Genomic DNA, 42,994 nt, shown 5'->3' with positions numbered 1-42,994 from the left:
GCGCTCTCCGAGACCCGGCCCATCGCCTGGACCGCCTCGTCCGCCATCGATCGGCCGCCATCGACCGTGGAGATCGCCTGGTCCGCCCGCTCGACGGTGCGCGTCGAGGCCGACGCCGACGCCTTGATGCGCTCGTCGATCTGCGACAGCGCCGCCGACGTCTCCTCCAGGCTCGCCGCATTGCTTTCCGTGCGCCGTGCCAGATCCTCCGATGCCTGCGCGATCTCGCCCGCACCGGTGCGAAGGCTCGCCGAGCTCTCGATCACCGAGCCGATCAGCGCCCGGAGGCTGGCGACCGCCTCGTTGAAGTTCGACTTCACCTGCTCGTACACGCCGCTGAACTGCGCCTTGATCTCGCAGGTGAGGTCGCCCTTGGCGAGACTGCCGAGACCTTCGGCAAGCGTGTCCACGACGAGCTTCTGCTCGGCATCGGCACGCGCCTTCTCGGCCTGCGCCGTCGTCTGGGCGCGCGCCGCGTCGCGAAAGACGAGCACGGCGCGGGCCATGTCGCCGATCTCGTCAAGGCGGTCGGAATTCGGAACTTCCATGCCGTTGTCGCCCTTCGCCAGCCGGGCCATCAGTCCGGTCATCGCCCCGAGCGGTCCCGTGATCTGGCTTCGGACGAGCCAGACGACGAGGCCGGCGATGAGGGCGAGGCCGAGCCCCGAGACAAGGATCAGCGTCCACATCGCCGACACCGACTGCGCGTCGGCCTCCGCCGCGCCTGCCTCCAGGAGCTCGTCCTGGTGATGAACGATCGCCGACAGCGCCTCGTCCAGCGTCGCGAAGGCCTCGCGCGCCGGATGCTGGACGATGTCCTCCGCCTCCTCGCGACGCCCTGCGCGCCACAGCGCCGGGATGGCATCGGTTGCGCGAACATAATCGGCGAGCGCCCGTTCGACCTGGGCGAAACGGGCGACGTCCTCCCCATCCATGAACGGACGAAGCGCGTTGAGGCTGCTCTCGAGCTCGCGCCGCTCCGCCGCAATCTCTCCCAGCATGTTCTGGAAGTCCGGAGCGTCGTTCTCGATGACCGAGGCGTACCAGATCTGATGGATCCGCGTCTTGTTCTCGTTGGCCGTGGCGGCAAGCTTCATGCTCTCCGCCCTCGTGTCGACGAGGGCGCGGGACCGGTCCGCCATCGTATCCAGCTCAAAGGCGCCGAATCCGGCGACGAACACCGCCAGCAGGGCGAACAGGCCCAGCCCCGTCATGATCTTCTGCGCGACGCGCCAGTTCCTGAAGCCGTTCATCAGGGCTCTCCATCAAGGGTCGGGACCTTTGCCGACCTGTCTATCCCGCCCGATCGCGGACGGCGTTCTTCGCATTATAGGAGAGTTACGGTGTGCCCGGCGGACCACAGACGCATTGTCCCGGGACATCAGGTCGCCCGTCCCGTCCTATAATGGTTCCAAACAGTCATTTGTGGAGCCATCGACCATGTCCGACCCTCGGCCGCGCGGCCGCCTGCGCTGCGGCGCGCTTGCCGCCGCAGGCGCGCTCCTCTTCGCCGCCGCCCCCGTCGCCGCGGAGCCGGCCGGCGAGGAGCAGGGCTTCTCGATCGGCGGAACGTTCCGCGCCAATGCCGAGGGGATAGACGGGCAGTTCCGGCCCGGCCGCCCGGAAAGCGATTTCCTGCTCTCCTTCCGGACCACGATCCTCGCCCAATATGATGCCGGCCCGATCCGTCTGGTCGGCGAGCTCAGCGATGCCCGCGGCTACTTTCAGAAGCGTCGATCGTCGGCTGGGACCTCGGAGATCAATGCGCTGGAGCCGCTCCAGGCCTATGTCGCGGTCGACATGGACGACGCCATCGGCCAGGGCTTCGAAGGCGCGTTCAAGATCGGCCGCTTCACCATGGATATCGGCTCCGGCCGACTGGTCGAACGCGCCGATTCCTCGAACTCGCCTTCCGCCTTCACCGGCGCCCTGCTCGACCTGACGACACCCGACGAGGGGCATCTGATGGCGTTCTGGACCATGCCGAACCTGCGCCGGCCCAGCGATGCGGAAAGCCTCCGGGACAATGAGGTCGAGCTCGACCGCTCGACCGACGACCTGCAATTCTACGGCATCAGCTACGAGCGGCCGGCCCTGCTCGGCGAGATCCTCGGCCAGGCTTATGCCTTCCGGCTTACGGAGCGCGATGCACCCGGCTATCCGACGCGAAACCGCGATTTCCTGACGTTCGGCGCGCGCCTCTATCGCGTGCCCGCCACCAGCCGCATCGACTTCGACGTCGAATATGCGGGCCAGCGCGGCGAGATCCGCGCTTCGGCGTCGGACGGCGACCTTCGCGACCTCGACGTCGATGCCCATTATGTCCATGCCGAACTCGGCCGCAAGCTCGCGGCTGACTGGTCCCCCCGCATCTCCGCCCATTTCGACCTCGCCACCGGCGACGGGCCCGGCGGCGACTATGGCCGCTTCGATCCGCTGTTCGGCTCGCGCCGGAGCGCGTTCGGGCCGACGTCGCTTCATGGCCCGATCACCCGCTCGAACCTGATCTCCGCAGGCCTGCGGCTCGACGGCAAGCCGAGCGCGCGACTCGATCTGGCGATCATGTACCGGGCGCTCTGGCTCGAGGAGGCGGCGGACAGTTTCGCCGCCACCGGCGTGCGCGATCCCGCCGGCGGGTCGGGCCGCTGGGCCGGCAACCAGGTCGAGGCGCGGCTGCGCTACTGGCTCGTGCCGGGCCGCCTTCGGGCCGAGGCGGGCGCCGCCTGGCTCGACAAGGGCCGGTTCCTGCGCGAGGCGCCGAACGCGCCGGCGACCGGCGACACCCGCTACGCCTATTTCTCGCTGTCGACGAGCTTCTGAAGCCGGTTCCTGCGGCCGGCCGGCCGCGGTCTTGGTTCCGGAGCGTCAGTCGCCGGGGAACAGGCCGGCGGCGAAGGAGATGCGCAGCGCTTCGGAGAGGCTGCGAACCTCCAATTTGTCCATCACGTTGGAGCGGTAGATCTCGACCGTGCGCGGGCTGATCTCCAGCGCATGGGCGATGACCTTGTTCGCCCGCCCCTCGATCAGGCCCTTCAGCACCTCGCGTTCGCGGGCGGAAAGGCGATCTATCTTGGCCTGGGCGGCGGCGACCTTCGCCAGCGAGGCGCGATCCAGCTCGAGCGTCGCGAACGCCCGGTCGAGGATCTGCAGCAGAATGTCCGGATCATAGGGCTTTTCGAGGAAGTCGGCCGCGCCGGACCGGATCGCTTCGAGCGCGATCGAGACGCTGCCATGCCCGGTGAGGACGATCGCGACGAACCGGCTCGCGTCCAGCCGCTGGAGAACCTCCATGCCGCTGAGCCCGGGCATGCTCTGGTCGAGAAGAACCACGCCTGGATCCAGCTCCTCCACCCTTTCCAGGAAGGCCTCGCCGGAGGCGAAGCTGCGGACCAGCTGGTCGGGAAGGGCTGAAAGGAGGCTGTAGAGCGAGCTCCGAACCGCTTCATCATCGTCGACGATATAGATCGAACGTGTACTCACATCTCCTCCAGCTCATTGTCGCTCAGCCCCGGGACCGTGAAGCGGAACGAAGCGCCGCCTTCCGGCCGGTTGACCGCCCAGATCCGTCCGCCGTGCGCCTCGACGATCCGGCGGCAGATCGAAAGGCCGACGCCCATCCCGCCCTTGTCGCCGCTCGACGTGAACGGCTCGAACAAGCGGGCAAGAGCCGCCTCGGAGAGGCCCGGCCCGGTATCCGAGACGCCTATCTCGATCATTCCGTTCCCCGCCGCGCTCGTCGAGACGACGATCTCCTTGCGCGCGTCGGCAAAGCTTTGGATCGCCTGCAAGGCGTTGCGGAGCAGGTTGACGAGCACCTGCTGGAGCTGGATCCGGTCGACGAGCATCGTCGCCGCCGCCGCATCCAGTTCGTAGCGCAGCGAGATCTGGAGCGGCACCGGCCCGACGAAGACGAGATCGGCCGCCTCGCGCAGCGTTTCGTGGACCGGCTCGGCCTGGACGTCGACCTGCCCCTTGGCGGCGAAGTTGCGCATGCGGCGGATGATCTGACCCGCGCGGATCGTCTGGCTGCCGGCTATCTCGACCAATTCCCTCATCTTTTCCGGATCCGCCCGGCCGCTGCGAATGAGGACGCCGGCGGCGGCGAGATAGTTGGAGACGGCGGTGAGCGGCTGGTTGAGCTCGTGGGCGATCCCCGCGGCCATCTCGCCCATCGCGCTCAGCCTCGAGACGTGGGCGAGCTCCGCCGAAAGGGCGCTCAAGCGATCTTCGGCGGCGAGTCGCTCCGATATGTCGCGCAGGAGCAGGGTGAAGAGACGGGAAGCGCCCGAAGTGGCTTCACCGACCAGCACCTCGACAGGGATCTCGCTGCCGTCGGAACGCCGGGCATAAGAGCGGGTGACGCGGCCGATCAGGCGTGGCTTGCCGGTCTCGAGATAGAGGTCGAGGGCGGCGGCGTAGTTGCTGCGAAGCCGGTCCGGGGCGAGGACGAGATAGCTCTTCCCCTCCATCTCCGCGGCCGAGTAGCCGAGGGTGCGTGCGGCCCCGGCGCCGAAATGGCGGATTTTCCCCTGCGCATCGATGACGATCATGGCATCGGGGACCGTGTCCAGCATCGACTGCAGCTGCGCCGCCTGGGCCTCGAGCCGTGCGGCATGCGCTTCGCGTTCGGTCACGTCGGCGTTGATGCCGACCAGTCGCAGGAGCTCGCCGGCCGCGTCATAATAGAGACGCGCCGTCCCCTCTATGTCCCGATCCTCGCCCGTCGGCGAGAGATAATGGAAGCGAAAGTCGAAGCGGTCGAGCCGTGCTTCCGTCGCCGCCTCCAGATCGGAAAGCAGCCTCGCGAAATCCTCTTCGTCGACATGTTCGCGGAAGCTATCGAAATCGTGGATGAGTCCCGGCTCGAGGCCGATGCGCGCCTCCGACCCCGCCGCCCAGCTCAGCTTCCCGGTGATCGGGTCCCATTCGAACGTTCCCAGCCCGAACGCCTCGACCGCGTCCGCAAGCCGCTGTCGGTTCAGCTCGAGCGCCGCCTCCATCTCCGAACGCACCGAGATGTCCGTCATCGACAGGACGATGGTCGGCTCGTCTCCGCCGGTGTCGATCCGATGCGCATGTTCCAGCACGCGGATCTGCCGCCCCTCACGCGTGGTGTCGACCAGCTCGCGATCGAGCACCTGGCCTTGGCCGAGCGCGAGCAGCGCGGCTTCCGACTTATCCGGCCAGCTCGCCAGCAGGACGTGCCGGTGGGCGTCTCGCGCCTGCTCCGCCGTCCAGCCGTAGAGCCGTTCGCAGCCTTGCGACCAGTGGCGGATGGTTCCGTCGGGGCGCACCAGAGCGATCGGCGCCGAATCGAGTGCCTGAGTCAGCTTGTGGACGGCCGCCCGCTGAATGGCGAGCCGTCCCAAGGCCCAGACCAGGAGCCCCGTGAACAGCAGCACCGTGACCACCGCCGTTGCCGCCTCGATCAGGAAATGGGAGCCGACACCCTGCGCCTCCAGCTGCATCTCGAGCAAAGCCGTCATCGCCGGGATGAGCAGCACCAACGGGAGGACGCTCGCGAGGGTCCGGGTCCACGGCGTGGAGTGGGCCGATCCGGTCCAGCCGACCCCCTGGCACCGGAAGCAGATTCCCAGGGCGATGAGGATGGTCGCCAACGAGCTCGGCAAGGAGGAGGCGAGATAGTAGGCCGCGTCTCCGCGAAGATCTGCTCGCATCAGGAGAAGCCCGGCCGAGATGGTGGCGAGCGCCAGCGGGATGCTGCTCAGCAGGCAGGCCGCGTGACATCCCCTTTGGGAGCGGCCGGCGGAAAGCATCAGGGCGGCGGCAAGCAGAAGCATTGCCGCGATCAGGTGGGGGGGCGGACGGCCCGGCGGACGACCGGTGCGGCTTTCCCCCAACTCGGTCGGGAAGAAGACGCGGTCGAGGCCGAGGTCGATCCCGGAAAACGTCTGGAACCAGGCGAGAAGACCGATCGTGAAGAGGGCCAGCAGCAGAAGCCCTGCCACCGTCCGCCGTCCCTGGAGCAACAGCAGGAAGGCGCCGGCAAGACAAAGCAGGCCGATCGCGGTCCAGGGCCATATCCGAAGCCCGAAACCGAGGCTGGTCAACCAGTCTACACCGAGGAACCAGCCACTAAGGGAGAGGCCCACACAGAGAAGAGCCGCAAGGGCGCAGAGGGTCGCGAGGGCATCGTTCCTCGCTTTCGCCTTATTGAGCGCTTCCAGTTACTCCTCCCGCGCCGCCATTATCTTCGCGGCGAGCCGACCGGGCTCCACCACCAGGCAAGCCAGTGCTGTAGCGCAGAAATGCGTCCAGACAAGACCTTGTCGGAAAATCGAAATCCTTGCCGCCGAGGCGGCATGTGGTGAATGCGACGTAAGGTATTCTTCAGGCGAAGACGGCGCTGAGCACCGCGGCGACGTCGGACGGATCGACGGCATCGACGGCAATCTCCATGTCGGGATTGACGCTGTGCCCGATCATCGCGCCGTTGCGGTCGAAAGTGATCGCGACCAGCCGGTAATTGTCCTGTTCACGAAGCAGGGCCAGGCCGCCCGAGGCGGGGAAGACATCCGGATCGGCGACGACGACGGCGCTGCCGGGCAGGCCCAGGCCGAGGGACGGACGGCATATTCTGAGGCCGAAGGCGCGGGGCCCGGCCGCCCGGGGCGCTTCCACCAGATGGCCGGTCTCTTGCGGCGCGATCAGCCCGCCCGCTATCGGTACGCCGAGCACCGGCACCAGCCGCGATTCGGCGCCGGAACTGTCGGGGCGATCGAGCCGGGCCGGGCGTGCCACCGGTCGCTCGGAAGCCGTCTCGAAAGGCTGGGGTACGCCGGGCACTGCCGGGACCGGGGCGGCGACCGACGTCGCCAGGGCTTCCGCCAGGCGGGAGACCCGTTCGCGCGTCTTTCGCAGCCGTGCTTCCGGATCGGCGACCGCGCCGATCTGGTCGTCGAGCAGCCCATGGCGATATCGATCCTGGACCAGCTGGCGTAGCGCCCTCGCATTCTCGACGCCGAAGACCCGGCAAAGGCCGCGTACGGTGGCGTCGTTCCACCGGTCGAGCGTCTTGAACGCATTCTCGATCCGCGAAAGGATCACCGGCGGCAAGCCATAGACCTTGTCCAGGGCGGCGATGGTGAGCTCGGAGGACTGGGCTCGGCGGATGCGCATCGCCGCCGCCAGCATGATGGCGAAGCGCTCCTCCTCCTCGTCCGGTGCGCGGCTGTCCTGAAACGGCTCCGACCAGGACGCCATGTCGAATTCGGGCGAATCCACGTCGATGAGCAGATCGGTGGGCTCCACGCCGAGGAGCCCGGCGATGCGGACGATCTCGTCCGGTCTGGCAACGACTTCCCCCCGTTCGATCTTCGACAGGCGGATATAGGGGATGTCGGGCAGCATCGCCGCGAGCGCGAGCAGCTTCGGAAAGCCGTGCCGCCGGCGAAGCTCGCGCATGCGGTTGGGGAAGATGAATTGCCGGAATCGATCGGGGATGATCGGCACCGGGCCGGCAGGCGACGCCGCATTCCGAGCCGCTCCCCCCGGAGCCGCGCGCCGGCGCCGACTCGCCACCGGCCGTTGCGATCGCATCGACATTGCTTTTCCCACCGCAGAAGCGGCGGAATTCTAGGACTTCGTGTCCCTCGGGTCCAGCAAATGCAGAGGCGGCGGCCGGAAATGGGGGTTTCCGGCCGTCTGCGGGTGAAAGTCAGGCGGCGAGGGCGTTGCCGACGTTGAGCGATGGCGCGTCCGGCCGGGCACCCGTCTCGGGCGCGGGCTCCTCATAGGTGAAGCCGGCAGCGAGCAACGCCTCGTTGCCGCGCCAGCCGGGAGCCGCCGCGGACGGTGCGGTCGCGGACAGTGCGATGGCGATCACGCGCAGGGCCTGGTTCTGCTCGAGCTGGGGGTCCGGCAGCAACGGGACCTGAGGCGCGGCCGGTACCGGGACGGTCGGGGCCTTGCGCCGCAGGGGAGCGGGCTGGCCATATTCCGCCATCACCGCGAAGCGCGGGTGCGCAGCGGCGAGCTCCGCCATCGACTTGGTGGCCGTCTTGCTGATCTGCCGGATACGCTCCTTGGTGATGCCGGTGCCGTTGCCGATATCGTCGAGCGTGGCATCGTCGAAGACGCGGCGCTCGAGGATCTCCCGGTCGCGCGCCAGCTTCTGGTCGAGCTTCTCGACCTCGATCGGATCCAGTCGGTCGAGCGAAGAGCGCAGCCGTGGCACGCCCGGCAGGTCGTCGCGGGCTGCGGCCCGCTTCGGCCGCGGCCGCTTGCCGAGCTGGGTGAGGCCGACCTTGCGGTTATGGGCGACATATTCCTCGATCAGGGCTGCCGTCGCACGCCGGGCGAGATAGTCGGACGCCGCGGATTCGGTCAGCGCTTCGGCCGCTTCATCCTCGATGACCGATTCGAGCGAGGTCTCCTCGCCATCCGTGCCGGTGGCGAGGGCATTGAGCGAGACGGTGGTGGCCTCGACCTTCTTCGCCGAGGCGCGCTGATCGGTCATCAGCCGGAAGCGGAGGCTCTGCAGCTCGCCGCGGAGCTGCCAGTTCACGAAGGTCGTGAACTGCGCCTTGGTGGGATCGTAAGCTTCGATCGCGCGGTGGACGCCGATGGCGCAGCACTGCTCGGCATCGTCCCAATGGGCGACGAGTCCGTATTGGCGGATGAAATGACGAATGCGCGGTGCGATCAGCTTCAGGATCTGCGCGAAGGCGCGATCGACATTGGCACGCTGCCGCGCCGTCTGCCGTTCACCCTCGGCTGCGCGATTCTCGATGACGACGGCGACTGCCGCCTCCAGAGCTATCGTGGTCTTCGACATGGGAACCCCCTCATCCACCTTGGCGGCCCACCCGCCGGTTCGAGGATCCAAATGCCGTTTATCCTTTAATAGGATCGTCAACCAAGGCTCCGGAAAACTACGTATCCTATAATTGCGCCGTGAATCGGTCGGGCCTGATCCGGCGGTCGAGATAGGAGAGCAGCCACTGGCGATGGGCCTCGCTGGCATCGCCGGCCGCCGCCGCGACGCGGCGGCTGGCGCCCGACGGGCCGACCTGCGCCGCGAGCAGACGTGCGGCACGGCCGTCATCGAGTCCGCCACGGGCGAGGAAGCGCATGGCGTCCCCCGGGCCGAGATGATGGGCGAGATAAGCGCCGCGCGCGATCCGCTCGACATTGTCCCCGAAGTCGACGCCCCCCCGCCGCAGCCGCGCCAGATTGTGATCGGCATAATCGGCAATCGCCTCGATCGAGGCTTCGGGATCGTAGCGCATCGCCAGCAGCGACGACCGCGCCGACGGCTCGACCCGGCCGTCGGCGCCGAGCCAGCCTCGCCGCGACGCCTCGCCGTTGAGCCAGGTCCCTCCCCGCTCCGCTTCGCCGATCCAGGTGCTGCTGATGAACTGGCCGAGCCCGGCGGCGCTGGACCGCGGATTTCGGGAATGGCTATTCCAGACGCCACCGGCGCCGCGCGCGGCCTCGGCATCGATGATGGCGGCGAGCGCCGAAGGCGGCAGTCCGGTGCGTTCACCCGCGCGGGCGATGAGCGCGCCATAGCGGGCGTTCGGGCCGAGGCCGACATGGCCGACGGCGTATTCTCCGCGGCTGGATGCCGGCGGAGCGGGAGCAAGCGGGGCCGATTGCGGCGCCAGCGCCGCGATGGGCGCCGCGGCAGCCTCGCCATGATTGCAGCCGCAGGCCGCAGCAGGGATCGAGCCCGTCGGCACCGCGTCGGTGCCGCGGCCGATCAGCGTCAGCAGCTCGTCGAGGCCGAAGCCGGTAGCGATTCCGCCGCCTGTCCCGGCGCGCGCAGATGCGGCGTCGCGGTCGCCGTCGCCCACCGCCGCGCGCCAGAGCGACTGGGCCAGTTCGGACTGCGCCTGGCGATAGATGATTTCGGCGCGCTGGGCCGGCCGCAGATGCTCGAGCTGGGCCCGGTCGATCATGGCGCGACCCTTCCGGTCGCCGCCCGGACATAGCGGAGCTTGCGCAGGAAGTCGGCCGCCGACCGATCGTCGCTGGCCGATTGCTCGGCGGATTCGATCCGCCGGCGGGCCTCGCCGCGAAAGCGGGTCGCGGCGCCCTCGACGGCCGTCAGCGAGCCATAGGCCTCCCGCGCGGCGCTCTGCAGCCGGGTGACGCGGCCGTCGATCACCTGCCGGTCGGATTCGAGCTTGGTGCGCAACGCCCGCATATGCGCGAAATAGGCGGCGGACGGCAGCACCGCGGCCTCGGCCGCGGCCTCACGCTCCTGTCGGACCGATTCGGCCAGATGCGCCTGCTCCTGCTCGACGGCGACGAGGCGGCTGACCTCGACGCTGATCGAGATCCTGATCTCGTCCACTTCGCGGCGTTGCAGCCCGACGGCCGCGCAATAGGGCGTCTTCATTCGCTTACCTCGAGAAGCCCGGCGAGCGCGGCGAAGCCGGCGGCAGCGGGCCGATGGTCGTTCTTGTCCTGCTTGAGGATGTCCTCGATGCGAGGTGCCAGCGCGATCGCTTGGTCGACCTCCTCGTTCGAACCGGCCTTGTAGGCACCCAGCCGGACCAGCTCCTCCATGTCGCCGTAGAGCGACAAGGCGGCGCGGGCGGCGAGACGAAGGCGGTTCTCCTCCTCGGCATGGGCGTGCGGAAGCGTGCGCGACACCGATTTCAGGATATCGATGGCGGGATAACGGCCGCGCTCGGCGATCCTGCGGCTCATCACGACGTGGCCGTCGAGGATGCCTCGCACGGCATCGGCGACCGGCTCGTTATGATCGTCGCCATCGACGAGGACGGTGAACAGACCGGTGATGCTGCCCTGGCCGGCAAGGCCAGGGCCGGCGCGCTCGAGCAGACGCGGCAGCTCGGCGAAGACGGTCGGGGTATAGCCCTTCGTCGCCGGCGGCTCCCCGCTGGCGAGGCCGATCTCCCGCTGCGCCATCGCGAAGCGGGTCACCGAGTCCATCAGGCAGAGCACGTTCGCTCCGGCATCCCGGAAGTGCTCGGCCACGGCCATCGTCGTCCACGCGGCCTGGCGCCGCATCAGCGCCGGCTCGTCGGAGGTGGCGACGACCACCACCGACCGCGCCAGGCCCTCGGCGCCGAGATCGTCCTCGACGAATTCCTGGACCTCGCGTCCGCGCTCGCCGATCAGGCCGATGACGGCGACGTCGCAACTGGTCCACCTCGCCAGCATCGACAGCAGCACCGACTTGCCGACGCCCGATCCTGCGAACAGGCCCAGGCGCTGGCCGAGACAGAGCGGCGCGAAGATGTCGAGCGCGGCGACCCCGGTTTCGACCTTGGCCCCGACGCGGCCGCGCGAGGCCGCCGGCGGCGGCGCCGACTTCACCGGCCGCGCCACCGCCCCGAGGCCGAGCGGACCCTTGCCGTCGACCGGCCGGCCGAGGCCGTCGACCATGCGGCCGAGCCAGGCGCTCCCGGGACGCAGCGAGAACTGCCCCGAGACGAGGTCCGCTCGCGCGCCGGAGGCGATGCCCTGCGGATCGCGGAACGGGAGGCAATGGGCGATGTCGCGATCGAGGCCCGTCACTTCGGCCTCGACGACGCCGGTCTCGGTCGCCACCTCGACCCGCGACCCGATCCTCGCCGCGCCGGCAAGCCCGGCCACCTCGATCAAGGCGCCGCGCGCGGCGACGACCTGACCGTAGCGGCGGTCGGGCGCGAGCTCGCGCACGGCGCGGGCGACGGAAGAGAGGGTCGGCACGGCCGGGGAACCGGAACGTCGCTCAGGCGGCTTCCCCGATCCCGTCCAGCAGCTCGGTCTCGAGCTGGATCAGCTGGCGGCAATCGGTCAGCGCCTTGTAATAGTCCATCTTGGCGGCATGGCTCGCAAAGGACAGGCAGGCGGCCCGGGCCTCCGGCTCCGCCAGCATCGACGCCACCTGCTGGAGCGCCTTGATGATCCGATCCTGATGGCTCTCGCCATGGGTCGGATCGACATAGGCCATCATCGTGTGGAAGTAGAGGGCGCGGGCCGGCGTCGTCGCCGTCTCCGGCGCCATGATCTCGCGGCCGCGCAGGATCGCGGCCTGGTTCTCGACCCGCAGCTGGGTGCGGCCGACCGCGGTCAGCACGGCGCCGTTCACCACCACCTTCTCGCCGTCGCGAAGTGCAATTCGAAGCATGCCGGTCATCCTTTGGAGGGCTGTTGCCTCTCTTATAGGATGAAAGCGGAGGCGCCGGCGGCACCGACACGGCAACTAGGCAAATTTTGCCGCCGACTTTTTTGGTGCTGCCGTTTTTTCGCGCGGCCCGGCCCCATCCTATAATGCTCGGGAAGGCGCGGCACCCGCTCGCCTGCATCCGGGAGACTTTTGTTGAGCCTCTATTCCGCACTTTATGCCGGCGTCTCCGGCCTGGGCGCCCAGTCCAATGCGATGGCGACCGTCGCCGACAACATCACCAACATCAACACCGTCGGCTACAAGGGGGTGACCGCCGAGTTCCGCACGATGGTGACCGACGGCCGGGCCCGCTCCAGCTACTCCGCCGGAGGCGTCGTCTCCGCGCCCCAGGCGATGATCTCCAAGCAGGGCCTGCTCCAGGCGTCCAGCAGCCAGACCGACCTCGGCATCGACGGCGCCGGCTTCTTCGTGACGCGGAACGGCGTCGGCGCCAATGCCGACGTCGCCTTCACCCGCGCCGGTTCCTTTAAGCCCGATGTCGAGGGCTATCTGCGCAACACGAGCGGCTATTATCTCCAGGGCTGGCGTCTCGACCCGCAGGGCAACTACATCGACACCGGCAGCCTCGACGCGCTCGAACCCGTGCGCCTGAGCGAGCTGACCGGCTCGGCCGCGGCCACCGACCGCATCCAGATGCGCGCCAATCTGCGCTCCGACCAGCCGATCGCGGCGGCTGCGGCGACCTACACCGCCGGCCAGATGGCTTCCGGTGCGGTGACCCCCGACTTCACCCGGTCGATCGACGTCTACGATGCCCAGGGCGGCGCCCACCGCGTCACCCTGAGCTACCTCAAGACCGGCGCCAACGAATGGGCCAGCGAGATCTACGCCGACCCTGCCGACGTGACGGCGGCGGGCGGCCTGCTCGCCAGCGGCACCGTGCAGTTCAATCCCGACGGCAGCCTCGACCGGGCCGGCTCCACGGCCGCCCTGTTCGACCCTCTTGCCGTCACCTGGACCAACGGCGCGGGATCGATGCCGATCACGCTCGCCATGGGCACCAACGGCGGCCTCGACGGCCTCACCCAGTTCTCGGGCGAATCGGCGCTCATCTCCTCGTCGGTCAATGGCGGACTGCTCGGCACCGTCTCGTCCGTCGAGGTCTCGCCGGAAGGCGTGGTCAGCGCGATCTTCGACGACGGCACCGCGCGCGCCGTCTTCCAGCTCCCGCTCGCCACTTTCGCCAATGCCGACGGCCTCGTGCGCATGTCGGGCAATGCCTTCGGCGTCTCGAGCAGCTCCGGCAGCGCGGCGATCAACCCTCCGGGCTCGCTCGGCGGCGGCATGATCTCAAGCGGAACGCTGGAATCGTCGAACGTCGACCTGGCGCAGGAATTCACCAACATGATCCGTTTCCAGAGGGCCTACAGCGCCTCCTCGAAGATCATCACGACGGTGGACGACATGCTCCAGGAACTCGGCAACCTGAAGCGCTGATCGCGCGCCTCCGCCCTCCGCCCCCCGCCTTGAAGGAAGCTAGAACGTGGCGCTGAACGATATACTCGGATCCGCCCTGTCCGGTCTCGCGGCCTCGCAGGCGGGGCTGCGGTCGGTGTCGAACAACATCGCCAACGTCAGCACCCCCGGCTACGCCCGCGAGCGCGTCACGCTCTCGACGGGCGTCACCGGCGGTCGGGTCAACGGCGTGGTGGTGAGCGAGCCGGCGCGGATCGCCGACCGATTCCTGGAAGCGACGGTCTATCGGCGTTCCGGCGACATGGGCCGGGCGGACGTGGCCGCCGCCTATCTCGACCGGCTGCAGTCGCTGCTCGGCGCCCCCGGCGCCGAGGGCGGCCTGCCGACCCGGCTCGACCAGGTGACCGCTTCCGCGATCGCGATGACCAGCTCCGCCTCCTCGGAGCAGACGGTGGCCGCCTTCACCGGCAACGTCCAGGATGCGCTCATCTCGATGCAGCAGCTCGATCGCGACGTCAGCGCGTTGCGCGGGGACGTCGAGACCGAGGTCGGCTTCACGATCGAGAAGATCAACGGCCTGCTCCAGCGCATCCATGAGCTCAACGACACGGTCGCCCGGCTCGACGTGCTCGGCCGCAGCTCGGCCGGCGCCGGCGACCAGCGGATGTCGGCGGTCCAGGAGCTGAGCGGACTCGTCAACGTCACCGTCCGCGAACAGCCGGACGGCCGCGTCAGCATCGACACCGCCTCCGGCGCCGCTTTGCTCGACCGGCGGCTCCGCCAGCTCTCTTATCCGACGACGGGCCAGGGCGTCTCCCAGTCCTCCTATCCTTCCATCAGCCTCCATTTCGCCGAACCGGATGGCAGCCTCGGCCCGGCCACCGGCGAGCGCATCGATTCCGCCGCGGCCGGCGGCCGCCTCGGCGGCCTCCTCGATCTTCGCGACCGCGCCCTGCCGGAATTCTCAGACAAGCTCGGCGTGCTGTTCGGCGGCCTCGCCGAGACGCTGAACGCGGTCTCCAATGCCGGCACCACCGTACCGGCCCCTTCGCGGCTGGACGGCCGGCAGACCGGTCTGGTCGGCACCGACCGGCTCGGCTTCACCGGCACCGCGGTCTTTGCCGTGGTCAAGACAAACGGCGAACTGGTCGCCAAGACGAGCGTCGACTTCTCCGCGCTCGGGCCGACGGCGACCGTCGACGACGCCGTCGCCGCGGTCAATGCGGGGCTCGGCGGCACCGCCACCGCCGCCTTCGTCAATGGCACTTTGACCCTGACCGCGACCGCGGCGGGCCAAGGCGTCGCGGTCGCCCAGGATCCCGCCGTCCCCAGCGATCGCGCCGGCACCGGCTTCTCGCAATATTTCGGGCTGAACGACCTCGTTCGCAGCGCCGACAGCGCGCTGACTCCGCCGGGCTTCGTCGCCGGCGATCCGCATGGCTTCGGGACGGGCGAGACCACCGAGCTGATCCTGCGCGACCCCAGCGGCCGTGCGCTCGTCCGCTACACGCTGACGCCGAGCACCGGCGGCACGATGGGCGATCTGCTGACCGACCTCAATGCCAGTCCGATCGCGGACTTCGGCACCTTCTCGATCGATGATCGCGGACGCTTCCGTTTCGACGCGGATCCCGGCGTCAACGGAGCTTCGCTCAGCATCCCCGCCGATTCGACCGACCGGTTCGGCACCGGGCGCTCATTCACCGCTCTGTCCGGGCTCACCGGCACGTCGACCGGTCTCGATGCCGCCGAGGTGCGCCCGGTCATCCTCGGCTCCGCGAGCCAGCTGCCGCTGGCGCGGCTGGATACGGCGGCAGCGGTCGGCGCTCCCGCGATCGGCGCCGGCGACATTCGCGGCGCCACCGACTTCGTCAACCGGCTCAGCGAGGCGGTGGACTTCGGCAGCGACGGAGAAGCGACGATCGAGCGCTTTGCCGGCCTCGTCCTCGGCCGCGCCGGCATGCAGGCCTCGCAAGCCGCCGACCGGCTCGCCGACGCGACCGCGCGAAGGGAAGATGCGGTCAACCGGCGCGACGCCTATTCCGGGGTGAACATCGACGAGGAGCTCTCTCAGCTCGTCATCTTCCAGAACAGCTATTCCGCCGCCGCGCGCGTCATGTCGACCGCGACCGAAATGTACGACACGCTGATCGCCATGGTCGGCTGACGAAAGGACAAGAGATGAGCCGGGTCGCCACCATTCCGATGCAGCGGACGCTATTCGACGCCATCCAGCGCTCGCAGCAGAAGCTCTCGACCACTCAGGTCCAGCTTGCCACCGGCAAGCGGGCCCAGAATTATGCAGACCTCGGCACCGAGACCGTCCGGACCCTTTCCGCGCGGTCCCTGGTCGCCCGGCAGGAGGCGCATGCCGCCGTCGCCAATCGGCTCCAGACCACCCTGTCGATCCAGGACGCCGGCATCAGCGGCGTCGAGACTTCGATGATGTCGCTTCACCACGACATATTGAAGGCGATCGGCACCGGTCAGAGCACCGGGCTGCAGGAGGCCGTCGAGGCGGCCTTCCACCAGTTCCGCGAAGGCTTGAACGCCACCGAGGGCAATGTCCCGCTGTTCGCCGGCTCCCAGACCGATCGGCCGCCGTTCCAGCCGCAGGCGCTTTCCGACCTGCCCGGCCTCAGCGCCGCCGATGCCTTCCGCAACGACAGCGTCCGCGCTTCGGCCCGCGCCGGCGACGGCCTCGACGTCACCTACGGCGTCCTCGCGGACGAACTGGGCGCGCAGCTCTTCGAAGGCTTCAAGACGCTGGCCGAATCGGGCACGATCGGCACGACGCTGACCGACGCCCAGCGCGCGGCCCTGGCGGACGCCGCCACCAAGATCGACGACGGCCTGAACAAGCTGCGCTCGATCAACGCCGAAAATGGCCGCCGGCAGGGGCAGATCGATTCGCTGGCCATCCGCGCCGACGAACGCACGCTCCTGCTCAAGGACCTGATCGGCCGCAACGAAGATGCGGATCTGGCCGAGGTCGCTGCCGAGCTCGTCCAGCGCCGCACCATCCTCGAGGCTTCCTATTCGGTCTTCTCGCAGCTTTCGGGCCTCAGCCTGATCAACTATCTGCGCTGACGCGGATAGTCCGCCTGACGGCGATCGGGCTCGCGCCCGATCGCGCGGCCCGTCTGCGCCGCCGACACAAATCGAGATAAGACGGAAGCCCCGCCCCGCTCCGAAACGTCGGCGGGGCGAACCCTTTTGTGGGGACAAAAGTGCTCAGGCGCCGCCGGGCCGGGGCGAGAGGTCGAGCAGGTCCGCCATCCGCCCGGCGGGACTCGCGGCGGGAATCGCCGCCATGGCGCGCGTGAGGGCTTCGGCGTCGACCGAGCCGGGGGCGCTGGTCAGGACGTCGAAAACGCCGGCGGTGGGTAGAGCGGAGAAGCCTTCCTGATACCGTGCCCTGAGACCGGCGAGCTCGGCCTCGCGGCCAAGCATGCCGAGGGCGATGGCGTAGCGCAGCACGACCGCCTGGCCGACCTCGCTCAACGCGCCGCTTCCCGGCAGGTCGGGCCCGGCCGCCGCTGCGAAGCCGTTCCAGTCATGCTGCTTCCAGAGCAGCTCCGAGCGCAGGCCGCCGCTGCCGGGCACGTCCTGCAGCACGGCCAGCGCCTCGCGGTGACGCCCAAGCTGGTGAAGCGCGACCGCCTGGATGCGGCTGCGGTCCCAGAGCATTTCCCGGGGAAAGATGACGTGCTCGGTGGCACGGATCGCGGCAAGGCCGCGATCCGGGCGGCCGGCAAGGATGTGCAGGGTGGCGACTCGAACCGAAAGCGGTCCCTGGGTAATGTCGCTGTCGCGGATTCTCAGCCGGTGCTCGAGCAGCTCGGCGGCACGGGCGTAGAGGCCTTCATGCTGGAGGCGCGCCGACAGCCGCTCCACCAGCTGATCCCCTTCGCCGCCTCCGGGTGCGAGATCGCGATAGTCCCAGAAGAGCCCGGCCGCCTGGGGAAGCGGCATCCGGCTGTCGGCCGCGAGCAGGGCCGCGAGATCGGCCTGGACGCCGCCCATGAAACCGGGAAGCTCGTCGGCAAGATCGAAATAGCGGACCAGCGTAGCGCCCGCGGCAAGCGCGCCATGGGTGTCGCCGGTCTGACGATAGAGGCGGTAGCTGAGCCGCAGCGCCCGCTCCTCGATCGACCCACCGCGCCAGACGAAGCGGAGATGCTCCAGGCGGCGCAGCGCCTCGGGCGCGGCGATCCGGCGCTGCGCGACCGCGGCCTCGAGCAGGCTGAGGCCGGCGTCGAGCCGCTGCTCGCTATTCCCCGATTTTTCGACCCGCCTCAGCCGCGGCTGCGCGTCCGCTCCCCGTCCCAGCGCGAGCAGGATCCGGCCGCGCCAGAGATCCGCCGCGGGATCCGCCGGCGGAGCCATGGCCAGCCAGCGCAGGGCGGCGGCAGGGCGGCCGGCGTCGAGCGCGGCCGAGGATGCGGCGGCGACGAAAGGCGTCCTCGCCGCCAACGGCCGCGAAGCCAGCGCCGCAGCGGCGCAGCCGCTCTCGGCCAGCGCCTGCTCCCCGGCGCCGGCCAGCGCGTAGGCGCGCAGCCGCCAGAGGCAAGCCTCGGCATTGGCCTCGAGTCCGCTCTGGGCAAGCGCGGAAAGGGCCTCCGCGCGGCGATCGAGCTGGACGAAGACGGCGCCGCGGGCGAGCTGGAAGGCCGGCACGAGCGCGAGATCGGGATCGTCCTGGAGCATGACGTCGAGCACGCCGAGCGCCTCGGCCGCACGGCCGCTGCCGACCAGGCTGCGGGCAAAGTTCCAGCGTGCGCGCTGGCGCGTCCGCGGCGTCGCCGCGGCGAGCGCGGCCAGTGCCTGGCGCTGCGAAATGACGGCCCATCCACTCGGTCCCGCGATCCGCGCCTGGCCGGCGAGTTCGGCGGCGAATCCCGGCAGCCGCCGGCGGCCCTGCGGCGCATCGGCCCGGCCTGCGCCGAGCATCGTACCGGCGGTCGATGGGCCCGCGACAGGCGGGCTGGCGGCAGCGGCGGCTCCGGCAAGGGCGACGAGCGGCAGGAAGGTGCGGCGCATCATGCCAGCCGCCCGACGAGCATGAAGATCGCGCCGCTGCCGGCGGCGGCGAGGAGGAACAGCAGGGCCATGACCGGTCCCTGGGCGCTGCCCGCCTCCGTCGGCGCGTCGGCGGGCGCGGCGACGGCGACGATCCTGCCCTGCTGCGGCTGACGGTCGCCCTTGCGGCGGATGTGCACCGGCGCGGCGGCGCCCACGACCTTGAGCTTGCCGGGCCTCTGATCGCGGCTCATCGCGTCCAATCTCCTGTTTCTTCATCTATTATAGAGGGGTCGGGTGCTTAGCTGAGCGGCCCGGCCGAATGAGGAAACTGATCTTGCGAAACCGCCTTGTCATGGCCGCTTCGGCTATCGCGCTTGCCGCCACCGCTACCCTCGCCTGGGCGGAACCGGCCGCGGATGGCGACCCGCACCTCGTTCCGATGGAAGAGATCAAGGTGCCGATCGTCGACGGCGGACGCGTCGACGGGGCCTTCACCGTGAAGATGGTGCTCGGCACCGCCGATCCGGCGGCGGCGGAGCGTATCGCCGCGGCGTTGCCGCGCCTGCGGTCCGTGTCTCTCGGTGCCGCCCTCGAATTCTCGCGCCTCTACGCCTCGCCGTTCCGCCCGGTCGACGCCGAGCGGCTCAGCCGCGATCTCACCGAGGCGCTGCACGCGGCCGATGCCGGCATTTCGCAGGTGCTGATCGTCGAGGTTGCGGCGCGCGCCGCCTAAGCGGCACTGCCCCCGCCGGGGTGTGGCACTTTCCCGCGCCAGGAGCGGCATCCGCCGCCGCACGCTTTTTCCTTATCCGACTCGCCTGGCGCCTCAGCGGCGCTGCGGCCGGGGCGGCGAGGCGGCGGGGCGCTGAGCTTCCGGGCCGTCGCGGCGCGCCATCGCCATGGTGAGCGCCGCCGCGCCGGGGGGCGACATATTGGCAAGGATGAGCGCGGTGGAGCGCTCCCGCATCCGCCCGGCGACCTCGACCTGGACGTCCATCTCGAGCTGCTCGAACACGATGGCGGCGCGATTGGGCCGCATCGCCTGATAGATGCGCGCCAATTCGGCGAACCGTTCCTCTTCCGGCGAAGGTCCGGCCGCCGGCGCACCACCCGCCTCGGCCGCGGACGCCGCCGCCGCGCCGCCGGCCGCGAGCCGCTGCTCGGCCGCCCGCGCCGCCTGCTCGCGCAGCTCCAGCGCGCGGTTGCGGCGCGCCAGCTCCTGGTCGCGGGCCGTCATGTCCTGCTTGATCGATGCGCCGAGCCGCGTCTCCGGCGCCTTGGCGGCGGGATCGGCGGCGCTGACACCGTTCGCGAGGACACCGACGCCGGCCGTGGCCGCCATCAGCATCAGCAGGGAAGGACGCATCTTCATGCTGCAGCCCGGTCGAGCTCGAGCAGGTCCTCGTCGGCTTCGCCGTCGGCTGCGGCTCCATTGCCGGCGCTCTCGAGCAGCCGGTCGGCCGTCGCGTTGGCGATCCCGACCATCACGGTCAGCTCGTCGCGTATAGATTCGGCCGACGCCAGTGCCCGGGAGGTGGACGCGGCGTCGGTACGCAACGTCTCCTTGAGCTCCGACAGGACGAGGCGCGCCTGGGTCGTCGCCGTGTCCAGAGCCTGCACGATCTGCTGCAGCGATGCGCCCTTCACCGCATCGAGGCTGCGCATCATGCGGACGCTCTGCACGAGCACCGCCAGGCAGAAGATGACGGTGATGATGTTGACGAACGTGGCGAAACCCATGGCTCAGTCCTTCGCGATATCGGTGAGGAGACGGATGGCGACATTCTGGTTGCGCTGCCCGAGCAGCGCACGGCCGAGGCGGACGCCGCTCGAGTGGATCTCCAGCGGATCGTCAGCATGCTTGTTGAGCGAGAGCGTCTGGCCGACCTGCAGCGCCTGGACGTCGCGCAGTCGCAGGACCCGCTCGGCCAGCACCGCATCGAGCTGGACCTCGGTCTTGCGGATCTCGGCGCCCATATGGACCTCCCACAGGGAATCACGCCCCATCTTCTCGCCCATGAAGCGCTGCAGCAGCTTTTCGCGCACCGGCTCCAGGGTCGCATAGGGGAGCAGCACGCTGAAGCGGCCGCCGCGCTCGTCCATGTCGACCCGGAAGGTGGAGACGGCGGTGACGTTGCTCGGGCTTGCGATCGCGGCGAAGCGGGGGCTCGTCTCGATCCGCTCCAGCTTCATCGTGATCGGAGCGATCGGCTCGAACGCCGCGGCGAGATCGGACAGGGCCAGCTCGATCATCCGCGACACCAGGGTCGTCTCGATCGTCGTGAAGCCGCGGCCGTCGATCTTGACCGGACCGTTGGCGCCGCGGCCGCCGAGCAAGGCGTCGACCACGGAGTAGATGAGCGAGGACTCGACGGCGACGATGCCGTAATTCTCCCATTCCTCGACCCGAAAGACTCCAAACATCGCCGGCAGCGCGACCCGGTTCATGAACTCGCCGAAGCGCACAGAGGTCGTCGCCTCGAGGCTGACGTCGATGGCATCCGACGTGAGGTTGCGCATGTTGGTGGCGAAGGTCCGGATCACGCGGTCGCACACCACCTCGAGCATCGGCAACCGCTCGTGGTTGATCACGTCGGATTCGATGACCGCGCGAAGGCCGCTCTTCTGCGGCGCCGGCGCCGCGACGTCCCCGAACAGGGCGTCGATATCGGCCTGGTCCAGCGCCTGATCGTCCCCGAGCGCCATCGGCTGCGGATCGGGAAGATCGAACTCCTCGAAATCGCTCATTGCTGCACAAGATCCTGGATGAGGACGTCGGTGACGGAGCCCGGCCCGACCGTCGCGTTGGCGCGGACGAGCATCTCCTCCTTGAGACGGAAGGCGGCGGCAGAGCCGGCAAGATCCTCCGGCCGCAGCTCGCGCAGGAACGGCTGATAGGCGTCGATGATCAGCGGCAGCTTGCCGGTGATCTCCTCGGCCAGCTCCTCCGACGACGGCACCAGCATCAGGTGCACGCGCAGGAAGCGCGGGGCACCGTCCGGAGCCCGCAGGTTGACGGTGAGCGGCGGCACGTCGACGAAGGTGGCGACCTCCTCGACGCTCGCTTCGGCCGCATCCTCGCCGCCGCCGAGCAGCGTATAGCCGGCGAAACCCCCGCCCCCGAGCAGCAGGAGCGCGAGGCTCGCGCCGATGATCAGCTTCTTTCGCGGACGCCCTGCCGGCGCCGGCAGCACCGTCACCTCCTGCACGACCTCCTCGACTTCATTCTCTTGCTGGTTCGCCAAGTCCCGTTCCTTTCGCCGGCCGATGTCGCCGAAATCGCTCCGATCGCGCCGGCCGATCCGATTTTCTCCTATTATAGAGGGGACACCGGCAAATTCTGCCTAGTGCCGAAGTTTCCAGGAATTTTTCCGGAGTGCGGAATGGACATTTCTTCCTATGTGCTGCTCAGCCATGAACAGGCCCTCCGGCGCCGGCTCGACGTCGTCGCCAACAACATGGCCAATGTCAGCACCGCAGGATTCCGGCGCGAGCAGCCGGTGTTCCACGAATATGTGGAGCGCGGCCGCGAAGGGATGACCGAAGCGGCTCGCGACGTGTCCTTCGTGCTCGACTACGGCGCCGTCCACGACACCACGCCCGGCGCCTTCCAGGCGACCGGCAACCCGCTCGACGTGATGGTCGACGGACCCGGCTATCTCGCGGTCGAGGCCCCCGGCGGCGGCACCGCCTATACGCGCGCGGGGCTGCTTCGCGTCCTCGAGAGCGGCGAGCTCGCCACTTCCACGGGCCAGCGTGTCCTCGGCGAGGGTGGCCAGTCGATCGCCGTGCCCGCCGACCAGGCCAGCCAGCTGCGGATCAGCGACGACGGCACTTTGATGGGGCCGCAGGGCCCGATCGGCCGGCTCACCGTGACCGTGTTCGAGAACGAGGCGTCGGTAGCGCCGCGCGGGGACGGATTGCTGGCCGGCGAGGGCGGCCGCGAGCTCGCCGCCGCCGAGACCCGCCTGCGCAGCGGCGGCATCGAGGCATCGAACGTCCAGCCGATCGTCGAGACGACGGCGATGATCGAGATCCTGCGCTCCTACCAGACGAGTCAGCGCATGGCTGACGGAATCAACGACATGCGCAAGCGCGCGATCGAACGGCTCGGCCGCGTCGACTGACCTTCAACCTTTTCATCCCGAGGAAGCCAAAATGCGTTCATTGTCCATCGCCGGCACCGGCATGCTCGCGCAGCAGACCAATGTCGACGTCATCTCCAACAACATCGCCAACATGAACACGACCGCCTACAAGAGGCAGCGGGCCGAGTTCCAGGACCTGCTCTACCAGCAGGTGACGCGCGCCGGCGCCCAGACCGGCGGCCCCGAGGCGACGGCGCCGTCCGGCATCCAGATCGGCGCCGGCGTTCGCACCGGCGGCGTCTACCGGATCGGGACCCAGGGCGCGCTCACCCAGACCGACAATCGCTACGACGTCGCCATCGAGGGCCAGGGCTATTTCCAGATCACGATGCCGAACGGCGAGACGGCCTACACCCGCGCCGGCTCGTTCCAGGTCTCCGACCAGGGCGAGCTGGTGACGGCGGACGGCTATCCGGTCCAACCCGGCATCGCCATTCCCCAGGAGGCAACCGACGTCGTCATCGCCCGCAACGGCACCGTGCAGGTGAAGGTTGCCGGCGACGCCGCCCTGCAGGACGTCGGCCAGCTCCAGCTCGCCACGTTCATGAACGAGGCGGGTCTCGAAGCGATGGGCGGCAACCTGTTCATGCAGACCCCCGCCTCGGGCGAGCCGAACGTCGCCGCTCCCGGCGAACCCGGCTTCGGATCGCTCCGCCAGGGCTTCCTCGAGGCATCCAACGTCAATCCGGTGGCCGAGATCACCGCTCTGATCACCGCCCAGCGCGCCTATGAGATGAACAGCCGCGTCGTGAAGACGGTGGACGAGATGCTCGGCACCACCAGCCAGCTGCGGTGATGACGATGGCGTCGATCCTGATCCTTCCGATCGCCGTGGCCTTCCAGGCCGCGGCACCGGCCGCCGTCGAGGCGCCGGTCCTTGCCCGGACCATCGAGCGCGGCGAGCAGATCGCCGCCGACGACTTCGCCGTCGAGGAGCGAAGCGCCGCCCAGGCGCGCGGCGCGCTGCCGATCGAGGCCGCCGCCGGGATGGAGGCCAATCGCCGGCTCTCCGCCGGCAACGTCGTCCGTTCCGGCGACGTGATCGCCCCGCGGCTGGTGCGGCGCGGCGAGCCGGTGACGATCTATGTCCGTTCCGGCGGGCTGACGATCACCGCCTCCGGCCGCGCCCTCGGCAGCGCCGGCGCGGGCGAGGCGGTGCGCGTCGTCGCCTCCACCAATCGCACCCTCGACGGCGTCGTCGAGGGCAGCGGCGCCGTCCGCGTCTCCGCACCCTGACCGGGCCGGGCGCCGGTCTCCCGGCCGCCCGCCCGATCGCCAACCTCGCCGCGCGCGTCGCGGCACGCTGCTCCTGGAGCCAGTCATGAAGAAGCAATTGTTGGTCTTGTTGATGGTCGCCCCGATCCTTTCGGGCTGCGGCGCCGCCGGGCGCCTCTCCCATGTCGGCCGTGCGCCGCGCTTCTCCGCACAGGAAAAGATGGCGGTGCCCCGGGCCGAGGGTTCGATCGCCCGCCCCGACCTGATCGAGGCGCTGCCCGCCGGCCCGGTCGCCGCCCCGCCGTCCGCCCCGTCGGCGTCGCTGTTCCGCTCGGGCGCCGGCTCGCTGTTCCGCGACCAGCGGGCCTCCCAGCAGGGTGACATCGTCACCATCCGCATCAACGTCTCGGACCGTGCCTCGGTCGACAACAGCACCTCGCGGTCGCGTTCGGGCGGCGAGAATTTCGGGCTCGGCGCCCTGTTCGGCCTCGAGAATCCCCTTCGGGACGTGCTGCCCGGCAATCCGGATACCAGCAACCTCGTCGATGCCGACTCCTCCTCGCGCTCGACCGGCACCGGCACCACCGAGCGCAGCGAGACGATCAACCTGACGATGGCCGCGGTGGTCACCAACGTCCTGCCGAACGGTAATCTCGTCATCCGGGGCCGCCAGGAGATGCGGGTCAATTTCGAGCTGCGCGAGCTGATCGTCACCGGCATCATCCGGCCGCAGGACATCTCCCGCGACAACAGCATCCGCCATTCGCAGATCGCCGAGGCGCGGGTCAGCTATGGCGGCCGCGGCCACCTCACCGACGTCCAGCAGGCGCGGTGGGCGCAGCAGATCTACGACGCTCTCTTCCCCTTCTGACCGCTCGCCACGCCAGTGGTTTCGACGCCGTCCGATGGAGGCCCTGCCCTGCAGGGCCTCCTTTTTTTTGGCGGATGCCTTCCGCCCGGCGCCGGATCGGGACCGGCACGAAAGAGCCCGCCGATCGACCACCGGCGGGCGCTTCGCTCGTCTCTAATCGGCAGGCTCGTCAGCCGGCGGCGGAGGCCTCGTGCGCGACCCGATCGACAAGCGGGCGATCGGCGGCAACCTTCGGGCGATCGGCGATCGGGCGGAAGACGATGGCGAGCATCATCGGCTCCGGCTGGACCAGGACGGGCGGCGGCACCATCATGAAGGCGGAGGCATCCTCGCAGCGCATCAGGTGGGGCGCCACCTGCTCCATGCCCTCGAGCGACGGCAGCGCGTCGATCGGATCGCCGTAGCGCCCCGCCTTCTCGCTGAGGAAGGCGCGGACCGGCACGAATTGGGCCGAGTCGACCTGCACCCAGTCGTAGAGGCGGCCGAACTGGACGCCGATGGCGAAGCGGGCCTCGCCCACCGGTATCGCCGCCATGAACCAGCCGTCATGGGTGGCATGCGCCTGGACGCGGTCGAGCACGACGTCGTTTCCGTCGGCGACGATGATCGGGAGCTCGATCGCGCGATCGCAGAAATCGGCATATTTGAGGTCGAGGCCGAACCGATGCTGGGTGAGCAGGGTCAGGCTGGCCGGCAGGCCCTGGCCGCGCAGCTCGGCCGGCAGATACATGCGCTCGGCGCCCTTCATGTAGAACAGGCCCCTCCGCTTCAGGCCCTGGTCGGCCACGTCCTTGTCGAACAGTCTCACCGTTCCACCGGTGCCGAGATTGACGTCGTGCTCGAAGCTGGACAGCACCTCGAGCTCGGACGGCAGCGGCAGGAACATCAGTCGGCCGAGAATGGCGGCAGCCGCCTCCCGCCGCGTGTCGTCGCTGTCGGCAAGCGGCGGCCGGACGAAGGCGGCCTCGCGCTCGCGGGCGAAGCGGACGCAGCCCGTCTGGACGGCGTCGCGAACATCGCTCTGGCGCGCCTTGATGCTGTTCTCGGCGCGAACGGCCATGCCGGATTCGTCATAATCGACGACCGAGCCCTGCGCCGCGGTGCAGAGCTGCTCGACGACCGCGACGTTGGCGCACATCGCCTCGAGCGTCGTCGACGCATAATGGCGGGAATCGAACAGGCCCTTCTTGTCGAAGCGGCCAACCTTCTGCTCGCGAAGGAGCAGGTAGCGCCCGGCGATCTCGACCTCCAGCGCGCGGCGGAGGAGCGGCTCGATCCGATCCTGGACGGTGCCGTTATAGCCGAGGTCGACCAGGAGCAGCGTGTCGCCCGGGCGGGCGGGCACCTGCTGGGCGACGTATCGGGTCAGGCGCTCGGCGAAGGCGCGCGAGCGGCCCAGCACCTTGCGCAGGTTCGTCGGCTGACGCACGGCGGCGGCGAAGGCGCGCTCGCGCCCGCGCGTCGGCAGCTTGCGCAGGAGGGCGGCTGTCTCGTCCTCGGTGAACAGCAGCTGCTTCGCGATGGCGGCGAGGTCGGTGCATTCGAGCTCGATCTCCAGGTGATCGGCGACGGCATTCTCGTCGGTGAAGGCGGATGCGGTCGCGGTGAAGCGGCTGATCTCGACGGACGTCGCCGACAGGCCGGTATCCAGCGCCTCGAAGACACGCTGCGGGAGATAGCCGTCCCGCATCAGGAAGAGGATGTGGGTGCGCGCGCCGGGCCGCGAAAGCGCCGCCGCCTCGTCGGCCAGCCAACGGCCGAAGGCATGGAGCACCGGCCCGAGCGCCGAAAAACCGAGCCGCTCGGCGGGGTCCGCAATGGCGGGAAGGGTGAGCGCGTGCGCGGCGCGGTGGGGCTGATGGGGAGGCACGACCGACGCGCCGTTGCCGTTGACGATGGCGGCGACGGCCGCTTCCAGCCGCAGCCGCTGCTGGTCCTCCTCGCCGAACTGGACGAGGTGGACTCCGTGGATGCCGAGGGCGCGGGCGGCGGTGAAGTCGGCCTTCTTGTTGTCGCCGATATGGAGGATCCGGTCGGGCGCCAGCCGAGTCTTGCGCAGGACATGCTTGAACAGGCCTTCCGCCTTCGAGACGCCATATTCGGACGAGCAGAAGACATGGTCGATCAGCGCGGCGACCTCGTCTCCCGCCGCGGCCGTGATCAGCGCGACGAGCTGGTCGCGGCTGAGATAAGTGTCGCTGACGACGGCGATCGACAGGCCCGCAGCCTTGGCCGCCCGCATCAGCGCCACGGTCGGCGCGAAGCCGTAGCAATGCCGCGCCTCGGCCTCGAGCTCCGCGGCCATCGCGCTGGCGCGCGCTGCATCCTCATGTCCCGGCAGCAGCGCCGAATAGATTTGCTCGATGCTGGCCTCGTTCGAGCCCTTGCGGAGCGTCTGGCGGCTGCGGGCATGGGACTCGGCCCAGATGCGCTGCTGCGGCGTCGCACCATTGCCGAGGTCCGCGAAGACGTCGGCGGGGGCATGGACATCGCGCCAGAGCAGCGTGTCGAAGCAGTCGAGCGACAGCATTGCGATCCCGGCCGGAGCGTCGGCGAGTGCGTCGGGAAGCTGATGGGGCAGGATCGACAAGGTCATGCGGGGAGCCCTCGTTGCGCACGTTCGCGCGTGGTTTCCAAGTCATTATAGGAGGAAGCGGGCGACATCGGCGCCAGGGGCCGATCAGGTCATGGATTTGCGCGTCGCGGTTGGCCGGAAATCGCCCATTTCGGCCAGCCTCAATGGTTAACGCGGCGATAAGGTCGAAAAATGTCGCCGGCCGCCCCGGCTGCGATGGGATCTCATCCTAGAATGACTTTGCAGCCCGCAAATTGTCGGGCCGTCGCGGCCAGCGCTTCTGGCCCGAGCCGCAGAAGCGGCTTCGACCACAGAAAGGGAAAACAATGGCTTTTACCGTTAACACCAATGTCGGCGCGATGGCGGCTCTCCAGAGCCTCAACGCGACCAATCGTGGCCTGAGCACTGTCCAGAGCCGGATCAACACCGGTCTCGCGGTCGCCTCGACCAAGGACGATTCCGCTTCCTTCACAATCGCTCAGACGCTTCGCGGCGACATGGGCGGCCTGAAGGCGGTGACCTCGTCTCTGCAGCGGGCGAAGAGCACCGTCGACGTCGCCGTCGCCGGCGCCGAGCAGATCTCCGACCTGGTGAACCAGATGAAGTCGAAGGCCACCGAGGCTTCGGACGCCGGCATGGACGCCGACAGCCGCACCGCGATTGGCAAGGACTTCACCGCGCTCAAGGAGCAGATCACCACGATCATCAACTCCTCCGAGTTCAACGGTACCAACCTGCTGAAGGCGAGCGGCGGCACCGTCTCCGCGCTGCAGTCGACCGACACGGCCGCTGCCACGCTGAGCGTCTCCAACCTCAACTTCGACGCCATCACGACGGCGATCGGCACGACCTTCACCGACGCCGCCACGGCGAAGACGATGGTCGGAACGCTCGAGACCCAGGCGAAGTCGATCAACACGCACCTCAGCACGCTCGGCTCCGCCGCGCGCAAGATCGACGGCCAGCTCAGCTTCACCAGCAAGCTGTCGGACGTGATCGAGAGCGGCATCGGCAATCTCGTCGACGCCGACCTGGCCAAGGAATCGGCCAATCTGCAGGCTCTGCAGGTCAAGCAGCAGCTCGGCCTCCAGGCGCTGTCGATTGCCAACCAGGCGCCGCAGTCGGTCATGTCGCTCTTCCGCTAATCCGCGGATCAGGGTTGACGACCGATCAGGTCTGATTGGGCCGGGACGGCGACGTCCCGGCCCTTTCTTTGCCTGCGCCCGCCACGGCCGGAGGCCAGCCAGAGAGCTCCAAATTGGCTTCGAGGCCGACCATCCCCCGACCTGCCGCGTCCTATAATGGACATGGAGTTCAGCGAGGTTTTGTGTTCCGGAGAATTCGAGAGATCGTCGATCCGCAGGGGCGGCGGCTGCGCATCAGCGTCGACGTCCTCGCCGGTCAGGCGGTGACCCTGATCGAGCTGCCGGCCGAAGCCGAGGCGACAGCGCAGGTGATGCTCGATCCATACGGCACCGAGCTGCTGGGCGGCTACATCATGTCGGCACGCCTGGCCCTGCCGCATGGGCTGCCGGACGAGGTCGTCGAAGGCGGCTTCACGACCCGCTTCGAGCTCGTCAGGAAGCCCCGGACCTCGATCCGCGTCACCCAGGGGGCCGGCGCGGCCTTCGAGATACCGGAGGCCTTCTGGGACAAGCTCTACGCCGAGCTGTGCATGGTCTGCGCGCATGCGCGCCAGCTGGGCCGGCACGCCGGCCTCAGCCTTCATTGAACGACCTACGCACTTCTACCGTAAGGGAAAATCCTGAGTGGTCCGGCAGCCCTGGTCCGAGGCAGGGGGCGAAGTCTCAAGCCACCAGGGGACAGGACAGGCAACGAATGGATCCGCGCGAATTCAAGCACGACATGGCCATCGCACGGACCGGCGCCGATGCCCCGGAACAGATCCGCGTCGCCCTCACCTTCTCCGTCAGCGATCGGGAGAAGCTCTGGGACGCCGCTGCCGAGCGCGGCCTCGCCTCGCCCGGCATGGGGATCGAGGACATCATCGACGTGATCGGCCCGCGCGAGGATCCTTCGCTGGTCGAATGCCTCGCCATGCTCGTCCAGCCCGCGCCGACGCCGGGCTGCCGGCTCGAGGGCTTCGACGTCACCCAATTCGCCTCCGCCTGAACGGCCAGGGCCGTTCACCAGCGCCTCGGATCAACTTCGTAACCGCCGGCTGTTCGCCAGGCGGAGTCTTGCCGCGTGCGCTTCGCGCAAGGATGATGACGGTCGGGAAGCTGGCCCAACATCGGCGCGGGACGCGCGGGGCCTGGCGCAGACAATAACGGCAGGCCGGAGGGGGCCGGCCTGCCGTTCCTGTCGCGACTCCTTCCAGGGGAGAAAGGAGCGGTTCGAGGAGGACCGCCTGGCCCGGTGGGGAGCGCGGCGGCCTTGCTTCATTATAGACGGCGGGCGGCGCCGTCCGGCGCCTGCTCGCGGAAAAATCAGGCGGCCGGAGAGGCCGCCGCGACGTGGACGAGGCTGCCGGCTGCGACCGAAATGCCGTTGACGCCGAGCGTCAGGTTGCCGCCCTCGGCGGTGACGCTGTCAACGACGCCGACGCTGCGGATCGTGACGGGAACGGTCGCGCCGCTCGCGTCCGTCGCCTTCAGCTGCAGCATATAGGCGCCGGCCGGCGCGGTCCCGCCGGATGTCAGGCTGCCGTCCCAGACGAAACGGCCGCTGTCGGCCGAGGCATCGAGCGTCCGCGTCGACACCGTGCGCCCGGACGCATCGACGATGCTCGCTTCCACCGAGCTGGCGCCGGGCGGCAGCGACCAGGTCCATTGCGCCGGAGCCTCGCCGAGGCCGGCGACGGCGGTATCGAACTGGGCCTCGCGGCCGATGAAGCCCGAGGCCTGCGCCATGTCCTGCGCCGAAAGCCGCGACAGGATGTCGCGGAGCACGCCGGTCTGCTGGATCGACTGCTCGACCTGGGAATATTGGACGAGCTGCTGGGTATATTCCGAGGTGTCCATCGGATCGAGCGGGTCCTGGTTCTGCATCTGCGTGGTCAGCAGCTTCAGGAACATGTCGAAATCGGCGCTCGACGCGGCGAGCAGGCCGCCCGGCGCATTCTGCACGGCATTCTGGCCCGCGGCCACACCGGTCGCGTTAGTCACGGTCATCTCAATCTCCTCAAGCCATCAGGTCGACGCGCCGGTTGGCGCGGACGGTCGGTTGCTGGGGCACGTCGTCGGCGGGCGTCGGCAGGCCGGTCGCCCGGCGCCCGGAGCGCTCCTGCCCCTGATAACGCTGCCAGGCAGATCCGTTGTCGCCGCCGCCGCTGCCGCGGTCGAACCGGATGCTGTCCGAATCGGTCTTGACCCCGGCCTGGTCGAGGGCGCGGCCGAGATCGCCTATCTCCTGGCGCAGCGCCTCGAGCGCCGCAGGCGCGTCGGCCGCGACGACCGCGCGCAGATGCCCCTGCTCGTTCACCGCCATGCGGATGTGAATGCGGCCGAGCTCGGCCGGATCGAGCCGGATGACCAGCTCCTCCCCACCGCCGGCGACACGGCGCGCGATCTCGACACCCATGTCGCGGCCCATCCGGCCGGAGCGGGCGGAAAGGACCGGAGGCTGGGCCTCGCCGGGGACCGGCGGCGCCGGAACCGCGACAGCGGCGGCGGGCGATGGCGCAGCGGACTGGGCGGCAGGCGCTGGCCCGACGGCGGGCACCGGCGCCGGATTGGCCGGCGCCCCGGCGCGGTCCGCGCCGATCTGGGGCGCGGGACGCGGTGCCGGGTCGGCCGGTTGCGGTGCGGACTGAGCGAGCTTGTCGGCCGAGGCAGTTCGGTCGGACCGGTCCGCCGGCGCGGGCGTCTCGCGGCCTTGCCGGGGCGATGTCGCGGCGGTTTCGCCGCCCATCTTTTCCAGTGCGGCCTCGAAGGCCGGCGCGGCGGTCGCTTCGCCGTCCGCGGCGGGCACGGGTGCGCCAGCGCGAGCCGCCATCCTGGCTGTCGCCCCGACGAGGACGGAAGCCTCTCCTGCGCTTGCTACCGGCGCGCGCGGAGCCGCCGCGGAGGGTTGCGCAGCAGGAATAGGGCCGGCGCCGAAGCCGAGCGCGGCCTGATCGGGGCGAGGCGCGTTCGGGGCGGCGACCGGAAGCGGCGGGCCGGCGACGGCATCGGGAGCCGCTTCCGTCTCCGCGGGAATATCGCCTTCCTTGGCGACGATGGGCTCGATCGAAAGCGTCGGGGGCGGTGCTTCGCCGACCTGCGTCGCCTCGTCGCCGGTCGGCGCGCCCAGGGTTGCGGCCGGCTGGTCGGCCAGGGTGACGGCGGCCGGCGGAATGCCGGGCTTGGCGGCGGCCGGCGCCTTGACGCCCGAAGCCGGCGCGGACGGCGAGGGCATCGGGCCGGGCACGGGCAGCTTTGCCGTGACGGCGAGGCCGGCGGCAGCATTGTCCGGCAGGCGGGCCGAGGCCGGATCGGTGCCGGCAGCGACGAGGTCGGGAAGCGATGGGATCGGCGCCTGATCCGAAGTGAGATCGGCTGCGGGCGCGGCGGCGATCGACGCGGCCAGCGTTGCCGCCGACAGCGCCGAGGCGGGCATACCCGGCGGGGGAGAGATTTCGAAGAGCGTGCTGACGCCGAGCTGCGTCGCCGCCTGCCCCGCGCCGGCCGGCATTCCGGCCGGCATTCCGGCCGCCGGACCGTTCGCCGGGACCATGCCGGCCCCCGACAAGGCGAGGGCGAAGAAGCCGCCGTTCGCCGTCGCGGTCGGCGTGCCGGCCGCGGCAACGTTGGGACCGAATAAGCCGGTCGCTATGATGTCCATCAGGACCCCTTCTACGGACGGGCTCGAGGCCGCCCGTTCATTATAGGATGGTTTGCGGTGTCGCGTCGCAACGCGGCCGCACGCGTCAGCCGATCGATCCGAGAGCCCGTATCCGCGCGCGGCTGTGGACCTCGTTCTGGGAGAGCACCACGGTGGCCGGCCGGACCCGCTCGATGATCGACCGGACGAAGGGCCGGATCGTCGGATTGGTGAGGATGCACGGTATCTCGCCGGCGGCGGCCAGCCGATCATAGGTCTCGCGCACCGCCGCGATGAACGCCTGGAGGTGCGAGGGGGCCATGGCGAGATGGCGATCGTCGCCCTGGCCGATCAGGCTCTCCGCGAAGGCTTGGTCCCAGTCGGGCGAGAGGGTCACGATCGGGATGGCGCCGTCCCGCGACTGCTGCGCGGAGATCTGCCGCGCGAGCCGGCCGCGGACATGCTCGGTGATCTGGGTGAGGTTCGACGTCATCGGCACCGCCTCGGCGATCCCTTCGAGGATGGTCGGCACGTCGCGGATCGAGATGCCCTCGCCGAGCAGGTTCTGGAGCACGCGCTGCACGCCGGAGATGGAGATCTTGGACGGGATGATGTCGCCGACGAGCTTCTCGGCCTCCTTGTGGACCTCGTTGAGCAGCTTCTGCACCTCCGAGTAGGAGAGCATGTCCGCGATATTGTCCTTGACCAGCTCGGTGAGGTGGGTGGCGATGATGGTGCCGCAGTCGACGACGGTCAGCCCGCGGAAGCCGGCCTCCTCGCGCAGCCCGCGATCGATCCAGAGCGCCGGCAGATTGAAGACCGGCTCGCGCGTCTCCTCGCCGGGAAGGCCGACCGAGCCGTTCGACGGATTGATCACCATCAGGCGGTCGAGACGAAGCTCGCCGCGGGCGACCTCGGTCTCCTTGATGTAGACGACATATTCGTTGGCCTGCAGCGCCATGTTGTCGATGATCCGCACCGAAGGCAGCAGGAAGCCGTAATCGGTCGCCATCTGCCGGCGCAGCGCCCGCACCTGATCGTCCAGCCGCGGCTCGCGGGTCGAATCGTTGATGATCGGAAGCAGCCCGTAGCCGAGCTCGATGCGGATCGCGTCGAGCGCCACGGTGCGGGCGATCGGCTCCTCTTCCTGCGCCGCCGCCGCCTCGGCCACGGCCTTGGCCCGGCGATCGCGCGCCTCCTGCTCCTTCGCCCTTTTCGTCATCGACCAGGCCAGCCAGCCGCAGAGCGCCGCGAAGACGGCGAAGGGAATGAAGGGCAGGCCGGGCATCAGCGCCAGCGCCCCCATCAGGAACGCCACCATGCCGAACGCCTTGGGATATCGGCCGAGCTGCTCGGTGAGCGCCGCGCCGGTCTTGCCGGCGATGCCGCCCTTGGAGACGAGCAGGCCGGCCGCCGTCGACACGATCAGCGCCGGGATCTGGCTCACCAGGCCGTCGCCGACGGTGAGGATGGTGTAGGTGTGGAACGCCTCGCTGACCGCGAGGTCGTGGATGACGACGCCGACGACGAGGCCGACGAGGATGTTGACGCCGGTGATGAGCAGGCCGGCAACGGCATCGCCCTTCACGAACTTGGAGGCGCCGTCCATCGCGCCGTAGAAGCCGCTCTCCGCCTCGATCTCGGTGCGGCGCGCACGCGCCTGGGCCTCGTCGATCATGCCGGCCGAGAGATCGGCGTCGATCGCCATCTGCTTGCCGGGCATCGAATCGAGGCTGAACCGGGCCGCGACCTCGGCGATCCGTCCGGCGCCCTTGGTGATGACGACGAAATTGATGACGATGAGGATGACGAAGATGGTGAGGCCGATCACGGTCTCGCCGCCCATCAGGAACTCGCCGAAAGCGGCGATGACGCCGCCCGCCGAATCCGGTCCCTCATGGCCGTGGCCGAGGATGAGGCGGGTCGAGGCGAGGTTGAGGCCGAGCCTCAGCATCGTTGCGATGAGCAGGATGGTCGGAAAGGCTGAGAGATCGAGCGGCTTCTCGATGAACAAGGCCGTCATCAGGATCATGACGGAGAGCGTGATCGACAGCGCCAGGCCGAGATCGAGCATCCATGGCGGCATCGGCAGGATGAGCATGGCGATGATCGCCATGACGCCGCCGGCCAAGGCGAGGTCGCGATTGTCGCCGACGCGCTGCATCAGCTGGACGAGCTTGGAGGACATCGATCTGGCTCCGCGTCAGGCTGCCGGCGAGACGGGAATGCCCGCCTCGATGAAGCTCTTGAGCTTGTTGCGCATCGTCCGCACCGAAATGCCGAGGATGGAGGAGGCGCTGGTCCGGTTGCCGCCGCAGCGCTCCAGCGTGTGGAGGATGAGCTCCCGCTCGACGTCGGCCATGCTGCGGCCGACCAGGGCTTCGACGGCCGGGCCGTCGGGAGCGTCCGACGCTTCCGGAGCCGCCATCGCCGAGCCGTCCTGGAGCACCAGAGCGTCCGGCTCGATCGTCGCCCCCTTGGCGAGCAGGACGGCGCGGTGGACGACGTCCTCGAGCTCGCGGACATTGCCCGCCCAGCCATGGTGGCGCAGGCGGCGAACCGCCTCCGCCGAAAAGGGGCGGACCGGAAGGCCGTTGGCGAGCGCCAGATGCTCGGCGAAGGCGCCGGCGAGCAGATCGATGTCGCTGCCCCGTTCGCGGAGCGCCGGCAGGGAGATGCGGACCAGCCCGATCCGCGCCAGCAGGTCCGCGCGGAAGGCGCCGCGGGCGGCGAGCTTCTCGAGATCGAGGCTGGTCGAGGCGATCAGCCGCGCCCGCTGCAAGCGCGCCGCGCCGTTGAGGCCGATGCGGGCCTCGTCCTCCTGAAGCCAGGCGGCGAGGCGGGCCTGGGCGACGGCACCGAGGGCGCCGATCTCGCGGAGGAAGACGGTGCCGTCGGCGGCTTCGCCGAGGCGGCCGGTGCGGGCGGCGACGGCGCCGTCGAAGGCGCCCGCCTCATGCCCGAACAATTCGGACTCGATGATCTCGGCGGAGACGCCGGCGCATTCGACGACCAGGAACCGGCCGCTTCGGCCGGAGCGCTCGTGGACCATCCGGCCGACGACTTCCTTGCCGGTGCCCTTCTCGCCGGCGATCAGGATGGGGGCGCTGCTCGGGGCGACCGCCCGCGCATAATCGATGGCGTGGAGCAGGCGCGCATCGGCGCCGATCGGCTGCGAGACGCGGTGGCCCACCGAGAGGATGACGGCGGCGATGAGCTCGCGCTGGGGCGGCAGCGGCAGGTAGTCGAAGGCGCCGGCGCGGATCGCCGCCACGGCGCGCGCCGCCGACGCCTCGATGCCGCAGGCCAGGACGGGAACGGCGATCCGCTCGGCGCGGAGCCGCGAGATGAAGTCGGCGACGTCGAGCTCGACGTCGACCATCGCGAGATCGCCGCCGTCCGTGCGCAGCGATGCCAGCGCGGCGTCCGGGGCGTCGGCCATGACGACCTCGGCGCCCGCCTCGCGCGCCATCCCGGCGGCGCGCCGGAACTCGCTTCCCGGCGTGCCGAGCAGCACGACCCGGATCAGGGTGGGGTCGGCGGGGCGCATCAATATTCCTGCTTGACCGTCTCGGTGAGGGTGACGCCGAGGGAGCCGTCGATCATGACGAGCTCGCCGCGGGCGATCAGGCGATCGTTGACGAAGACGTCGACCGGCTCGCCGACGCGGCGATCGAGCTCGACGACGGTTCCGGCGCGCATCTGGATGAGCTCGCCGACCTGGACCCGGGCGCCGCCGAGGACAGCCTTGATCTTGACCGGTACGTCATAGACGGCCTCGAACTCGTCGACGGCAGGCCCGGTCCGCACCGGCAGCATCGTCTCCGGCGCCGGGACGGGTGCCGCGTCAGCGGCGAGGTCGTCCAATCCGCTCGGCGGTGAATCGAACGGGGTCGGGATCATTTCCTGGGCGTTGGCGTCCATCTTCCATTCCTTCCGTTAGGCGGCCATCCACTGGCGGACCACCGAGACCGCCTCGAGCGGGCTGGTCGCGACCGCGTCGCCGATGCGATTGATGGCGGAGAGCTTGATGCGGCCGTCGACCTGGGCGAGCGCGATCTCCTGATCGAGCATGCTGGGTTGGGCGTTGGCGGCGGCCAGAGCGGCCTGGCCCGCCTCACCCTCCAACGGGTTCGCGGCGATGGCGAGCGCCTCCGGCTCCTGAGCGACCGCCAGAGCGGGCGCCGGCTCGGCCTCCCGACGGTCCCGATTCGGCCGCAGCATGCGCAGGGCGAACAGGGCGACGGCGGCGATGATGAGCAGCTTCAGCACGCTGAACAGCTGATCGGTGGGCAGGCTCGAGAGCCAGCTCTCCTCGGTCGCGGCGAGATCCTCGGCGGTGAACGGCATCGATTCGACGACGACGCTGTCGCCGCGCTCGGCATCGAAACCGACGGCATTCTCGACCAGCCGCTGGAGCCTCTGGATCTGGGGCTGGGGAAGCCCCTGCTGTCCCCCGTCGACCATCACCGCGACGGTCAGGCGGGTCACCGTGCCGGGGGTGCGCACCCGGACCGTGTTGGTGCGGCTATTGTCGAAGGTGGTGTCCTCGGACGTCTCGTTGCGCGCCGACTGGCGGCGGTCGCCGCCGCCGGCCGCCGGTGCCGCGTCGGCCTCGGGCAGCTGCTCGGCAACGGTCGCGCCTTCGGCGGCCGCGGCGGTCTCGCTATTCTGATCGTTGGATTCGACGGTCACCTGGCGGGCGATCGCCTGCCGGTCGGGATCGACGAGGCTGGCCTCCTCGCGGGTCGAATCGCGATCGACCGTGGCCGAGACCTCGGCGCGGACCTTGCCGGCGCCGACGATCGGCTCGAGCATCGTCTCGATCTGCTGACGCATCCGCGCCTCGACCGCCTGCTGGCGCTCGTCGGCATCTCCGCCCGAAGCCGCTCCGGCCTCGCCGGCACGGGCGAGCAGAGCGCCGGTCTGGTCGACGATCGAGACGCTTTCCGGCGACAGCTCGGGCACCGACGAAGCGACGAGGTGGCGGATCGCCTGGACCGATTCGCCCGAAAGCCGGCCGCGGGTCTTGACCGTCACCGCCGCCGTCGCGCGGCGCGGCTCGTTCGCGAAGATCGCCCGTTCCGGCATGACGATATGGACGCGCGCCTTGGTGACGTTCTCGAGGCTCTGGATCGACTGGGCGAGCTCGCCCTCGATCGCGCGGGTCTCGTTGAGCCGGGCGCGCGACGACGAGACGCCGAACGGCTCCTCCTCGTCGAGAATGGCATAGCCGATCCGGCCGCCCAGGCGCTCCGATGCCATGCTCATCCTGAGCTCGGCCAGCCGGTCCTGCGGGGCCATCACCGCGGTGCCGTCGGCCGAGAGCTGGAACGGCACATTCTCCGTCCGCAGCCGCTCGACGATCGACTGCGCCGCCGACGGATCGAGGTCGGTATAGAGGTAGCCCATCTCCGAGCTGCCGCCCGACCGGGTGGCGAGATAGGCGAGAGCGGCCAGCAGGAAGACGGCGACGCCCCCCATCAGCGCGACGCGCCGCATGCCGATCCGTCCGACGAGGTCTCTGATGGAATTCAAGGCTGGCCCCATGACTGTCGGGCACCCCGCCCTTCAGATTGATTATAGGAAGAAATGGGGCGGCAACTTTTGCCGGGGGGAATATTTTGCCGGTCCGCGGTCCGGTTCGGGGCCCGGGCGGCCGGTCAGACGGGCGGCAGCAGCGCGTCGAGCTCGGCGCGGACCGCGTCGCGTCGCGCCGCGGCATCGAGCAGCAGGCCGCCCTGCTCCCAGCGGATGCGGGCGTCGCCCTGGACCAGCGAGGCGTCGGCGAGCACGGTCAGCGACAATCGGCGCCGCTCCCGGCTGCGCCGCTCGGCGACCAGGGCCTCGACCGCCTCGACCTGATCGGGATGGACGTGGATGGTGAGCGGCTCGCCGCGACGCACCTGGGCAAGGGCGCGGCCGATCGCCGCCTCGATGGCGGCCCTATCGTCGGTCGCCAGCTCGCGCGCGGCCAGCAACTCGCCGGCGGCGAGGGCGAGCTCGCCGGCCTCCCGGACCACCTTCTTTTCGACCTCGGCGAAGCGCTCTTCGATCAGCTCGAGCGACGCCTGCAGCGCATCGACCGCGGCAAGCACCGCCGTCTCGCGCTCGCGGCGCGCCTGCTGGAGCCCTTCCTGATAGGCCTCGGCACGCGCGACGGCGATCATCGCCTCCTGTTCGCTGCGCAGGCGCCGCAGCTCGGCCTCGATCGATTCGAGGGCGCCGCGATCGACCCGCGGGGCGGCTTCGGCGCCCGGCGCCGCATCGGTGAAGATGCGGTCAAAGGCAAAAGGCTTGACCTGGAAGGCGACTCCCATGCGGCGGCTCCCTTCGAACTGGATCGGATCAGAGGATCACGGCGTCGTCGTTGCGCGGATCGACCAGCACGATCTCGCCGGAATCCGAGAGCGACTTGGCCAGCCGGACGAGGGCGGTCTGGGCCTCCTCGCAGTCGCGGGCGCGGACCGGGCCCATCGAGGCCATGTCGTCGCGCATCAGCTTGGCGGCGCGCTGGGTCATGCCGCTGAAGAAGAGCTCGCGCATCTCCTCGGGGGCGCCCTTCAGCGCCAGCGCCATCGAGCGCTTGTCGGCCTTGCGCACGATCGTCGCGATCGCGGCCGGCAGCAGGTTCATCAGATCCTCGAAGGTGAACATCAGCGCCCGGATCCGCTCCGCCGATTCCGGCGCGCGCTCGTCGAGCGCCGACAGCATCGACTCCTCGGTCGAGCGGTCCATGCAGTTGAACACGTCCGCCATGCTCTCGTGCGGGTCGCGGCGCTGGGCGCGCGACAGGTTGGTCATGAACTCGGTCCGCAGCGTGGACTCGACCTCCTGGATGACCTCCTTCTGGACGGTGTCCATGCGCAGCATGCGGTGGACGACGTCGACGCCGATCTCGCGCGGCAGCTCGGCGAGCACGCGCGCGGCATGGTCCGGCTTGAGCTTGCTCAGGATGACGGCGACGGTCTGCGGATATTCGTTCTTGAGATAGGAGGCCAAAACGGTCTCGCTGACGTTGGAGAGCTTGTCCCACATCGTCCGGCCGGAGGGGCCGCGAATATCCTCCATGACCTCGCGCACCTTGTCGGAGGGCATGATCTCCGAGAGCAGCCGCTCGGTGGTCTCGTAGGAACCGTGCAGCGAGGCCATGGAGTGGATCTCGCTGGTGAACTGGACCAGGAGATGCTCGACGGCGCCGGACGGCAGCCGGCCGAGCTGCGCCATGGTCGCGGACAGCTCCTTGACCTCGTCGACCGAGAGCTGCTGCCAGATCGGCGCGCCATGCTCCTTGCCGAGAACGAGCAGCAGCGCCGCGGCGCGCTGCAGGCCGGAAAACTTCTTCAGCTCCGGCGGCTCGGGCGTGGTCATGATCGCGTTCATTCAGTCTCTCTTGCGGATAAGTGCGGCCAAGCGCCCCGATCGGGGCATTCCCCTCTATTATAGGAGGAAGATGGCGGAGAAGGCGCGCGGATGACGATCAACTTGTCGAACAGCCTGGCAGGGCTCTCGCTGCTGACCGGCGGCAACGCCTTTGCCGGAATGAGCTTCGGAATCAGCTTCGAGACGCGCGCCGTCCGCCTCGCCAAGGCGCAGTTCACCACCGCGGAAGTGACGCCGCCCTGGAAGTCCGACGCCGCCGCGCCCTTGGTCTCGGCGATCAAGCGGATGGCGACGCTCATCGACAAGCCCGATTCCGGCGGCGGCCTCCCCGCCGACATCCAGACCAGCTTCATCGCCTACAAAGCGCTCGACCGGCTGCGGCTGCTCGCCGAGTCCGCGGTCAAGACGACGACCCCGGCGGCGGAGCGGCTGACCCTCCAGACCCATTTCGCGAAGGGGCTCGCGGACCTCGAGAAGTTCCTCGGCAGCGCGCCGGCCGACAAGGTGAACCTCGCCTTCAGCCAGCCGACCCGCCGCGCGGAGAGCGTGCCCGTCACCGTCGCCGATCCCTACAAGACCGTCACCGCCGGGGTCGTCGCCGAGCGATCGGCGCCGCTGCCGGGGATGACCGGCAGCGAGGTGTTCAGCCTCACCCTCAGCAAGAACGGCAGCAGCGAAATCGTCACCGTCGACCTGGCGCAGACGCCGCAGCCGCCGACGCTCGATTCGGTGGCCGACGCCTTCAATGCCGCGATCGCCGCCATTCCCATGCGCAACCCGGACGGGACGCTCGCGCTCGACGCCGACGGCAACGTCCAGCCGAAATGGACCGCCGAATTCGTCCCCGACAAGTCGACCGGCCGCTGGGGCCTTTCGCTCGACATGCCGACCGGCGAGATCTCGGTCGACCAGGTCGGCGCCGGCGACGCGCTGATCGTCGCCAGCGGCCACACCGCGCTGGACGCGCCGACCGCCGCCCGCATCAGCCGTATCGACGATCCCGCCGGCACCCTCGAACGGCGCACCGTCGCGACGATCGCCGCGGTGGACCGCCTGGCCACCGAGCGCGCCGAGATGCTCGCCCCGGCCGATGCCGAGGCGCGGACCATGTTCGCTGCCACCGATGCGCGCGCCGTGGTCACCGACGCGCAAGGCTATAGCTATCTCGTCGGCACCACGGCGGGCGATCTCGGCTCGAACCGGTCCGACGGCAACGAAGATTTATTCCTCACCAAGCTCGACGGCGAAGGCCGGGTGGTCTGGCAGCGCACGCTCGGCGCCGCCGGCGAGAGCCGGGGCGCGGCGATCAGCATCGCCGCCAATGGCGACGTCGTCGTCGCGGGAACCGTCACCGGCGCCTTCGACGGCACCAACAGCGACGGCGACATGCTGGTCGCGCGGTTCGACGCGAGCGGAGACGAGAAGTTCGCCACCCTGGTGCGGGCGGCGGGCCAGGACAGCGCCCAGGCCGTCGCGGTCGGTGCGGACGGATCGATCTTCGTCGGCGGTCGCTCGGCCACCGGCGGCGGCGACGCCTTCATCGCCCGCCTCGACAGCAGCGGCCGCGTCACCGAGCGCCGGACGATCGACAGCGGCGGCGTCGACGGCGTCAAGGCCCTCGCCGTGGACGGGGGCGGCAATCTGCTCGCGCTGACCGGCGAGGACGGCAATGCCCGGCTGCGCCGGATCGACCCGGCCGCGCTCGCCACCGACCTCGCCACGCTCGATCTCGGCGCGGCGGACGCGCGCGCCTTGGCGATCGCCGCCGACGGCAGCGTCGCCGTCGTCGGAGCGACGACCGGGCCGCTTGCCGGCAGCCAGGTCAACAGCACGAGCGGCGGCCGCGACGGCTTCGTCGCCCGGATCGACTCGGCGCTGGCCGGCGCTTCGATCACTTATGTCGGCGGCGCCTCGGACGACCAGCTGGACAGCGCCGCCTTCCTCGACGGCTCCCTCTATGTCGGCGGGCGCACCAGCGGCGATCTCGCCGGGGGGCGCAGCGGCATCACCGACGGCTTCGTCACCCGCGTCGACGCCGCCACCGGCGCGATCCAGTCGACGATGCAGTTCGGCCAGACTACGCAGCGGACCGAGCCGGTCCACGTCGCCGTCGCCAAGGGCGCCAACAATGCGCTCGGAGCGCTCGGGCTCAGCCGCGGCACCATCAACCCGGTCGATTCGGTCATGCTGGTCGCGCAGACCAGCCTTCGCGCCGGCGACGAATTCTCGATCCGCGTCGACGGCGGCGCCGCCCGCAAGGTGGTGATCGCCGCCGACGAGACGCTCGCCACCCTCTCCGCGAAGCTGCGCCGCCTCACCGGGACCGCCATCACGGTCACGACGCCCATCGTCGACGACGGCAAGGCGCTTCGGATCGACGCCAAGCCGGGGCACGAGATCGAGCTGATCGCCGGCGGCAGCGGCCGCGACGCGCTCGGCAAAATCGGCCTGGCGCCGGCGCGGCTCGTCGCCGCGGCGCCGCTCGGCGACAAGGCGCCGACCGTCCGCCCGGGCGGCAATTTCGCGCTCGGCCTCAGCGACGCGCTCGACCTCGGCACCGCGGCCGGCGCCGCCTTGGCGCTGGACCGGGTCAAATCGGCGCTGTCGATGACCCAGACCGCCTTCCGCTCCCTCTATTGGGACAGCAGCAAGGAGGCTTTGGTCAACGGCGCCGGACGGCGCGGCGGCACGGTCTCCCCCTACATGCAGGCCCAGGCGGCGCGCTACCAGGACGCGCTCAACCGCCTCGGCGGCGGCACCACCACCACCAGCTTCGGATTCTGATCATGAGCGGATCGAACATCAACCTGCTGCAGGGCCTCAACCAGGCGATGCGGCATTTGTCGGACCGGCAGCGGGTCATCGCCCAAAACATCGCCAATAGCGAGACGCCGGGCTACCGATCGCGCGACCTTTCGGCGCCGGACTTTTCGAGCCTCGTCGCCGCGCAGGGCCAAGCCGGCGCGCCGCGGGTCGAGCGCCCGCGGGTGACGCTGACCAGCGGCATGACCGCGATGGGCGCGACCGCGGGCAACGCGAGCCGCTTGATCGAGGATAGCGACGTCAGCGAGACCAAGCCCGACGGCAACAATGTGACGCTCGAGGACCAGCTGCTGAGGATGGGCCAGGTGCAGGCGGACTTCGCCACCCTGACGGGCCTCTACCGCAAGCAGATGGGCCTGCTCCGCGGCGCGATCGGCCGCGGCGGCTGATCGGCGGGAGAAACCGGGTAAAGTTTACGAAGGTGACGGGTACCTGGCGCTCGTCCGGCGCCCCGGCCGCGGAACGCAACGACCGGCTCCGCGACCCGGTCTCGCGCCAAATTGACGAGTCCCTGGGGGTCGTCAATTTCATCATCTGTGGACGCCCCCTACAGCGCAAGCGGTTTTTCGGGCGTGGCACGTTGTCGGATGCTGCCATCTGTCCGG

At 69.7% G+C, this 42,994-nt stretch carries 38 protein-coding genes; 14 read left to right on the top strand and 24 right to left on the bottom strand.

What is annotated here, in order from left to right; all coding sequences use genetic code 11:
* The coding region (locus DDE10_RS22425) for an MCP four helix bundle domain-containing protein (protein WP_162806793.1) at positions 1-1,253 on the bottom strand (1,253 nt) is incomplete at its 3' end.
* Between the two features lie 187 nt (positions 1,254-1,440).
* Here DDE10_RS22425 and DDE10_RS22420 point away from each other — a divergent pair.
* Positions 1,441-2,820 carry an alginate export family protein gene (locus DDE10_RS22420; protein WP_114955040.1) on the top strand — a complete coding sequence of 460 codons (1,380 nt, stop codon included), beginning with the start codon at positions 1,441-1,443 and terminating at the stop codon, positions 2,818-2,820.
* A gap of 45 nt (positions 2,821-2,865) precedes the next feature.
* Here the strand turns inward: DDE10_RS22420 and DDE10_RS22415 are convergent, their stop codons facing one another.
* The 8 genes from DDE10_RS22415 to DDE10_RS22380 all read right to left on the bottom strand — a co-directional run bounded on the left by DDE10_RS22415 (position 2,866) and on the right by DDE10_RS22380 (position 12,109).
* Complete coding sequence (locus DDE10_RS22415; protein ID WP_114955039.1) at positions 2,866-3,480, bottom strand: response regulator transcription factor; 615 nt, start codon at positions 3,478-3,480, stop codon at positions 2,866-2,868.
* A complete protein-coding gene (locus tag DDE10_RS22410) occupies positions 3,477-6,071 on the bottom strand; it encodes a PAS domain S-box protein (protein ID WP_114955038.1) in 2,595 nt (864 codons plus the stop codon). The genes DDE10_RS22415 and DDE10_RS22410 overlap by 4 nt, the downstream gene beginning before the upstream one ends.
* A gap of 280 nt (positions 6,072-6,351) precedes the next feature.
* On the bottom strand, positions 6,352-7,473 hold the full coding sequence (locus DDE10_RS22405; protein ID WP_114955037.1) for a helix-turn-helix domain-containing protein: 1,122 nt from the start codon (positions 7,471-7,473) through the stop codon (positions 6,352-6,354).
* Positions 7,474-7,678: 205 nt separating this feature from the next.
* The gene (locus DDE10_RS22400; protein ID WP_114955036.1) at positions 7,679-8,797 is read right to left on the bottom strand and encodes a sigma factor-like helix-turn-helix DNA-binding protein; all 1,119 of its coding nucleotides are present in this window, start codon (positions 8,795-8,797) and stop codon (positions 7,679-7,681) included.
* Between the two features lie 106 nt (positions 8,798-8,903).
* Complete coding sequence (locus tag DDE10_RS22395) at positions 8,904-9,923, bottom strand: lysozyme family protein (RefSeq protein WP_114955035.1); 1,020 nt, start codon at positions 9,921-9,923, stop codon at positions 8,904-8,906.
* On the bottom strand, positions 9,920-10,366 hold the full coding sequence (locus DDE10_RS22390; RefSeq protein ID WP_114955034.1) for a hypothetical protein: 447 nt from the start codon (positions 10,364-10,366) through the stop codon (positions 9,920-9,922). Before DDE10_RS22390 ends, DDE10_RS22395 begins: the two co-directional genes overlap by 4 nt.
* Complete coding sequence (fliI, locus tag DDE10_RS22385; RefSeq protein ID WP_114955033.1) at positions 10,363-11,688, bottom strand: flagellar protein export ATPase FliI; 1,326 nt, start codon at positions 11,686-11,688, stop codon at positions 10,363-10,365. Before fliI ends, DDE10_RS22390 begins: the two co-directional genes overlap by 4 nt.
* Before the next feature lie 22 nt (positions 11,689-11,710).
* Positions 11,711-12,109, bottom strand: a complete 399-nt coding sequence (locus DDE10_RS22380) for a flagellar biosynthesis repressor FlbT (RefSeq protein WP_114955032.1) — start codon at positions 12,107-12,109, stop codon at positions 11,711-11,713.
* A gap of 192 nt (positions 12,110-12,301) precedes the next feature.
* On the opposite strand from DDE10_RS22380, the gene DDE10_RS22375 reads away from it, so the two are divergent.
* Genes DDE10_RS22375 through DDE10_RS22365 form a run of 3 tightly spaced genes read left to right on the top strand, consistent with a single transcriptional unit; the run spans position 12,302 to position 16,675 of the window.
* Positions 12,302-13,606 (top strand): flagellar hook protein FlgE, encoded by a 1,305-nt coding sequence (locus tag DDE10_RS22375; RefSeq protein ID WP_114955031.1) that lies wholly within the window; start codon positions 12,302-12,304, stop codon positions 13,604-13,606.
* A 46-nt stretch (positions 13,607-13,652) separates the two neighbouring features.
* A complete protein-coding gene (locus tag DDE10_RS22370; RefSeq protein ID WP_114955030.1) occupies positions 13,653-15,752 on the top strand; it encodes a flagellar hook-associated protein FlgK in 2,100 nt (699 codons plus the stop codon).
* Between the two features lie 14 nt (positions 15,753-15,766).
* On the top strand, positions 15,767-16,675 hold the full coding sequence (locus DDE10_RS22365; RefSeq protein ID WP_114955029.1) for a flagellin: 909 nt from the start codon (positions 15,767-15,769) through the stop codon (positions 16,673-16,675).
* Positions 16,676-16,819: 144 nt separating this feature from the next.
* Here the strand turns inward: DDE10_RS22365 and DDE10_RS22360 are convergent, their stop codons facing one another.
* Together DDE10_RS22360 and DDE10_RS22355 are read right to left on the bottom strand one after the other, a co-directional pair.
* Entirely contained in the window at positions 16,820-18,631 is a 1,812-nt protein-coding gene (locus DDE10_RS22360; protein ID WP_284734836.1) for a hypothetical protein, read from the bottom strand.
* Positions 18,628-18,861: a hypothetical protein gene (locus DDE10_RS22355; RefSeq protein WP_114955028.1), complete on the bottom strand. Its 234-nt coding sequence runs from the start codon at positions 18,859-18,861 to the stop codon at positions 18,628-18,630. The genes DDE10_RS22360 and DDE10_RS22355 overlap by 4 nt, the downstream gene beginning before the upstream one ends.
* 83 nt (positions 18,862-18,944) lie before the next feature.
* Here DDE10_RS22355 and DDE10_RS22350 point away from each other — a divergent pair, with 83 nt between their 5' ends.
* Complete coding sequence (locus tag DDE10_RS22350) at positions 18,945-19,343, top strand: hypothetical protein (protein ID WP_284734835.1); 399 nt, start codon at positions 18,945-18,947, stop codon at positions 19,341-19,343.
* A gap of 93 nt (positions 19,344-19,436) precedes the next feature.
* Here DDE10_RS22350 and DDE10_RS22345 read toward each other — a convergent pair whose 3' ends face one another.
* The 4 genes from DDE10_RS22345 to DDE10_RS22330 are packed head-to-tail and all read right to left on the bottom strand — an operon-like array spanning position 19,437 to position 21,855.
* Entirely contained in the window at positions 19,437-19,982 is a 546-nt protein-coding gene (locus DDE10_RS22345; protein WP_114955026.1) for a MotE family protein, read from the bottom strand.
* A complete protein-coding gene (locus DDE10_RS22340; RefSeq protein WP_284734834.1) occupies positions 19,979-20,350 on the bottom strand; it encodes a DUF6468 domain-containing protein in 372 nt (123 codons plus the stop codon). Before DDE10_RS22340 ends, DDE10_RS22345 begins: the two co-directional genes overlap by 4 nt.
* Before the next feature lie 3 nt (positions 20,351-20,353).
* The gene (gene fliM / locus DDE10_RS22335; protein ID WP_114955025.1) at positions 20,354-21,358 is read right to left on the bottom strand and encodes a flagellar motor switch protein FliM; all 1,005 of its coding nucleotides are present in this window, start codon (positions 21,356-21,358) and stop codon (positions 20,354-20,356) included.
* Positions 21,355-21,855 carry a flagellar basal body-associated FliL family protein gene (locus tag DDE10_RS22330; protein ID WP_114955024.1) on the bottom strand — a complete coding sequence of 167 codons (501 nt, stop codon included), beginning with the start codon at positions 21,853-21,855 and terminating at the stop codon, positions 21,355-21,357. The genes fliM and DDE10_RS22330 overlap by 4 nt, the downstream gene beginning before the upstream one ends.
* A gap of 138 nt (positions 21,856-21,993) precedes the next feature.
* On the opposite strand from DDE10_RS22330, the gene DDE10_RS22325 reads away from it, so the two are divergent.
* The 4 genes from DDE10_RS22325 to flgH all read left to right on the top strand — a co-directional run bounded on the left by DDE10_RS22325 (position 21,994) and on the right by flgH (position 24,844).
* Positions 21,994-22,737, top strand: coding sequence for a flagellar hook-basal body complex protein (locus DDE10_RS22325; protein ID WP_114955023.1), 744 nt, complete (start codon positions 21,994-21,996; stop codon positions 22,735-22,737).
* Positions 22,738-22,768: 31 nt separating this feature from the next.
* Positions 22,769-23,554, top strand: coding sequence for a flagellar basal-body rod protein FlgG (flgG, locus tag DDE10_RS22320; protein ID WP_114955022.1), 786 nt, complete (start codon positions 22,769-22,771; stop codon positions 23,552-23,554).
* Between the two features lie 5 nt (positions 23,555-23,559).
* Complete coding sequence (gene flgA / locus DDE10_RS22315; RefSeq protein WP_114955043.1) at positions 23,560-23,994, top strand: flagellar basal body P-ring formation chaperone FlgA; 435 nt, start codon at positions 23,560-23,562, stop codon at positions 23,992-23,994.
* Positions 23,995-24,079: 85 nt separating this feature from the next.
* Positions 24,080-24,844: a flagellar basal body L-ring protein FlgH gene (gene flgH / locus DDE10_RS22310; RefSeq protein WP_114955021.1), complete on the top strand. Its 765-nt coding sequence runs from the start codon at positions 24,080-24,082 to the stop codon at positions 24,842-24,844.
* 169 nt (positions 24,845-25,013) lie between these two features.
* Here flgH and DDE10_RS22305 read toward each other — a convergent pair whose 3' ends face one another.
* Positions 25,014-27,440, bottom strand: coding sequence for an HAD family hydrolase (locus DDE10_RS22305; RefSeq protein ID WP_114955020.1), 2,427 nt, complete (start codon positions 27,438-27,440; stop codon positions 25,014-25,016).
* A 305-nt stretch (positions 27,441-27,745) separates the two neighbouring features.
* Between DDE10_RS22305 and DDE10_RS22300 the strand changes: the two genes are divergently transcribed.
* From DDE10_RS22300 to DDE10_RS22290, 3 genes are all read left to right on the top strand, one after another.
* Positions 27,746-28,564, top strand: coding sequence for a flagellin (locus DDE10_RS22300; protein WP_114955019.1), 819 nt, complete (start codon positions 27,746-27,748; stop codon positions 28,562-28,564).
* Positions 28,565-28,746: 182 nt separating this feature from the next.
* Positions 28,747-29,151 (top strand): hypothetical protein, encoded by a 405-nt coding sequence (locus DDE10_RS22295; protein WP_284734833.1) that lies wholly within the window; start codon positions 28,747-28,749, stop codon positions 29,149-29,151.
* 107 nt (positions 29,152-29,258) lie between these two features.
* On the top strand, positions 29,259-29,552 hold the full coding sequence (locus DDE10_RS22290) for a hypothetical protein (protein ID WP_114955018.1): 294 nt from the start codon (positions 29,259-29,261) through the stop codon (positions 29,550-29,552).
* A 317-nt stretch (positions 29,553-29,869) separates the two neighbouring features.
* On the opposite strand, the gene DDE10_RS22285 is transcribed toward DDE10_RS22290, so the two are convergent.
* From DDE10_RS22285 to fliG, 8 genes are all read right to left on the bottom strand, one after another.
* On the bottom strand, positions 29,870-30,553 hold the full coding sequence (locus tag DDE10_RS22285) for a flagellar hook assembly protein FlgD (protein ID WP_114955017.1): 684 nt from the start codon (positions 30,551-30,553) through the stop codon (positions 29,870-29,872).
* Between the two features lie 10 nt (positions 30,554-30,563).
* Positions 30,564-32,204 carry a flagellar hook-length control protein FliK gene (locus DDE10_RS22280; protein WP_114955016.1) on the bottom strand — a complete coding sequence of 547 codons (1,641 nt, stop codon included), beginning with the start codon at positions 32,202-32,204 and terminating at the stop codon, positions 30,564-30,566.
* An 85-nt stretch (positions 32,205-32,289) separates the two neighbouring features.
* On the bottom strand, positions 32,290-34,371 hold the full coding sequence (gene flhA / locus DDE10_RS22275; RefSeq protein ID WP_114955015.1) for a flagellar biosynthesis protein FlhA: 2,082 nt from the start codon (positions 34,369-34,371) through the stop codon (positions 32,290-32,292).
* 15 nt (positions 34,372-34,386) lie between these two features.
* Positions 34,387-35,733, bottom strand: coding sequence for a sigma-54-dependent transcriptional regulator (locus DDE10_RS22270; RefSeq protein WP_114955014.1), 1,347 nt, complete (start codon positions 35,731-35,733; stop codon positions 34,387-34,389).
* Positions 35,733-36,107: a flagellar motor switch protein FliN gene (gene fliN, locus DDE10_RS22265; RefSeq protein WP_284734832.1), complete on the bottom strand. Its 375-nt coding sequence runs from the start codon at positions 36,105-36,107 to the stop codon at positions 35,733-35,735. The genes DDE10_RS22270 and fliN overlap by 1 nt, the downstream gene beginning before the upstream one ends.
* Before the next feature lie 15 nt (positions 36,108-36,122).
* Positions 36,123-37,721 (bottom strand): flagellar basal-body MS-ring/collar protein FliF, encoded by a 1,599-nt coding sequence (fliF, locus tag DDE10_RS22260; protein ID WP_114955013.1) that lies wholly within the window; start codon positions 37,719-37,721, stop codon positions 36,123-36,125.
* 125 nt (positions 37,722-37,846) lie between these two features.
* The gene (locus DDE10_RS22255; protein ID WP_114955012.1) at positions 37,847-38,503 is read right to left on the bottom strand and encodes a FliH/SctL family protein; all 657 of its coding nucleotides are present in this window, start codon (positions 38,501-38,503) and stop codon (positions 37,847-37,849) included.
* 28 nt (positions 38,504-38,531) lie between these two features.
* Positions 38,532-39,566, bottom strand: coding sequence for a flagellar motor switch protein FliG (gene fliG, locus DDE10_RS22250; RefSeq protein ID WP_114955011.1), 1,035 nt, complete (start codon positions 39,564-39,566; stop codon positions 38,532-38,534).
* Between the two features lie 90 nt (positions 39,567-39,656).
* Between fliG and DDE10_RS22245 the strand changes: the two genes are divergently transcribed.
* Together DDE10_RS22245 and DDE10_RS22240 are read left to right on the top strand one after the other, a co-directional pair.
* Entirely contained in the window at positions 39,657-42,350 is a 2,694-nt protein-coding gene (locus tag DDE10_RS22245) for a hypothetical protein (protein ID WP_114955010.1), read from the top strand.
* A 2-nt stretch (positions 42,351-42,352) separates the two neighbouring features.
* Positions 42,353-42,778 carry a flagellar basal body protein gene (locus DDE10_RS22240; protein WP_114955009.1) on the top strand — a complete coding sequence of 142 codons (426 nt, stop codon included), beginning with the start codon at positions 42,353-42,355 and terminating at the stop codon, positions 42,776-42,778.
* Positions 42,779-42,994: the final 216 nt, after the last annotated feature.

Source organism: Sphingosinicella terrae, assembly GCF_003347635.1.
Taxonomy (GTDB): domain Bacteria; phylum Pseudomonadota; class Alphaproteobacteria; order Sphingomonadales; family Sphingomonadaceae; genus Allosphingosinicella; species Allosphingosinicella terrae.
This window is presented reverse-complemented; position numbering and strand designations above follow the sequence as displayed.

What these genes read in the sequence shown, in the direction of transcription:
- DDE10_RS22400 (WP_114955036.1), bottom strand. Translation starts at nt 8,797, where the DNA reads ATGTCGAAGACCACGATAGCTCTGGAGGCGGCAGTCGCCGTCGTCATC.
- DDE10_RS22390 (WP_114955034.1), bottom strand. Translation starts at nt 10,366, where the DNA reads ATGAAGACGCCCTATTGCGCGGCCGTCGGGCTGCAACGCCGCGAAGTG.
- fliG (WP_114955011.1), bottom strand. Translation starts at nt 39,566, where the DNA reads ATGAACGCGATCATGACCACGCCCGAGCCGCCGGAGCTGAAGAAGTTT.
- DDE10_RS22305 (WP_114955020.1), bottom strand. Translation starts at nt 27,440, where the DNA reads ATGACCTTGTCGATCCTGCCCCATCAGCTTCCCGACGCACTCGCCGAC.
- DDE10_RS22240 (WP_114955009.1), top strand. Translation starts at nt 42,353, where the DNA reads ATGAGCGGATCGAACATCAACCTGCTGCAGGGCCTCAACCAGGCGATG.
- DDE10_RS22340 (WP_284734834.1), bottom strand. Translation starts at nt 20,350, where the DNA reads ATGGGTTTCGCCACGTTCGTCAACATCATCACCGTCATCTTCTGCCTG.
- flhA (WP_114955015.1), bottom strand. Translation starts at nt 34,371, where the DNA reads ATGTCCTCCAAGCTCGTCCAGCTGATGCAGCGCGTCGGCGACAATCGC.
- DDE10_RS22270 (WP_114955014.1), bottom strand. Translation starts at nt 35,733, where the DNA reads ATGCGCCCCGCCGACCCCACCCTGATCCGGGTCGTGCTGCTCGGCACG.
- DDE10_RS22325 (WP_114955023.1), top strand. Translation starts at nt 21,994, where the DNA reads ATGGACATTTCTTCCTATGTGCTGCTCAGCCATGAACAGGCCCTCCGG.
- DDE10_RS22380 (WP_114955032.1), bottom strand. Translation starts at nt 12,109, where the DNA reads ATGCTTCGAATTGCACTTCGCGACGGCGAGAAGGTGGTGGTGAACGGC.
- fliM (WP_114955025.1), bottom strand. Translation starts at nt 21,358, where the DNA reads ATGAGCGATTTCGAGGAGTTCGATCTTCCCGATCCGCAGCCGATGGCG.
- DDE10_RS22285 (WP_114955017.1), bottom strand. Translation starts at nt 30,553, where the DNA reads ATGACCGTGACTAACGCGACCGGTGTGGCCGCGGGCCAGAATGCCGTG.
- DDE10_RS22245 (WP_114955010.1), top strand. Translation starts at nt 39,657, where the DNA reads ATGACGATCAACTTGTCGAACAGCCTGGCAGGGCTCTCGCTGCTGACC.
- DDE10_RS22365 (WP_114955029.1), top strand. Translation starts at nt 15,767, where the DNA reads ATGAGCCGGGTCGCCACCATTCCGATGCAGCGGACGCTATTCGACGCC.
- DDE10_RS22395 (WP_114955035.1), bottom strand. Translation starts at nt 9,923, where the DNA reads ATGATCGACCGGGCCCAGCTCGAGCATCTGCGGCCGGCCCAGCGCGCC.
- flgH (WP_114955021.1), top strand. Translation starts at nt 24,080, where the DNA reads ATGAAGAAGCAATTGTTGGTCTTGTTGATGGTCGCCCCGATCCTTTCG.
- fliN (WP_284734832.1), bottom strand. Translation starts at nt 36,107, where the DNA reads ATGGACGCCAACGCCCAGGAAATGATCCCGACCCCGTTCGATTCACCG.
- DDE10_RS22355 (WP_114955028.1), bottom strand. Translation starts at nt 18,861, where the DNA reads ATGAGCCGCGATCAGAGGCCCGGCAAGCTCAAGGTCGTGGGCGCCGCC.
- DDE10_RS22280 (WP_114955016.1), bottom strand. Translation starts at nt 32,204, where the DNA reads ATGGACATCATAGCGACCGGCTTATTCGGTCCCAACGTTGCCGCGGCC.
- DDE10_RS22255 (WP_114955012.1), bottom strand. Translation starts at nt 38,503, where the DNA reads ATGGGAGTCGCCTTCCAGGTCAAGCCTTTTGCCTTTGACCGCATCTTC.
- DDE10_RS22300 (WP_114955019.1), top strand. Translation starts at nt 27,746, where the DNA reads ATGGCTTTTACCGTTAACACCAATGTCGGCGCGATGGCGGCTCTCCAG.
- flgG (WP_114955022.1), top strand. Translation starts at nt 22,769, where the DNA reads ATGCGTTCATTGTCCATCGCCGGCACCGGCATGCTCGCGCAGCAGACC.
- DDE10_RS22345 (WP_114955026.1), bottom strand. Translation starts at nt 19,982, where the DNA reads ATGAAGATGCGTCCTTCCCTGCTGATGCTGATGGCGGCCACGGCCGGC.
- DDE10_RS22290 (WP_114955018.1), top strand. Translation starts at nt 29,259, where the DNA reads ATGGATCCGCGCGAATTCAAGCACGACATGGCCATCGCACGGACCGGC.
- DDE10_RS22420 (WP_114955040.1), top strand. Translation starts at nt 1,441, where the DNA reads ATGTCCGACCCTCGGCCGCGCGGCCGCCTGCGCTGCGGCGCGCTTGCC.
- flgA (WP_114955043.1), top strand. Translation starts at nt 23,560, where the DNA reads ATGGCGTCGATCCTGATCCTTCCGATCGCCGTGGCCTTCCAGGCCGCG.
- DDE10_RS22360 (WP_284734836.1), bottom strand. Translation starts at nt 18,631, where the DNA reads ATGATGCGCCGCACCTTCCTGCCGCTCGTCGCCCTTGCCGGAGCCGCC.